Raw genomic sequence first — 57,671 nt, 5'->3', positions numbered from 1 at the left:
GCTTTCAAGGTCAGGGTTCGCCTCGGCGACAGCGGCAGGGCACCGGAACAGGCTCGCCACGTCTGCCGCGCGCAGCATCGTGAGGTCGTTGTAGGAGTCCCCAACCGCGGTCACGTGGTAGTTCAGCCCGCGATAGGCCTCCACAGCGCGTCGCTTGGCGTCGTCGACCCGGCGGCGCCATCCCGCAAGATGGCCGTCGACGACGTCGAGCCGGTGGCACAGCAGGTGCGGGTAGCCCATCAGCTCCAAGAAGTGATCGTCGAACTGCTCGAAGGTGTCCGACAGCAGCACCACCACCCAACGGTGGCGCAACTCATCGAGAAAGTCCCGAGCGCCGTCCAGCAGCGGCAGCTCAGCGATCGTGGCCCGGATCTCGTCGAGCGACACGTCGTGCGCGTTGAGCACGTCGATCCGATACTGCATCAACGCGTCGTAGTCCGGCTCGTCCCGGGTCGTCCGCCTCAGCTCGTCGATGCCCGTGCGCTCGGCCACCGCAATCCAGATCTCGGGCGTCAGCACACCCTCCATGTCCAACGCGATAACCCTCTGCACGAGCGCCGATTCTCGCACGCAACCGACGAACGCCCACGCACCGCCCGCCGGGGTTCCGAGCGCCGTCGTGCCGACATCGTTGACTAGTACAAGGTTGCAATCAGGAAAGCCAAGGTCCGAAAGCCACCACAGCCTGGATCAACGGAGTCTGGAATGATCGCAGGCCTCCAAAGCTCGCATCTATTCCTGATCATGCAATCCAACTTCGGCGCAATCAATGCTGGAGTCGTCAATCGCCTTGGTTCCGAGACTGTTCATTGCCTGTGCACCGCCATCGGCAATCGTGACGGTTGCGCTGTAGCCGCGAGCTGTGTCGCATGCGTCGGTAGCGGTGCAACCCCACAGAAGAGACGCCGAGGCCAGCACGAGCGCCGCTGCACGTCCGCCGCCAAGGGCATTACTCACTTGCACCCAACTTCTTGCTGTGTTACAAACTCGGTCAGTCATCCACAGTAGCGGCCCGCTCCGGGCTGCGCCAGCCGCATCGACGGGGGCCGATTCATGGTTCCTTCCCTTCGGCTGGCGCTGCTGTGGATGACTACGCAACTCGTCTCCCGCGGGGAAGGAACCACCATGCCCGATCAACGAGAAGTTCTGGATCCAGATGCTTGGCGTCGCGACACCAGATCGCTTGGCCGCATCGGGCGCAAGCTCTAGATGGCCGCCGCCGCTGCCTTGCTTGCGCTGGGATCTGTCGCTGTCTCTGTCTCACTCAGCAACGACGATGCAGGTGCACACCCCGGCTATTTCGCCAATTGCAGGGTCGTCGGACAAGAGTGGGTAGTCGTCAATGGCAGCTACCTGGACCACTGGCGAGACATTGTCGTGTGCGACTACATCCACACCCCGCATTCGTGCCCCTCTTGGTTGGCTCAGTGGGTGTGCGATCTCTGGTATGACCTCGCAGCGAGCGCTTGAAACAGATTGCCGCAATTCGCCGCATGCCCATGGGTGCCGTCGCGGCAGCACTGCTGCTGTCCGCATGCGGCCCAACAAGCGACCCGGCTTCCGAGGCATGCCATCGGGCCATCGCAGCGCAGGCAGCGGCCGAACTCCGATTCAGCGACGTCATCGATCGCCACTCAGAAGCGCATGCCACAGGCGCGGTGCATGACGACAGCGAAGTCTTGAGCGCACGGGTAGAGACAATCCTGGCCGAAGCGCGGGCGCGACATCGATGCGGTTGAATCACACGATCCCAGGTCGCCGGGAGAGGACACGATTATCGAGTCGTTCTGGCCCTCACGCAAGTCGAGCGGCCCGGTCGCAAACACTGGCGCACACGCATTTCCGGCGGCAGACTCAACGGTGAGCCCTTCCTCTAGGGTCAATGCTGATCGAACTGCGCGAGGAGGCTGTCATGGCGAAGCCCATCAAGATGGCGCACGCCGTATTCCGCACCGATGACATCAGGCGGGTTCAGGACTGGTGGTGCACCGTCCTCGAAGCCAAGGTGGTGCACGACGGCGGCTTCATCTCGTTCATCTCGTTCGACGACGAGCACCACCGGCTCGCGTTCGTACAGCGTCCCAATCCCGGCGACTTCGACGCCCGCAAGGGAAACCTCGACCACATCGCCTACTCCATGGACAGCTTCGGCGATCTCATGGACCTGTACGAGCGGCTCAAGGACGAAGACATCCTGCCGGTGCGCAGCATCAATCACGGACCGACGACATCGCTGTACTACGCCGGTCCCGACGGCAATGGTGTGGAGTTCCAGATCGAGAACTACGCCACGATGCAAGAGTGCGTCGAGTTCATCCAGGGCCCGACGTTCGCGGAGAACCCGATCGGCGTCCTGTTCGACCCCGACCGGCTGCTCCAGCGATTCCGCCGCGGCGACCCCCTCGCTGAGCTGATGAAGCAGGGTTCAGCCCCGGTTTCCTGACCCCCGATTCTCGACCCCCCGGAGGCAAACGGTGACCACGACGGTCCATCGCAGCGTGTACATGACCGACGAGCTGCAGGCGATCTATGACCAGACGGTCACCTTTGTCGCCAATGAAGTCACCCCGGCAGGCGATGCCTGGGAAGAGGTCGGCCAAGTGCCGCGCGAGATCTACAAGCGCATGGGCGAGCTCGGGATGTTCTCGTTGCGAGTGCCCGAACGGTGGGGCGGGCTGGGCCTCGGACCGCTTGCCTCGGCGACCTTCGCAGAAGCGCTCGGCACCTCCACGTATGCCGGATTCGAGGCGAACATCCTGGTCCACACCGACATGGCACTGCCGCACCTGCTCAATGCGGGTTCTGACGCGCAACTTGAACACTGGCTGCCCTCGGTCCAGTCCGGTGACACGATGATGTGCATCGGCGTGAGCGAGCCCGACGCAGGATCCGACGTGGCGGGACTGCGTACGACCGCCGTGCCCGACGGCGACGGGTGGCGTCTCAACGGCACCAAGACGTTCATCACCGGTGCCGTCTACGGCGACGTCATAGCCATGGCAGCTCGAACCGATCCCGATGACCGCTACGGGATCTCCATGTTCCTGGTGCCGACCAGCGCGGACGGGTTCGAAATCGCCAACAAGCTCGACAAGCACGGCTGGCGCTGCTCGGACACTGCCGAGCTGGTGCTGCGCGACGTGTGGCTTCCTGGCGATCACCTGCTCGGCGAGGTGCACCGTGGCTTCTACGCGGCAATGCAGAACTTCCAGAACGAGCGGATGGTCATAGTGGGCATGGGCATCGGCGCCGCGCAGGTCGCGATCGACCTCACCAACGCCTACACCCAGCAGCGCAAGGCGTTCGGCAGCACGCTGTACGAACTCGGCGCGATTCGCCAGCGCATGGCCATGAATCAGGCCAAGATCGATGCCGCGCGTACCTCCATGTACCACGCTGCCTGGCTGGCCGAGCAGGGCATCGACGCCACGAAAGAGATGTCGGGCGTCAAGGCCTTCGGCGCCGAGGTCGTCAACCAGGTCATGTACGACTGCATGCAGTTCCACGGCGGCCTCGGCTACATGCGCGAATCGACGATCGAGCGGATGTACCGCGACGCGCGCATCCTGCCGATCGGCGGCGGCGCCACCGAGGTGATGCTCGAAGAGGTCGCCAAGCGCAGCTACGTCGATCTCTAGCGGGACTCGAGCCAGTCCCGTACTGCCCCGGTGAACCGAGCGGCCGGGGCGCCGTCGAAGGCCCGGTGGTCCCAAGTCAGCGAGAGCGTCAGCGTGGGACGAGGTTCCGGTGCGCCCTCGTTCCATACGGTCTCGTTGCGGATTCGCCCGACGCCCAGGATGGCGGTGTTGGGCGCATTGATGATCGGCGTGAACGCATCCACCCCGAAGGGGCCGAGCGCCGTGACGGTGAAGGTGGCGCCCTGATAGTCGTCGTAGCCGAGCGAGCCGTTGCGTGCGCCCTCGGCGAGGCGCGTGGTCTCCGCGGCGATCTCGCCGAGGCTGAGGCGGTCGGCGTGACGGATGACGGGCACCAGCAAGCCGTCGTCGAGCGCCACGGCCAAGCCGACGTGAATGGCACCAAGCAGCGCAACCGCGTCAGCGGTCACCTGTGAGTTCACCCGCGGGTGCTCCCCGAGCGCCGCCGCTGCGGCTGCGACGACGTAGTCGGTGTATCCGGGTACGGGCTCATCGGAGCTGTCCCCTGGTCCTTCGGCACGGGCACCTGCTGCCAGCGCAGTCCGCTCACCCACGACGGCGCTCATGTCGACATCCATCGTGAGCGTCAGCTGAGCCATCGACGCCAGCGATGCGCTCATGCGCTCGGCGATGACGCCGCGCATGCCCCGCAGCGGGATCAGCTCGGTGGGCTCTTGGGCGAGCGGTGCCGCCTCGTCAGCCTGCGCAGATGCCGCCGCCTCTGCGCCGCTCGACGTCGCCGGCCGCTCGGGCTCGGCATGCGGACGCTGGCGGGCCAGCATCTCGCGCACCGCAACGGCCACATCCGCGCGTGAGATCCGTCCATCGGGGGCGCTGGCACGAACAGCCCGCAGATCGACGCCGAGCAAGTCAGCGAGCTGCCGCGCTGCAAGGGTCGCCGGCGGCGACGGCCCCGTCGCCGGAGCCGCGTCGGACGCGGCCACCGGCTCGCCCACGGCGGGCGCTTCCGTCGCTGCGCGCACATCCCGCTCGGTGATGCGCCCCCCCGGACCGCTGCCGGCCACCGCGGCGAGCTCGACGCCGAGTTCGCGCGCCAATCTCTTCGCGGCCGGCGAGGCCAGGATTCGCTCACCAGGTGCCCGCACGACGGGCGCGACCCCAGCAGTGGCGGCTGCGGCAGGTCGACCTGCCGGGCTCGAGGCCGCCGGACTCGGCTGCGCTGCGCTCGGAGCCGCCGCAGTCGCCGGCGGGTCCTCGCCCGGTTCGCAGAACCAACCGATGCGCACCCCGCAGAGGTATTCCTCGCCGACCTCGCCGGTCTGGTGCAGCACGCCGCTGCCGGACGCCTCGATCTCGGTCTCCACCTTGTCGGTCTCGACCAGCAGCACGGCGTCGCCCGCGCTGACCTCGGTCGCATCGGGCACCAGCCAGCGCAGGATCGTGCCCGATTCCATCGTGAGACCAAGCTTGGGCATCGCAAACTCAACAGCCATCAGCGCTCCCCCGTCCGACGTTCGGTTCGTGCAGGCCCGAAGGCGTAGCGCCGGCGCTGCGCCAGCGCAACTGCTGCGCCCACGTCGATGACCCGCGGCCCGTCTGGCCGCACTGCTGCTTCTGCGGTCTCGCCAGAGTGCAGCACGATCTCCCGCTCACCGTCGAGCGTCAGCACACCGGGTCCCGCGAGCGTCACCGGCGCGTCGAAGCCCAGGCGCTGGGCGTGGCTGATGGCGATGTCGGCGTAGCTGCCGGGCTGGACCGCCGGGCGCACGCTGCACTGGGTGGCCTGGGACCCGTCGCGCGAGCCGAGGCGGACATGGACACCGCCGGGCTCGTCACGCTCGACGGGGCACACCGCAGCCGCAATCGCTGACAGTCCCACCGAAGCCGGCTCCGCGATCGCCACCACCATCTCGTGGACCCCCGAGGGATCCCACACCGCGCGAGCGCCGACGAACGCGCCACCGACCAGGCACACGTCGACCAAGGCAGCGTCGCTGCCGGCTGCAGTCGTCACGTCGATGATCTTCGCCTGGGACGTCACGACCTCAGGCCCGGCCGCTCCGCTCGCCACCGCGCCCGCAGCGAAACCGGCGACAGTGGCCTCGAGCGGGAAGGGAAACACGTTGTTGGTGCCGATCGCCAGCGGCACCAGCGGCACGTCGCGCCAGCCCTTGGCCGTATCGCGTTGAGTGCCGTCGCCCCCCAGCGAGATCACAGCCCCGACGCCCCAAGCACAGAATTGCGCAGCCACGAGCTGGGTGTCCCGGCCCGTGTGCCTGCCGTGGGGTTCCAACACGTCCACGGCGTGCCCGCTGTCGAGGCCTGCCAGCGCCCGCTCCCCCAAGCGCGCCCGGTCGCCGCTGATCAGCACCCGTGAGGCGCCTCCTTCGAGCGCGCCCACCACAGCACGGCGGATCGCTCCGATCTTGACGCCGTCAGAAACCGGAGAGGCGCCCGAGGTGAGCCGCCGGACGTCCTTGCCGGCCAGCGGGTTGGCGATGATCCCGACGGTGGGGCCGGCGGCCGGCTGGCTCACGCCGCCGCGAGTGAGCGGACGCGCTCGCCGATCAGCGCTGCGTTGGGCACCCATTCCTTTTCGAGTGCCGGGCTGAATGGAACAGGGCTGAACGGGGCGCCGATGCGCTCGATGGGAGCATCGAGGTAGTCGAAGGCCTCCTCGGCGATCTGGGAGGCGATCTCGGCGCCGAGGCCGCCGAAGCGCACCGCCTCATGGAGCACCATGATGCGGTTCGTCCGCTGGGCCGATTCGATGACGGTGCCGATGTCGAGCGGCTGCAGCGTGCGCAGGTCGATCACCTCGCATTCGATGCCATCAGAGGCGAGAGCATCGGCCGCGGTGGTGGCCTCGTGCACCATCCGACCGTAGGTCACGATGGTCACGTCGTCGCCGGGCCGCACCACCGCCGCAGAACCGATCGGCACTTCGTAGAGGTCTTCGGGCACCCCGCCCCGCAGGCCGAGCAGGCGCTTGTGCTTCACGAACACCGTCGGATTGTCGTCACGGATGCACGACACCAGCAAGCCCTTGGCGTCGTATGCGCCCGACGGCATGACCACCTTCAGGCCCGGGATATGGCACAGCATCGCCTCGAGGCTCTGGCTGTGCTGGGCCGCGGCAGACAGACCCGCACCGGCACTGGTGGTGATGGTCATCGGCAGCGTGGCCTTGCCGCCGAACATGTACTTCAGCTTGGCCGCCTGGTTCACGATCTGGTCCATGGCCACCAGGATGAAGTCCATGAACATGAGGTCGACCACGGGCCGGAGCCCGCTCACGGCTGCGCCGGTGCCGAGGCCGACGATGGCCTGCTCGCTGATCGGCGTGTCGACCACCCGCATGTCGCCGAAGCGGTCGTTCAGCCCGCGGAACGAGCCGAAGACGCCGCCCGCGCGGCCGACATCCTCGCCGGCCACGAACACGTCCGGGTCGGCTTCCATCATCTGGGCGAGCCCCTCGGTGAAGGCGGCGCCGTAGGCGATGTTGCGCTCTGAGGTGTCAGCGGTGACGGTCATGCCGATGCTCCTGAATAGACGTCGACGAGCAGATTGCTGGGATCGGGCAGCGGACTCTCCTCGGCGAAAGCGATGGCAGCCTCGATGTCGGCTTCGGCAGCGTCGTGAACCGCCTGCGCGCCTGCCGCGTCCAGCACCCCGGCCGCAGCCAGCCGTTCCTCGAAGAGATCGATGGGGTCTCGCTGCTTCCAGCGCTCCAGCTCGTCGTCGGTGCGGTACCTCATGCCGAGGGTCTGCACGCCGTGGTGGTTGTAGAACCGGTAGGTCTTGGCTTCGATGAACGACGGGCCCTCGCCGCGCCTGGCCCTGCTGACGGCCTCGTGCGCCGCCTCCCACACAGCCACCACGTCCATGCCGTCGACGATGGCCCCAGGCATCCCGTAGCCGGCTGCACGATCCACCACGTCGGTGATGGCCATGGTGCGCTCGCGTGGGGTGAACTCGCCGTACTCGTTGTTCTCGCACACGAACAGCACCGGAAGCTGCAGCGCCGCCGCCATGTTGGCGGCCTCGTGGAAGGCGCCGATGTTGGATGCCCCGTCGCCGAAGAACACCGCCGAGACCCGGTCGCCGCCGCGGTACTTGTTGGCGAACCCGGCGCCTACCGCGATCGGGACGCCGCCGCCCACGATGCCGTTGGCGCCCAGCATCCCCAGGTCGAGGTCGCAGATGTGCATCGAGCCGCCCTTGCCGCCGCAGTAGCCGGTGGCCTTGCCCATCAGCTCGGCCATCATCCCGCTGTAGTCGCCGCCCTTGGCCACCAGGTGGCCGTGGCCGCGGTGGGTGGAGCTGATCTGGTCGTCGTCGTCCAGGTTGGCGCACACCCCCGCAGCGACCGCTTCCTCGCCCACGTACAGGTGCAGGAATCCGGGCAGCCGGTTCTGCTCGGCAAGCCGCCCGGCGGCCTCTTCGAAATGACGGATGCGCACCATGCGGCGGTGCAGGTCCAGAAGTACTTCCGGGCTCGGAACCATGCTTTCCCCCTCGGTGGAGTCTTGGCCCGGCTCACACTAGTTGTGGGCGGTCGCGCAGGCCGCGGCCGAGCCGGCCCACCGGCATGGCCGGCGCCCACCCACGCCCGCGTAGGGTGTCCCGGTGGCTCCCGAACCAGAATCCCAGGCATCCGTCGAGGTCCGATCAGTCCATCCGAGCGACGGTCCGGACCCCGGCATCGGGCGTGGCGGGCTGCGCTCGGCCGCCTGGTTCGACATCGAGGGCGACCCGCTCATGTCGGCGCTGTACCTCGAGCGCTACGCCAACTTCGGGCTGACACGCGAAGAGCTCCAGTCGGGCAAGCCGATCATCGGCATCGCCCAGACCGGCTCGGATCTCTCGCCGTGCAACCGACACCATCTGGAGCTGGCCAAGCGAGTGCGCGAGGGCATACGCGAAGCGGGCGGCATCGCGTTCGAGTTCGGGGTGCATCCCATCCAGGAGACCGGCAAACGGCCCACCGCGTCGTTGGACCGCAATCTGGCCTACCTCGGCCTCGTCGAGGTGCTGCAGGGGTACCCCCTCGACGGCGTGGTGCTCACGATCGGATGCGACAAGACCACCCCCGCCTGCCTGATGGCGGCCGCCACGGTGAACCTGCCGGCCATCGCGCTGTCGGTCGGGCCGATGCTGAACGGCTGGCACGAGGGGCGTCGCACCGGCTCGGGCACCGTCGTGTGGAAGGCCCGCGAGCTGTACGCCGCCGGCGAGATCGACGATGCGGGCTTCATCGACCTGGTTGCCTCGTCGGCCCCGTCAGTGGGCTACTGCTCCACGATGGGCACCGCGACGACGATGAACTCGCTGGCCGAGACGCTGGGCATGCAGCTTCCCGGCTCTGCGGCGATCCCGGCCCCGTACCGCGAGCGGGCCCAGATGGCCTACCGCACCGGGCTGCGCATCGTCGAGATGGTGCACGAGGACCTGCGCCCGACCGACATCATGACCCGCGAAGCGTTCGAGAACGCCATCGTCGTGAATTCGGCGATCGGCGGGTCGACCAATGCGCCGATCCATCTCAACGCGATCGCTGCCCACCTCGGCGTGCCGCTCGACAACGACGACTGGCAGAAGCACGGTTACGCGGTGCCGCTGCTGGTGAACCTGATGCCCGCCGGGGACTATCTCGGCGAGGACTACCACCACGCCGGCGGCGTGCCCGCGGTGATCGGCGAGCTGATGCGCGCCGGGCTGCTCCCGCACCCCGATGCGCTGACCGCCAACGGCCGCAGCATCGGCGACAACTGCGCCGGCGCCCGGATCAAGGACGCTGAGGTGATCCGCAGCGTCGACGACCCGCTGCTGGCGGACGCGGGGTTCATTCACCTGTCGGGCAACCTGTTCGACAGCGCCGTCATGAAGACGAGCGTCATCTCCGACGAGTTCCGCCAGCGCTACCTGTCCAATCCCGACGATCCCGACGCCTTCGAGGGCCGCGCCGTCGTCTTCGACGGGCCAGAGGACTACCGGGCTCGCATCGACGATCCCGATCTCGACATCGACGAGCACTGCATGCTGTTCGTGCGCGGCACCGGGCCCGTGGGCTACCCCGGCGGCGCCGAGGTGGTCAACATGCAGCCGCCGGCAGCGCTGCTGGTACGCGGCGTCCACTCGCTCCCCTGCATCGGCGACGGTCGCCAATCGGGCACGTCGGGCTCTCCCTCGATCCTCAACGCGGCCCCCGAGGCAGCGGTGGGCGGCGGCTTGGCCCTGTTGCGCACCGGCGACCGGGTGCGCATCGACCTGCGCCGAGGCAGTGCTGACATGCTGATCGACGACGACGAGATGGCTCGGCGGCGCGCCGAGTTGGACGCCGGCGGCGGCTACCCGATCCCGCCGTCGCACACGCCCTGGCAGGAGATCCAGCGGTCGATCGTCACCCAGTTCGACGAAGGCATGGTGCTGCGGCCTGCGCTGCGGTACCGCGACACGTCCCGCACTCACGGGACACCGCGCCACAACCACTAGGCACCTGCACCGGACGGCCCCCCGACATGGCGACGCAGCGATGATCCTGGCCTTGTTGGCCCTGCTCGCAGGCATGGTCCTGCTGGTCTGGGCCGGCGACCGCTTCGTGGCCGGCGCCTCGCGCCTCGCCACCGCCCTGCGCATGCGGCCCGCGGTGATCGGGGCCGTGGTGCTGGGCTTCGGTACCTCGGCACCGGAGATGGTCGTGTCCTCGGTGGCTTCGATCAACGGGAATCCAGCCCTCGGCGTAGGCAACATCGTGGGTTCGAATGTGGCCAACTTGAGCCTGGGTCTGGGCGTGGCAGCGCTGCTGATGTCGATCCCGTTCTCCGACATCGCGCTGCGCCGTGACGTCCCCTGGTCGGTCGCCACTGCAGCCATCTTCGCCCTGCTGGTTGTCGACGGCCACCTCAGCCGGCTCGAAGGCGGGCTGCTGGCGGTACTGCTGGCGCTCACGCTGGTGTGGGTCATCCGCACGTCGCGTGACGATGACCGCCTGCCTGATTCCGGCGGCACCCCGGGCTCGCTGGCCCGCGACGCCGGGGCTGCTTGGCGGAATCTGGCGCGGGCCGTCCTAGGCCTGTTCGGGGTGATCGTCGGTGCTCAGCTCGCTGTGGAAGGGGCCACGGCGCTAGCCGAGCGCTGGGGGCTGAGCGGCGGCTTCATCGGCTTCTCAGTGGTGGCGGTGGGAACCTCGCTGCCAGAGCTCGCGACCGTGGTGGCCGCAGCCCGCAAGGGTCACACCGAGCTGATCGTGGGCAACCTGTTCGGCTCCAACGTCTTCAACAGCCTCGCCGTGGGCGGCGCCATGGGCCTCGTCGGCGCGGGAGCTATCGAGGACCCGTCGCTGACCGGGCTGGGCATCGGAGCGATGATGGCCGTGGTCGTGCTGGCCTACCTCGGCGCCCTGATCGGCAAGAAGGCGAGCCGCATCGACGGCGTGGTCCTGCTCGGCATCTACATCGCCGCGATGATCCTGCTCGGCACCCGCTGAATCGCCCTAGCCCTGATTATTCACAGGAATTGCGTTGGTCGCTTTTTCGGTGTGATGGGTGCTGGTTTTGGCGGTGTGAGGCGACGGGGCCGTTGGTGTACGTCGGGGCGGCTGGCGGGGCTGGTGTGGCTGTGGGGGCGTGTTGAGGCTGGCCCGCTGGAGGCGGGAGGGCACCGGTCGCGGGGTGCGGGGGGTGCTGTGTCAGCGGGGGTGGGCGCCGACGAAGAAGGCCCCTTTGCCGCCGGAATCGTCGCCTGGGACATAGGGCGATGGCCCCGTTCACGCTGCGCCCAGATAACGATGCGGGCCAGCGTGTGCTGGTACGCCATGCTAGGGGCGATGGTTGAGCCGCCGCCGGGAGTCTTGCGTCGATGAGCGGGGCGACGAGCGTCGTGCGCGGGGCTTGCCATCACGACTGCCCCGACACCTGCGCCTGGGAGGTGACGGTCCGCGACGGAGTTGCAGTGCATCTGCGAGGCGATCCGGCCCAGCCGTTCACCGATGGCCAGCTCTGCCCCAAGGTGAACCCGTTCTTGGACCGGGTGTACCACCCGGATCGGCTGCTGCGGCCGCTCCGGCGCATCGGCCCCAAGGGCGAGGGCCGATTCGAGGCGATCAGCTGGGAGACAGCGATCTCGGAGATCGCCGATCGAGTGAGCGCAGCCATCTCGCGGCACGGCGGCGAGACGGTGCTGCCGTACTCGCTCGACGGCACACAGGGATTGGTGCAGAAGGGCGTGCTGGCGGACCGGTTCTTCGCTGCGCTGGGAGCCACGCGGCTGAACCGTCACCTGTGCGGCGTCACTGCTTGGCACGGGGCCGCCGATGTGCTGGGGCTGCCGCTCGGCGCAGACCCCACCGAGATCGCCGATGCCCGCACCGTGATTCTGTGGGGCACCAACACGCTGCTGACCAACCGCCACCTGTGGCCCTATGTCGAGACGGCCCGGACCAACGGGGCGACGGTCATCGTGGTCGACCCTGTCGCCACCATGACTGCCCAGCGAGCCGACTGGCACATCCAGGCTCGCCCGGGCACCGATGTCGCCTTGGTGCTCGGGTTGATCGGCATATTGGAGCGCGACGGGCTGATTGACCTCGAGCGCCTCGCCGAGACCGCAGTGGGCTGGCCGGAACTGCGAACCGAGGCCCAAGCGCTGAGCCTGGACGAGGTCGTCGGCATCACGGGGATCGGCGCTTCGGACATCGTCGAGCTTGCGCACCGCATCGCGCACTCGGGACCGGTGACGATCCGGGCGCTCATCGGCATGGAGCACCGCGAGCACGGCCGGGACATCCACCGGGCCGTGGCGGCACTGGCGGTCGTCTCCGGGGCGGGCTACATGCGTTCCACCCAGGCGTACTTCGACCTGGCGCTCGCCGATCTGGCACCCCTGCACAGAACCGAGCGCGTCGTCAACATGGCAGCCCTCGGCGAGGTGCTCACCGACACCGCTCTTGAACCCCCGGTCACGGTGCTGGTCAACTACGGCTGCAACCCGGCGGCGGTCACGCCGGATCAGAACCGGGTGCTGGCCGGCTTGGAGCGCGACGATCTCTTCACCGTGGTGATCGAGCAGTTCATGACCGACACCGCTCGCTATGCCGACATCGTGCTGCCGACGACCACCCAGATCGAGCACCTCGACCTGATGAATGCGTGGGGGCACCTGTATGTCTCGCTGAACCTGCCCGCCATCGAACCCGTGGGCGAGTGCCTTCCCAACACCGAGATCTTCCGGCGCCTCGCGAGCGCCTTGGAGTTGGACGCGCCGGGCTTGGGCGACAGCGACTCCCAGATGGTGCGCGATCTGCTCGCCAGCGGCCACCCATGGCTGGACGGCGTCGACTGCGAACGCTTGGAGCATGAGGGATGGGCGCGCCTCGCCGTTCCGGCGGGATGGTCCGCGATGAGCAGTCGAGAGGTGCCCTTGGCACCACCCTCGGACGCTGAAGGCGGCGGGGCGCCGCCGGTGCGACGACTCGGTCCGCTGCTGCTCGGGAGGCTGCGCTATCGACCGGCCGCCGAATCGCCCGACGGCGATGCGGCACAGGCGCAGCGCTTCCCGCTGACGCTGATGTCGCTGAAGCAGCACCAGCGCTTCCTCAACAGCCACTACGGCGGCTTTGAGCACCACCTGCCGGATCCGCCGCTGGCCCGGCTCGAGATCTCCGGTGCCGATGCCGCAGAGCGCGGCATAGCGGAGGGTGACAGCGTGCGGGTCTTCAACGACCGGGGCGAGCTGACCACCGACGCTGAGATCTCCGATCGCCTGCAGCCGGGACTGGTGGCGATCCCGTTCGGCTGGTGGGCGAACAGCGCCGAAGCTCGCACGGTGAATGTGCTCACCAATGCGGCCGTCGGCGGAAGTGATCCGCTGATCGGCTCGCCAGCGTTTCATGACACGCTCGTCGAGGTAGAACGCGTGGCGGATTCTGCGGCACCAGCGAGGCAGCGGGCTGCTCGGCCCAAGCGGCAGGCACAGGTGCCGCCCTCGGGGCGGGCATCGGACGGTTCGCCGCCATAACCTGCGCAGGCGATGAACGTCGCGGAACTTCTGGAACGGGCACCCAGCGACGAGGCCGTGGTGCTCATCGACCGCTCAGCCTCGCCCACAGATCGCGTCACCGCCGCACAGCTGCGCGACCGTGCTCTGCGCTTCGGGGCCGGCCTCGCCCGGCGCAACCTGCCGGCTTTCACGCGGGTCGGGCTGCTCGCCGCCAACTGCGGGCAGTACTACAGCGTCATGTTCGGCGTGCCTGCCGCCGGCATGGTGTTCGTCCCGCTCAACACCCGACTGCCGGCGGACACCCAGAGCTACATCTTGAGCGACGCCGACGTGCAGTTGGTCTTCTCCGATGCCGAGCACGCTCACCTGGTGCCCGAAGGCATCGACCGCATCGTGATCGGCACCGACGAGTGGGACGAGGTCCACGCAGGTGGGCCGTTGAGTTCGGTCGTCGCCGTGGACGAAGACGACACCGCCGTGCAGATCTACACCTCCGGTTCCACCGGGCGGCCCAAGGGTGTGCTGCTCACTCACCGCAACATCACCTTCACTGTGTTGGAGTACGGCGCGGCGCTGCCGGGCGAGGTGATGCTGGTCTCGGCGCCGCTGTATCACAAGAACGCCTCGATGTCCTCCAAGCTGGCGCTGGCCAGCGGTGGCACGGTGGTGCTGCTGCCACGCTTCACCGCCTCCGACTACATCGATGCCATCGCCGCCCACCGCGTCACGATGTGCTCGGGCGTGCCCACCATGTTCGCCTTGGTCACTGCGGAGATCGCGGCCCGCCGTGATGCCGGTGAGCCGATCCCCGATGTGTCCTCGGTGCAGCGTGCTCTCATCGGTTCCGCGCCGCTCACCGAGGCACTCTTCGATGACGTGCAGCGGCTGTTCCCCCAAGCCGTGGTGTCCAACGGTTACGGCACCACCGAGGCCGTGCTCGAATTCGGCCCCCATCCCGAAGGCAAGCCGAGGCCCAAGATCTCCGTCGGCCACCAGCACCCCAAGGTGGAGTTGCGTCTGGTAGACCCCGTCACCGGCGAAGACTCCGATGCCGGAGAACTCTGGGTGCGCTCGCCCGGCGTCATGACCGGCTACCACAACCTGCCCGACGTCAACGCCGAGCGTCTCACTGACGGCTGGTACCACACCGGCGACCTCATGACCCGTGACGCCGACGGCTGGTACTGCTTCGTGGGCCGCGTCGACGACATGTTCGTGTGCGCCGGCGAGAACATCTACCCCGACGCCGTCGAGCAGATGCTCGAGAAGCACCCCGGGATGCACCAGGCAGTCGTGGTGCCGGTGCCCGATGAGCTCAAGGGTCAGCTGCCGTCTGCCTTCGTGCGTGTCGAGCCTGGGCACACGCTGACGGTCGACGAGGTGAAGCAGTACGCGCTGGCCAACGGGCCCGCATACGCGCACCCCCGTCATGTGTGGTTCGTGGACGAGATCCCGCTGGCGTCGACGGCGAAGATCGACCGCAGCGGTCTCGTGACACGCGCCGCAGAGCTGGTGAAGGCAGCGCCGGTCTGAGCAGCAAGCACTGCCCCCGCAGACACAGCTTCGGCACACGTAACGACAGGCACGGATCAACGGCCGACTTCGCTATGGCAGACCACCGATGACGGATGAAGACACGACTGCTGGTACGGCACCCGACACGGTGCCTGGGCCGACGCTGACCCACAGGGTCCTGGACATCGCCAACGAGGTCCGGCAGGACTGGGGAACCAAGCGCATCGCCGGTCTGTCAGCCGAGATCGCGTTCTTTGCCCTGCTGGGGCTGTTCCCCGCCATCATCGTGTTCGCCGCCTTGCTCGGCTCGCTCGACGTGCTGATCGGGCGCAGCGCCGCTGCCGATACCGAGGCATGGTTGCTCGAGCAGATCAGCAACACGTTCGGCGATCAGAACACGCTCGACGCCACCGTGGCCGATCTGTTCGACCGCTCCGATGCTCGCGTCGTCACCGTCGGCATCGCCGTCGCTGCCTATGCTGCGTCGAGAGGTTTCGTCGCCGTCGTGCGCGCACTGAACGTCTGCCGCGGGCACCAAGGAACTCGCAGCTGGCTGTCGACCCGGTTGGTGGGATTTGCCCTGACGTTCTTCACCCTGATAGTCGCCGTCGCAGTGGCAGCCATGGTGGTGGTGGGTCCGCTGTTCGGCGGCGGCACCGAACTCGCTGACCGGCTCGGCGCTGGGCCGATGTTCAGCACGGCGTGGGACTGGCTGCGCTGGCCGGTCGTCGTCATTGCCGTGGTCGCCTGGGCGGCGACCGTGTACCGGGTCGCACCGCTCCACAAGCTGCGTTGGCGGCGTGAAGTTCCCGGCGCACTGCTGGCGACCGTGTGGTGGCTGGTCGTATCGGGAGGGTTCGGTGCGTACCTGCAGCTCGCCTCCAACGATGTCAACGCCGTCTTCGGCCTGCTCGGCGGCGCCCTCAGCCTGCTCTTGTGGCTCTACCTGCTGGCGATGGGCCTCCTTGTCGGCGCCGAATTGAACGGCCTGTTGGACCGCCACCGCCCACCCCGAAGCTCCTCAGCTGACTGATCCGCCCTGATTCGCACTGGATGCGGCAGGCGCCTCCGAGAATCGACTTCTTCAGCAGCCTGTTCGGGGGCCGTACCGGGCCGCAGATGCCTGCGGCCGCGGCTGCGGGTGCCTCTCCCTGTTGGCTTGTCACCTCGATTGGGAGGCAGCTATGTCACCGATGCATGAGGAGCAGTGCTCGGGTCCGGTTTTGCCGCCGGGTCGGGTTCGAGGATCGCTCCCGAGGGGGTTCAAGGCTGACGCGGTGGCGTTGGTGCTCGACGAAGGCCGCACGATTGCGTCGGTGGCTCAGGCGCTGGGGATCGGCGAGCCGAACCTGGGCAACTGGGTGCGTCAGGCTCGTGCGGACCGCTGCGAGCGGGAAGGACTCACGACCGGCGGGAGGGCCGAGCCGGCGCGGCTGCGGCGGGAGAACGCGCGGCTTCGGACGGAGCGTGATCTGCTCAAACGAGCGACGGCCTTGTGGGTGAACGAGTCGGGGCAGTGACCCGTTGCGGGTGGGTGGCTGCCCGCAGGGCCGAGGGGTTCCCGACGGCATTGTGCTGCCGCGCGGCGAAGGTGAGCCGCCAGGCGTTCTATGGGCGGCAGGCCCGCCGAGCCGGTGGGCCGAGCGGGCGTGAGGCCGCCGAGGCGTTCTTCTCCAGCCCCAAACGAGAACTGGCGCATCGGCACCGCTACCCCGACCGGGCCACCGCACACCGGTCGATCCTCGAACGGCTCGCCCGCTACAACACCCACCGGCACCACACCAGCCTCGACGACCAAACCCCCGACGAACACCAAGCCCACTACCGTCAACCCGCGGGCAGCCAGCCCGCCCTATCCACCTGTGTTGCGTCTGACTTCGCGCGACAGATTTTGAGTTTTTTCAAGCAGCATCGGTCAGGGTTGGCGGTCTCAGTGCAGGAGGCTGCCGATGACCGCTCCGCCGGCCCCCAACAACCCCGACCACGGCCAGCCGAGCCGACAAACCCAGCCCCGCACGCCAACAACACAACCAAAAAACCCCGGCCAGCCATTCCCACGAACAATCAGGGCTAATCCAATCTGGGCCTGGACGTTCAACCTCCCTGCAATGGCTTCGTAGGCAATCGCCCGACCTGCGCGTCGAACTGTTCGCGCTCGGCGCATGGGCCGGTCAGCGGCGTAGCCAGCGGCCAAGCCCTCTCGTAGCTGGCCCCGTGTAAGCGCCTTTGGGTCACGCTTCGGTCGCGCTCAGGCTCCCGTGCCGGCCAAGAACTGCCGCACAACCGCTACGGCTTCATTGCGCAAGCGAGCCTTGTGCTCGAGATCGTCCCGGTCTGCCAAAAAGTTCGCATAGGCGACCGGAGCATCGTTGTCCGGCAACGCGAACCGCTCCCGCAGTAGCTCAAGCGCGTCGGCGACCGATTTCTCGGAGCGCACGGGGCTCTGGGCATCAGCTTCACCCGCGGCCGTCGGCCCGCCGTCGAAGTTCTTCAATGTGTAGACGAGGTTGTAGGAATCCTTGTTGTGATGGCGCTGCTGGAACGCCAGCAGTTTGAGCACGGTGAAGATCAACACGCCAGCGACGCGAAGCGCCACAGTCGAGAGTCCGCCTCCGTCGAGGCGTTCCGCTGTCACAGACACCTCGACATAGTCCTGCGAAGTCAAGCCAGCGCCAGGTGCATTGAAGGCGGCGAAGTTCGAGCCGGTTCCTTGCTTCGGACGGTAGATGGCTCCCGGACGTACTTGATCGGTTTCGCAGATGAACTCAACATCCACCTTGATGCCATCGACGCGACGTTGCCACTGGTAGCTGTGATCGCCGCGAGCGAAACCGGAACGCTCGAGATTCCGGCAGAGAGTGGCGTAAGTCTCGCCGGAGTCGTCGACGGCGAGCGTGATGACCAGGTCCATGTCGGTGGTCCCGACGTGGGGGCTGGCCACCAGAGGAGCTGATCCGACGAGGTAACGGGGCGCGAGCCCTCCGACCAGCACGACTCTGTCACCCCAGGGTCCGATGTCGCCGAGCAGCGTCACCAGCACCCGTTCGCAGCGTTCCGTGGCGGCGGTGTCGTATTCGCTGCTGTGCTCTGGTGCCATCAGAAGCCGATTGCTTCGCGTCGCAGATGATCTGCCTGCTCTGATCCTCGTTGAGGATCTCGTCTCGCATCGATGTACAGACGACACACATTGGCGAGCCAGACGCCATCTCTTCGAGTCCGGTACGCCAAGGGAACGTCGTCGCGTTCTTGCTGAAGCACGACGTTAGGTCCTGACGTGACTTGGTCAGCTCCGATTTCTTCGCGCACAGCTGCCGGGTCAGCAATCCCCTCGAACCACACTTCGACGACGGGGATGCTGGTGAGGATCGGAGCGACGCGCGCGATCGCCGCAGCGCCTGTCAGGGCGTAGGTGACGCCAGCGGACTCGAGATTGCGACACACCGTCGCAGTCACGTCGTCAGTGGCGGAGGCCAGAATGAACGCGGGGTATCGCCGGCTGCGGTCACGGTGTTCCTCGGCCCAGAGGTCAAACAGGGCGGAAGGCTCGACGAGACGTCGTCGTTTGGACGGTCCGGCACCTTGGGATGCCACGATCTCCAAGTCGCCAAGGCGCTGCAGCACTCGATGCGCGAGTGCCGGGGAGACGCCCGCATGCTCTGCCAGATCGGCGACATGCCACGACCTTTCGGTATCGAGAAGCATTGCCTGCGCAACGAGACTGCTTTTGCCCGACAGAGTCGCACGAGTCTTGGTGCGTGGTTGCCGCGCTGCGCCTTCGACTCGCACTAGCAGCCCTGGCAGCTCCAGGCAGATATTGCCGAGCCCATCGATCGTCCCGATGCCCTCCGCAGCAAGTGCCTCGCGTGCGCCGTCGGTCATTTCTCGCGCAATGACGACAACCGGCATCGAAGTGCCGCGCGCGTGGTGGATGATCTGGTGCACGTTGGCGGCGTTGACTCGGGTCTTGACCTCGATCGCGATCGGGGTCTGCGTTCCCGCACCACGGATGACAGCATCGGCACCGCGAGCTTCGACTCGATGCGTTTGGACCTCGAGTCCTGGGATGTCGCGCAAGATCCGAAGTACTTCGGCTTCAAGCTCCAATCCTATATTTATGCCTATACCTTTATTTACAGACATCGTAAATAATATATCAATTGTAAATTACCGGCGCGCCGCACAACACCAGCTGGACAGACTCGACGGCCCGAGCTCGCGCTGCCGTCGCCGACGCTCTGGCCGATCTCGACGTCAGCGTCAACACCAAGCCGATGCGCCCCGCGCTGCTCTCACGCCTCATTCGCGCGGCAGGAGGATCGGGCCTCTGCGGTGCTGCCGCCCGAAAGCGTCACCCTGCGCTCAACACCTCCTGATCGACCTTGGCAAGAGCGTGGGACCATACAGCCCGTGGCGGTCCCAAGATTCGCCCAGCAAAGCCGGGGTGATTCAATCAGCAGCAACGCACGCGTAAGGTCAACAGCCACAGGGATCCTCCCGAATCGGAAGCTTTGACACCTCCGATTCTGGAGGATCCCTCCCTACACCACCAGCACCCTCACCGACCTACTCCACGCGCAAACGCGAAGAGCCGGAATATTCCCCCTCCAAGATTCCACGTATCTGCTAAGACACCTGATGTCGGAGACGCTCAACAAAGGGAGGGGGAATATTCCCCCTCCAAGCACCACGGCGATGCCCTGAGATGCTGGTGCCGTCACAGAGCGTCGCTCAACAAAGGGAGGGGGAATATTCCCCCTCCAAGGATCACGCCCTCGCCATGCTCCACAGGACGTACGTCGCTCAACAAAGGGAGGGGGAATATTCCCCCTCCAAGGGGTCAGAGTATTCTTCTATCGGGTCTCCGTTCTTTGGTCGCTCAACAAAGGGAGGGGGAATATTCCCCCTCCAAGCGCCGCAGGATGTCCGACACCGCCTCGGCGGCGTCGAACGCTCAACAAAGGGAGGGGGAATATTCCCCCTCCAAGCCGCACCCGTTGCGGTACCAGCCTTGGGGCGCACCGTCGCTCAACAAAGGGAGGGGGAATATTCCCCCTCCAAGTGGGGTGTCTGGGCGGACTTGGAAGATGACTGGGACGCTCAACAAAGGGAGGGGGAATATTCCCCCTCCAAGCATACGGGTCGCCGGCGGGGCCGATCGGGAAGCCGGACGCTCAACAAAGGGAGGGGGAATATTCCCCCTCCAAGCATACGGGTCGCCGGCGGGGCCGATCGGGAAGCCGGACGCTCAACAAAGGGAGGGGGAATATTCCCCCTCCAAGGCGAACCGGTCGGCCCCGCGCTGGGTGATCGACAGCTGCGCTCAACAAAGGGAGGGGGAATATTCCCCCTCCAAGCGCCCGGTGCATTCGAGCGTTGCAGACCATCTCGGATCCGCTCAACAAAGGGAGGGGGAATATTCCCCCTCCAAGTTCTCGCCAGCACCTGCCAGCTGAACGCGTCGAAGCGCTCAACAAAGGGAGGGGGAATATTCCCCCTCCAAGTTGCATTTCATTTGACAGCTTCCGCTCGTTGCGCTCTACGCTCAACAAAGGGAGGGGGAATATTCCCCCTCCAAGTGCTGAGCCGCTGGTGTGGTGCGAGACCGTTTCGCGCGCTCAACAAAGGGAGGGGGAATATTCCCCCTCCAAGGTGTAAGGGCTTGCTACTACGGCAGCCATTTTGATCGCTCAACAAAGGGAGGGGGAATATTCCCCCTCCAAGGCGTGTAAGGGCTTGCTACTACGGCAGCCATTTTCACCGCTCAACAAAGGGAGGGGGAATATTCCCCCTCCAAGGTCGTCGATGAGGCGCTCGATGTCGTCGTCGTCGACGCTCAACAAAGGGAGGGGGAATATTCCCCCTCCAAGCTGTAGAGTGCGCGCCGGGGTCAGCGTGGACTTGGAGCGCTCAACAAAGGGAGGGGGAATATTCCCCCTCCAAGGACGCGTCAGTCACCCTGGCGGACGCCAGAGATCAGGCCGCTCAACAAAGGGAGGGGGAATATTCCCCCTCCAAGATTCCACGCGCTGGTGTCCTGCTCGCAGAGCACCAGCGCTCAACAAAGGGAGGGGGAATATTCCCCCTCCAAGGACGGCCGCCGGCTGGGTCCCAGCCGGCGGCTCCCCACGCTCAACAAAGGGAGGGGGAATATTCCCCCTCCAAGGCGATCCACGCGTCTGGCAGCGCGAGCACGATCTGCCGCTCAACAAAGGGAGGGGGAATATTCCCCCTCCAAGGTCCGATGCGCGGGTTGCGCCCGGTGGACCAGCCTGCGCTCAACAAAGGGAGGGGGAATATTCCCCCTCCAAGGGCGTCGGCGGAATGCGGCAGACCCCACGCGGGGGGCGCTCAACAAAGGGAGGGGGAATATTCCCCCTCCAAGCGCGTCCGACCGGAACACCCGGCTCGCGCGGCGGCCCGCTCAACAAAGGGAGGGGGAATATTCCCCCTCCAAGCGCGTCCGACCGGAACACCCGGCTCGCGCGGCGGCCCGCTCAACAAAGGGAGGGGGAATATTCCCCCTCCAAGGCGCCCGCAGAGACGGTCTCGGGTGGGCGAGGGCCCAGCGCTCAACAAAGGGAGGGGGAATATTCCCCCTCCAAGTCGTGTCCCTCGCGGGGCTCGTGCGCCGAGCCCCGCACGCTCAACAAAGGGAGGGGGAATATTCCCCCTCCAAGGTCGCGGCCTGGAAGCCGCCGGCCTCGGCGCGGCGGCGCGCTCAACAAAGGGAGGGGGAATATTCCCCCTCCAAGATCTGCGAGGCGAGCGGGATTTCCAGGTCTTCGCTCGCTCAACAAAGGGAGGGGGAATATTCCCCCTCCAAGGGATCGGGTCGAGCGTCCATGCCCAGCCGGCATCGTCGCTCAACAAAGGGAGGGGGAATATTCCCCCTCCAAGGTCTCCGTTGTTGGTGCAAGAGTTCCGGATGATTCTGCGCCGCTCAACAAAGGGAGGGGGAATATTCCCCCTCCAAGAACTAAAGAGGTGCTGTCGGGCACGTCGTCCAACCGCTCAACAAAGGGAGGGGGAATATTCCCCCTCCAAGCACTTTGCCGGCAGCGACGTGAAACCCGGAGATCGTCGCTCAACAAAGGGAGGGGGAATATTCCCCCTCCAAGGAGATCGCGCCGTTCATGACCGGCACGGTGGCGTCCGCTCAACAAAGGGAGGGGGAATATTCCCCCTCCAAGCTCTTCGATCGGGACCAGGACGGCGGCCTGATGCCGGACGCTCAACAAAGGGAGGGGGAATATTCCCCCTCCAAGTTGAGCACCTCGCGATCAGCGTTCACCTCATCCACCGCTCAACAAAGGGAGGGGGAATATTCCCCCTCCAAGTCGCTCGGCCTCTGAGAGGGCAGAGTAGGCGCCGAGCGCTCAACAAAGGGAGGGGGAATATTCCCCCTCCAAGGTCGAGGTCCTCCCCCAAACCGGCCCCCATCTCCTCCGCTCAACAAAGGGAGGGGGAATATTCCCCCTCCAAGATCTCCGATCTGCCGGCCACGTGGCCGGCACCTGCAGTCGCTCAACAAAGGGAGGGGGAATATTCCCCCTCCAAGGCCCGACACCACGCATGATGAGGGGGTCTGGCTGGGTGTCGCTCAACAAAGGGAGGGGGAATATTCCCCCTCCAAGTCGGCCGCCTGCTGGGTCCCAGCAGGCGGCTCCCCACGCTCAACAAAGGGAGGGGGAATATTCCCCCTCCAAGGTGGGCGCCGAGGGGTGACCTGATGAGCGGCATGACGTCCGCTCAACAAAGGGAGGGGGAATATTCCCCCTCCAAGGCGTCATGGCCGAGCTCGAATGGCGCCGCATTCCGCGCTCAACAAAGGGAGGGGGAATATTCCCCCTCCAAGAACCAGTTCGGCATGCTGCGATTATGTCATCCCGCGCTCAACAAAGGGAGGGGGAATATTCCCCCTCCAAGAAGCACGCTGCTGCCTGGCAAGACCGCAGCTTCCCGTCGCTCAACAAAGGGAGGGGGAATATTCCCCCTCCAAGCGGGTCGCCGCTGACGTCAGCAGCGTGCGACCCGACCGCTCAACAAAGGGAGGGGGAATATTCCCCCTCCAAGGTCTGACCGGGTCTACGCGTGCGTGTCGTCGGGCTGCGCTCAACAAAGGGAGGGGGAATATTCCCCCTCCAAGGGGGAGTGCGCAGGCGACAATGCTGAGCGCCCGGAGCGCTCAACAAAGGGAGGGGGAATATTCCCCCTCCAAGGACGGGTGCACCGAGGCGTGCAAGCGGAGCGATAGCGCTCAACAAAGGGAGGGGGAATATTCCCCCTCCAAGCAGCGCGGAACGTCGGCTGCGACGCGAACTGCCCGGCGCTCAACAAAGGGAGGGGGAATATTCCCCCTCCAAGGCCGGGTCGCCGCTGACGTCAGCAGCGTGCGACCCGACCGCTCAACAAAGGGAGGGGGAATATTCCCCCTCCAAGGACGGCCGCCGGCTGGGTCCCAGCCGGCGGCTCCCCACGCTCAACAAAGGGAGGGGGAATATTCCCCCTCCAAGATCCTCTCCGCCGACGTCGACACCTACTGCCCGAACGCTCAACAAAGGGAGGGGGAATATTCCCCCTCCAAGGCGCTTCGAACGCAGCCATGTCCATTCGGACATTGCTCGCTCAACAAAGGGAGGGGGAATATTCCCCCTCCAAGATCGGCTGTCAGATGCTCTTGAGCACCGGGGACTGTCGCTCAACAAAGGGAGGGGGAATATTCCCCCTCCAAGTTCCACGTGTCCGAGACGCCCTCGCACACCAGCGCCCGCGCTCAACAAAGGGAGGGGGAATATTCCCCCTCCAAGGGCCTTGACGCCGACATCACATCTTGCGAGTCGGAGCGCTCAACAAAGGGAGGGGGAATATTCCCCCTCCAAGGTCCTGGACCAGCAACGCCGTGGTCGTGGTCCACTGCGCTCAACAAAGGGAGGGGGAATATTCCCCCTCCAAGCGGGCCCACGCTTCGGCTGTCTGCCCGGCGTGAACGCGCTCAACAAAGGGAGGGGGAATATTCCCCCTCCAAGCTGGTCAGCGTGCTGCGCGCAGAATCCGCACCGGCGCGCTCAACAAAGGGAGGGGGAATATTCCCCCTCCAAGCCCAGCATCCGCACGGGTAGACGGGGCCGAGGGGGGGCGCTCAACAAAGGGAGGGGGAATATTCCCCCTCCAAGCTCGGACGGATAGTCGACGGACTCGACGAACAGATTCCGCGCTCAACAAAGGGAGGGGGAATATTCCCCCTCCAAGAGGCTCTGCCCAGCGGACAGCGAACGTGCCTGACGGCGCTCAACAAAGGGAGGGGGAATATTCCCCCTCCAAGCACATCCGCATCGACAACATCAACGGCATCCACGGCGCTCAACAAAGGGAGGGGGAATATTCCCCCTCCAAGAACCCGGCACCAAGAAAGGCCAAGAATGGCCGCACCGCTCAACAAAGGGAGGGGGAATATTCCCCCTCCAAGGGCGACCACGACGAGGCGCCGCCGCCGCTGAGCGACGCCCGCTCAACAAAGGGAGGGGGAATATTCCCCCTCCAAGGTCGGTGTTTTCGTCGGCGACGCGGCATGCCAGCGCCGCTCAACAAAGGGAGGGGGAATATTCCCCCTCCAAGTCGTGTAGAGCGACGGCCGTCGTGCTTGCCGGCGACGCTCAACAAAGGGAGGGGGAATATTCCCCCTCCAAGGACTGTATGCAGGAGGTGGGTGTCCGCCACAGATGAGCCGCTCAACAAAGGGAGGGGGAATATTCCCCCTCCAAGGACGGCCGCCGGCTGGGTCCCAGCCGGCGGCTCCCCACGCTCAACAAAGGGAGGGGGAATATTCCCCCTCCAAGTTGCACCCGGACTGGCGCCCCCGGCGCCGCGAACTCCGCTCAACAAAGGGAGGGGGAATATTCCCCCTCCAAGGCCCCGGCAACCGAGGCGTGGACTGCGGCGCTTTCGACCGCTCAACAAAGGGAGGGGGAATATTCCCCCTCCAAGTCGCAACGGTCGGACCGCGGCGAGGCTGCGTGATGACCGCTCAACAAAGGGAGGGGGAATATTCCCCCTCCAAGGCGCATTCTCCCACAGTCCGATCGCGTCGGGTCCGACGCGCTCAACAAAGGGAGGGGGAATATTCCCCCTCCAAGTGGGCCGAGCTCTTCATTTCCTTCTCCGCCCCACAACGCTCAACAAAGGGAGGGGGAATATTCCCCCTCCAAGGTGGTGACGCTCGCTATGGGCGTGCTGATCCTGGTGCGACGCTCAACAAAGGGAGGGGGAATATTCCCCCTCCAAGTCCTCCGGTGCCGGTGCTGGCGCTGTTCGACTTCGGCGCTCAACAAAGGGAGGGGGAATATTCCCCCTCCAAGGTGTCGGATTTGTCGGACGTCGGACACAGTGGGGGACGCTCAACAAAGGGAGGGGGAATATTCCCCCTCCAAGTGGACTCAATCACCGCCGACGACCTCTGCCTCAACGCTCAACAAAGGGAGGGGGAATATTCCCCCTCCAAGGACCGACATCGAGCCGGTCTTGATCGCTCGGACCTGCGCTCAACAAAGGGAGGGGGAATATTCCCCCTCCAAGATGATCTTGTACTCGCCGTCAAAGGCGTCAGGCGCCGCTCAACAAAGGGAGGGGGAATATTCCCCCTCCAAGGTTGCCAAGCCGACCGAGCCCTGCCGACGAGACCGATCGCTCAACAAAGGGAGGGGGAATATTCCCCCTCCAAGCGCAGGTCCGCAGCCGGTGATTGCGGCTGCGGACCGTCGCTCAACAAAGGGAGGGGGAATATTCCCCCTCCAAGATGACGAGGCTCGGAACCTTCGTCGCCGGTGATCTCCGCTCAACAAAGGGAGGGGGAATATTCCCCCTCCAAGCCCTCTGGCCACGGAGCGTGACCAACAGGATGGTTCGTGGTCTAGAACTGCCACGTAGCGCGCGAAATGCGCTTCTTCAGGGTCCGGCTGGAGCGTTTGTTGTCAAAGAGCACCGTGGGTTCGCACGGGAGTCACAGGATCCAAGGATTGCCTGTCTCGTAGTCGAGTTCAACGCCAAGGATCGTCTTGGCATCGTTGATCGAACCGCGAAATCGGTAGAGGGTGATCGTGTCGCGGTTCCAGTCGATGGTGTCTTCGAGCTCGGCGCGAAGCTTCGCCAATGACGCAGGTGTGACGCGGCACTCGAATACCGAGTACTGGACGCGGGTGCCGTACGCGGCACAAAGATCTGCCACCTTCTTAAGTCGCCTTGCGTCCGATTTCTTGTCGGTTGCGATGTCGTAGGTCACGAGAACGTCCATGGCTAGGAGAGCACGAAGGGCGAGTACGTCAGCAGATCGCCCCGCAGATGTCTCGCAAGCAGCGTCGCTTGGACCGTCGGCAATGCCCAGCGCTCGATCGGTCTTTCAAGAGCGGCGTGCCGGAAGGCGTGCTCGCGGTGTTCTTCCCAGCGTTCCAGCAGACGCGCACGGCCGCCGTTGTTGAAGTAGACGGCGCCTCCGGGAACCCGTTCGAAATCGCTGGGGCCGAGCTGGCGCCGGCGGACCAGCGTGACGACGAATCGGTCGCACACGGGACGCAGTTCTTCTGCCAAGTCGAGCGCCAGCGACGGACGGCCCGAACGGGCCCGGTGAAGGTAGCCCACCTGATAGTCGAGGCCGACAGCGTCGAGTCCGCCGATGAGTTCGGTAGTGAGCAGCCCGTAACAGAAGCTCATCGCAGCATTCACCGGGTCACGCGGCGGGCGTCGGCTGCGGGCTGTGAAGCTCAGCGGGCTCTCCGACAGTGCCTGGCCGATGCAAGTGAAGTACAGCCGAGCCGCGTCGCCCTCGATGCCCCGGAGATGATCCCCGTCCCGCGCAGCACCGATCCGGCCGAGGCGCTCGCGGATCTGATGCGATCTGTTCCGGAGCGACTCGGCAAGAATGCCGTCTGCGTCGCGAGACCAGCGATCCACGACCGTGCACGAGTTTCGGATTTTCGCAGCGACAAAGCAGCGGGCGAGTGTGAGGGATCGCTGCTCGTCGGCAGCAGCAGCGTGCTGGGCGCTTCGCAGGTGGACGTTGCCGCCCATCGGGCCGCTGCACGCGAATCGCAGCGCGCCGTTGCGCTTGAGCGACGCGACACGCACGCCACGCGCCGCGCAGCTCGCGAGCGCATCCGAGGTGATCTGCGCACGGCCGAGCAGCAGCACGCTGTCGACTCCTTCCAAGGGAATGCGGGTGGTGCCGGAATCGCGTGCAACGGTCAGCGATCCCTTGCGCACGCCCACCTTGGCCCGGTGATCGGTCACGTACACCGTGCTGAGGACCTTCACAGCAACAGCGCTTCCGACGTGAGTCTCGCAATCCGCGTCGCGGTGGCCGTCACGGACGGCAGACAATGAGGCTCAAGCTGGCACTCCCCACAACGAGCGTCATTGGGCGCCGCAGGCAGCTCACCCGAACGCAGCTGCCCGCGGATCGACTCCACCGTGTTGACCACATCGGCCCGAAGCTCACGGTCGAGAAGCACCTGTGCCCGCCTGCGCGGCCCGCCGTACCAGACGTATGCGACAGGAATCTCGACGCGCATCATCTCCTCGAGACACATTGCCTGAGCGCACACCTGCAGATCGGCGGCCTTGCCATGACGAACACCGGACTTGTGTTCGACTGGGTAGACGGCACCGTCGTCGAACTCGACAGTGTCCGCCCGACCCGACAGCCCCAGCGCCTCGCTCCACAACGGGATCGATCGCAGCGTCAGCACGCCTCGCTCGCGGCGATGCTGGCCGCTGTCCACCCGCCGATGCGCGTGCGAGCCGCGGACCGTATGGGCGTTGTCCATCCACACGCCGTCACCATGAATGAGCGCGCACTGCCGCTCGCAATACACGAAATGCTCGAGCGCCGAGATCAACACGACGGGCTCGGTCATCACAGCGCTTCGGACCCGATGCCGCGAGTCGGATCGTTACCTTGCCACCTGTACTCGACAGACCGCCACCCAGCATGCACTCCCAAGCGACGCCAGGTGCCACGGTTCAGAGGACTCCAAGCGTCCAGCAAAGCGTCGATCCCGTTCCTCCCCAGCGAATAGCTCCACGCCGGCCACATCAGGCGATGGCGCCGTCCGTCATCGCTGTCCAAGAACCAGAGACGCTGTCGTGCAGCGAGATATGCACTCCGGCTCTGGGCCGTTCGACGCGTTCCCGCTCCGCGAATCGGCAACAGTGACAAGCCGAAGAATGCGAGCACTTCAAGCACGGGGTCCACGCTCTTGTCGGAGTCGTCGGCGAGAGTCGTGACACGTGAGATGTCAAACCCCAAACCATTGGCGTTGACCCTGCGCGCGCCGCCTTCGAGGGTCGCCGTGATCTGTACGAATGGCTCGTCGACAAATCCGAACACGCGCGTCAACCTGCGATGGATGGGACCGACCGGGCCGGGTGCTGGCGGCGCGAATCGGGATCTCGCAGCCAGGACAACACCCGGTTGCGTCTCGTCGACGTGAAGGTCGGTGTAGGTGGACGAGATCGACCACGAGTCGTCGTGACCGCGGAATCGCTCCGCCCGTTCCCGAAAGGAACGCAGCGGCAGGTTCGGAACGATGTCTTCGCATCCGGGCAGCTGCTCGGCAATCGGCATCTCGGCGATCCGTTCGGGACTAGGCCACGCTGACGTCAATGCGTGCACCGGGTCTCTGCCGTCGCTCGTGGTGAGAAGCGCTTGCGGTGCGGGTCCGTCCGTCCACGACAAGCGCATCTCCGGAACGAGCACGGTGGTGCCGACAGCCGCGAGCCACGCATTCAGCCAGGAGGCCGGTAGACCGGGGCATTCGAGCTCTGACATCAGCGGACGTCTCCGCCTGCGGAAACCATGTGGTCGGCTTGGCGGACGACGGCTTCGAGCAAAGCCAGCCCCCAAGCGCCGTAATGCAGATTCAGACGAGCGAAGCGCTCCGGCTGCTCCCAGTCCGCGACCGACAGATCAGCACAAGCCGTGACTGTGACGCCACCGATCTCGGACCGGACAGGAGACAACGTGCCGTCAGATACCGGCATGATGAATGGCCGGCCCCTGCCGTGGTGGCTGACGACGAGGTGAATCAGCAGTTCGTCGAATTGCTCGTCGCGAGCTGGTTCCTGGCATTGCAGCCAGTTCTGCACGAGACGTGCCGACAGCTCCTCGTGGCGGGCTCCACGAGGCCAGCCCGCTGCTGCACGTGCTTCAGCCCAACGTGACCGGCTCAGACGCGACTTCGCTAGCGCTGGCCTCGACGGTTCGCCGTCACTGAGCCACCGCTGGAACCGCTCATCGGCTTTGCCGACATCGTGCAGGTCAGCAGCGCGTCCCACCGCCGAAGCCACAGCCGCGCCGACTCCGAGTGCCGCCGCCACCTGACGAGCTCGCTCCCCTACTGCCAGCCCATGCAGATCAAGCTCGACAGCTGCACGGTCACCAGCGAGCGATACCTCATCGAACTCGTCATAGAGCGCCGGGAGGCTTGTATCGCGTAGTACAAGTCGGCTGACTTCGCTTGCGACGTCGACCGGCGTTGTATCCAGACGGTCGAGATAGCCGTGCCACTCATCCTCGCCGCAGAGCAGAGGCGAACACGCCCTCAAGGCTTCAACGAGGCCCTCGGCGGCCTCGGCTCGCTCATCGTCATCCGGTTCCTCAGCGTCTCCTTGGAGCACTCGTCGCACTTCGTGCGCAACGTCGACGCCGCAGTAGCGGCGGAGAGCCGTTGCGTCGAGCGGCAGGCCCGACACCGCCAACGAGACATCAGCGACGATCCCGTCGGATTCCGGCGACCAGCCGAACTCGTCGAGCAGGCCTCGATCGGTCGGCAGCACGACGATGTCCCCAGGCCTCAGGCGCAACGCTGTTGTCGCTTCGACCGTGACGCCGTCGCTGCCGAGCCTGATGAGTTCATCGTCTTCGAGTTCGTCTCGCAGCTCGCGGAGCGGGATGTCGACCGTCTCGGTGTCTCGTGGGCGCGGCCACAGCCTGTCGCCGCTGGGGGGCACATGGCAGCGCCACATAACAGAAGCTGAGCGGTCCGGATCGGCGATGCCTGAGAAGTACGGCTCTACGGGCGCCTCGCCGGGGGGCGGTGTCGTGGTCTTGGTCCACTCCCAGAGCAGGGCCGGCAGGAGCTCGGGTGCGCGGCCGGGATCATCGTTGGGTGCACCGAGAAGATCACGGACAAGCTGCGGTGAGACGTCGATGTCGCCATCGAGGCCCTGTGCCCGTTCAAGTCGTTCCAGCACAGTCTCGGGCTCGCGTCCATAGATGGGCCACCCATCGAAATCCGCGCCCTTGCGTGGCGGTGCGGGCAGGTGCACATAGATGGCCCGCGAACCCGAGTGGCGGCCCAGCCGGTTGAGTCGGCCCAATCGCTGGATAAGAGCTCGGATTCCGCACTGCTCGGTCACTAGGAACTCGAAGTCGACGTCGGCGCCGACTTCCAGCGTCTGAGTCGCGACGACAACGAGCGGTTTCTCGCGATTCTGGTCATGCCCTGACGGCGCGCCCTGCTCGGGGTCGACGACGCGGGCACGGACTGCCTCTGCGTCGCATTCGCGAGAGCGGCCAGTTAGGAGCAGTGCATCGAGACCGAGACGGTCTTGCTGTGATTTGATGCGCATGAACACTTGCCTGGCGTCCGCCGGCGTGTTCGCGAACACGACGCACGATGTCGCTCGGCCCGCGTCGCGCAGCAGTCCGAGGGTGGCGTCGGCCAGCTCTTCGGCGCGGCGGCCCTTGTTCCTCTTGCGGACTTCGAGTCGCTTGTTTGCGCTGAGGCGTTGCTGCACGACATCGTGCGAGCGGTCTTCGTCGTCGAGCTCGAAGCGATCCGCGTCGACATCGCCGGTCGCCGTCAGAGATACGACCTGGGGCCAAGAGCGATCACCGGGGAGCACGGGTGCGTCTGCAGGGCCGCACTCCCGCAAGGCCGGCACGAGACGCATCAGGTGGGTCGCGAGATGCGCCTCGTCGACCAGCACAAGGCTGTCTGTGCCCGCAAGGGCTGCATCAATCGGCCGCATCGAACGCGACGAGCCGTATCCGCGAAACAGCAGCCGAGAGCCGAACATCGGCACGGTCGACAGGATGATCGAAGGCTGCGCGGGGTCGCGGGGACGGCCGAGCGCCACACCACCACGGAGCTTCTCGACCTGCAACGGTTCGCCCGTGCCGTCAGCCGTCAAGTGCTGAAGCCTCAGTGCGACGCTTCCGATGGCGGAGCGATCGCCCTGGACTCGGCCGGCAGCCGATTCGCGCAGAAGCTCAGCGATTCGATCCGCATGTTCCGCTGTCGTGTCCACCAGCAGTCTGCGATTGACGACCCACCAGATACGCGTGGGAGCTCGACGTTCCTGCGGGTTTCGTTCGGCTTCCGCTGCGAGCCACCAGACAGCTACGTCCAAGCACGAGGTCTTGCCGAGCCCTGTCGGGATGCCGATCTCTGCGGGCCATCGCCCGTCCGCAAGCACCTGCTCGGCCAACCTGGCCTGCCACGGAAAGGGCTGCCTTCCGTCATTGACGGCTGCATAGAAGTCGCCGAAATCGGGGATCGCGGGCAGCGGACTTCCTACCGACATAGGGCTGCCGTGGTCATCCGCGGTCCCGGCTAGGCATGGGCAGTGCCGAGCGGTCGCCGACGGGCAGGCACAGTCCGAGTCCGCGCTGGCGGCCCGAACCGATCACCACCGGCCCAGCTGCGGGTTTGTCAAACAGCAGCTCTACGTGCGAATACGGACGCTGAGGCTTGCCGGGGCGGTGCACTTCGGTGGGCGCTAGCGATGCGCCGCCCTTCAGCAACGGCGACCGTGACGAGCGGAACGACACGGGCTGCGGAAGGCCCGCGTGCCGGCACCAGCGGCCGATTTCTTCGAGCGTTGGCGGCACATGCCGCTCGTGAATGGCGGGAAACGCCGTCACCCAGCGGCGCGACGGGCGAGTCCAGCGGTCGGGCCTTGCAGCGAGGGGGCGGCGCTGGCCGTCCCATGCTTCTGCGGAGACGTTGACCCCTTGACCGACGAGACGGCGTATCGAATGCACAGCTTCCCGCGCCGCCGTACCGATCGATTCGTCGCATTCAGGAGGCAACCAGAGCGCGACTGCGTGAATGCGCCCTCGCGCGTGCGCATGTCCGACGTCGGGCAGCGAGAGGTACCTGGCCAAGTCATAGCCGGTCCCCTCGAAACCATGTCCGTGCAGCGCGCCTGGGGGCTCCGCTTCATGAAGATCTTGGAATCGCAGCAGCACAGCCGCCTTGAACGTCGCAGCGACCACCGCCACTCGCCGTCCCGAGACTGCTGGCCGCAGGATCAAGGCGGCGACAATGCGGCCGTGCGCGGCGGCACCTTCGTCGGCCGAGGGTGATCGATACCGGGCCTTGGTCACGAGAGCCGGGAACTGGCTACGGCCAACGGATGTGCCGTGCTCAGTCCATGTTGCGAAAGCAGCGTCGAGCATCTGGACGCGCCCCGGCACCGGCACTCCGATTACGACGTCGCCTGCCTCATCGGGAACAAAGACCTCGGCACGGGACGCCGCTTCATCGGACGGCCGCTCGAAGCGGACCCGCACGGGAGAATCTGCACAACCCAAGTAGCCGACCCGCGCCGCACGTACCTGCAATGCGCTCAATTGTCGCTCATCGACTTCGACGGGCCAGCGGTACTGGACTGTGGGCACACGAGGCGAAACGCGTACTCCCGGTCGCACCAATGCGGCCGTGCGGGCGACGTATTCCTGCTGTTGACTCTTCACGGGGCCGCCCCGCTGCTGAACAACGAAGCGGTCATTGAGCTGTTGATGGTGCGCCTCGGCCGAAGCCTCAATCGACGGGCAGGGCGCGGTCTCAAGCACCCCGAGCTCGGAACCATCGGTGTGCCGGCATCGGTCACCCGTGCCGTCAGCGGCTACCAAGGCGTCGAACAACCGTGACGGTGCAGGGGGCCATTCGCCGTGCGAGAGCCTTCCGGTGTGCGCCGTGCCATCGGGATCGGCGCGGAATGTGCCGTGCAGGAATTCGACTGTCGCCGTCAGCATCAGTCGTCCAGCTTCGGCCAAGTGTTGCCAATCGCCCGTTGCAACGGCGAATTGGGCTGCAACCTCAACGGCTCGCTGTCCCAGCCATCAAGCGGCACCGCAGCCTGCCGCGCCGACTCCTTCGCAGCACTTACAAGCTGCCGGGTGCTTTCGGCATCACCGAGTTCGATCTTCTCGTCTCCGCTCGCGCTGAGCCAAGTCACGGAAACCGATTCAGGCCGCAGCTCTGCGCCAGATCGCAGGGCGAAACCACGACCGAAGGCCATCGCGTGAGCATGCAGACCCATCGCAACAACCAACGCCCGCGCCGCGTCATCAGCCTTTGGCGACCCATCGCCGACTGCCACGCGTCTGAGCTGCGCGAACGAGAGTGACGCACGCTGGGTGACGCGCCGGAACGAGACACCGGCCGGTGCCGCGTCGTTGTCGTTCATGAACGGAACCTGTCCATGACCGAGCTCTGACAGCTTCTTCTTCTCCTGGCCCTTCTCTGCCTTCTCACCAAGACTCCAGCCGGCCTGATCATCCGGATCAAAGATCGCGCTTTCGTCAATGCTGAGATTGAGCGGATCGCCCTTCAGACCGAGCGTTGCTGTTGTCTCGCGAGCAGCCGGCTGCCAGCCGATGATCTCCGAGACCCATGAGCGGGCGTGCTTGGTCTGGGGGCGCTTCTTGCCGAGGTGTGATTGCCAGAAGCCATACAGGAGCGCTTGCGGGAACCATGCGACAAGTGCTCCTGCAGTCCACGGGGTAGCGGCGAAGATTGCTTGTCCGATGCTCGACTTGCCGAACGGCTGACCATCGAGCAACGCGTCGCGCAGATAGGCATCGGCGTTTCGATGCGGGAACTGAAAGCTCGACAACTCTCGCGGCAGATGCTCCGGCATCCAATCCATGCCGGAGAGGTCCAGGACGATCTCGGGGAAACCGCTCCGCTTCCTCTCCCGACGAAGCTGCTCCTCGAGGCGGTTGGCCTGCGACGGCACATTGTCGATGACAATCACGTCCTGCGGAACGGCGTCATCAGGAGACGCCCAACGGCGGTCACGCTGGTAGCGGCCCCCCTCGTACACCGCCGGCTTGACCGGCGCGCCTGGGCCAGCCGTAGGCAACAGTTCGGTCTCAATCAGCAAGCCGTCATCAAACGATTCATCCGAACAGCCCTGCAAGAGTCGATCTACATCCAGCAATTTGCTCATTCCCCTACCCCTCTTTTGGTATCGACACACATCTGCGTTGGCTCTTGGAACCTACAGAGGGACTGTGACACGCTCGCGGATGCCTCAGGCTGGCGGCAGCTGCCGAAGCGAGCCGCATTCGCCACCCGTGCCGCGGCCGTATGCGAGGCGGCTGACGACGCAGCCGAACTCGGCTGTGCCAGCGGAGGTTGACTCGCCACCTTGCAGAGCGCGTCGCGACAGAAAATACATGGAAACTTCGGACGCGTTCGGGCTCCCGGGCGAGACCGGCGGAACAGTCGGGCGTGTCGAGGTGGGGGTGCTCGTCTTTGAGGCACCCGAAGAGGGACTCGATCCAGGCTTGGTCGGTGGGCGTGGATGGGCGGCCGCAGTGCTGGACGGTCGAGCAGGCGGCCATGAAGCGGGCGGTGTCGCCCCATTCGCCGAAGAGCTTCACGATCTCGTCGCGTTCGCGTCCCAGCAGCCCATGGACCGGCCGTCCTCCGGGGCGGGCGTCATCGAGCTGTCCCGCGTCAACCGTCAGCGGCAACGACGGCCTCGCCCCTCATCACCCGTGGCGCCGCCGACGTGGTCGACGCGCATCTCTACGTGGTGGCGGAGCGAATCGGCCACGAATAGATGCGCGCATCGCGGGCAGTGCACCTACGCTCGCCGCATGAACGAGAGCGCACTCGACGAATTCGGCAGGTACGGAGACGTGTCGGTGAAGCTGGGCGACGACCATGTGGCCGTCGTGGAGATTCACCGGCCGCCGCACAACTTCTTCGACCTTGAGATGATCGACGGACTGGTGGCCGCGTTCGGCGATCTCGACGAGGAGGACGGCTGCCGGGTCAGCGTGCTGTGCTCGGAAGGGAAAAACTTCTGCGCCGGCGCCCAGTTCGGCAACGACGGCCGCCGAGGCGGCGAGATCACTGCGGCCAACGCCGACGGCAGCCCCCGACATCTCTACGACGCTGCCTTCGACCTGTTCTCGGGGCGCAAGCCGGTGGTCGGGGCCATCCAGGGTGCGGCCGTGGGCGGCGGCCTCGGCGTGGCCTGCTTCCCGGACTTTCGCATCGCTGCCCCCGAGGCTCGCTTCACCGCCAATTTCGCCCGGTTGGGCTTCCATCACGGCTTCGGGCTGACGGTCACGCTCCCCCTTCTCGTCGGCAACCAGCAAGCCCTGGACCTGCTCTACACGGGCCGGCGCGTCAAAGGCGATGAAGCCGTCGAGATCGGCTTGGCCGACAGGCTGGTACCGCTCGACGAGCTGCGTCAGGCGGCCTACGACTTCGCCTGCGAGATCGCGGGCTCGGCCCCGCTGGCCGTCGAGTCCATCCGGCACACGATGCGCGGCCGCCTTGCCGATGCCATCAAGGTCGCCACCGACAACGAGAAGGCCGAGCAGGACCGGCTGCGCACCACCAACGACTGGCACGAGGGCGTCAACGCCGTGAACGAGCGCCGCGCGCCCAGCTTCACCCGCAGCTGATGCCGAGAACCGCCGACACCCTGACGAGCGCTCGCGGCGCTGCGTACTGCGGGATCCGCACCGCAGGGTTGCCGTCACTCCCCTTGGCCCGCCCTCGGCGGATGTCTGACCCTGCTTCGGGGGCGACGCAGTGATGCAGAGAGATTCGCAGAAGGGACTGCTGTGACCAGCGGCATCAAACCACCGACGACCTACGGCGAGGTGATGTTCCTCGAGCAGCACGGCCCCGATACTTACATCGGCGTCAGCCCCGAGTACATGTGGGGCCGGATCTACGGCGGGCAAGTCATCGCCCAGGGCCTATGGGCAGCGTTCCAAACGATCGAAGAGAAGTTCGTGCCCCACTCGGTTCACGCCTACTTCATCCGGGGCGGCACGCTGGACGAACCAGTGCGCTACGAGGTGGACCGTCTCCGCAACGGCCGCTCGTTCTGCACGCGCGCCGTCGTGGCCCGCCAGAGCGGCGGCGCGATCCTGAACCTCTCCTGCTCGTTCCACGTCGAGGAGCAGGACGCCGAGGTGCAGACGGCGCGGATCCCGTTGGCGCCCAATCCAGAAGACTGCCGCAACGTCGACGAGGAACATTGGCCGTGGATCATGGAGCGCCGTCCGCTGCCGAGCCACCCGGGCGCCGGCCAGTCAATGGGCTGGGTGCGCATCGTCGGCCCGATCGACGACGATCCCCGGCTGCACATCTGCGGGTTGGCGTTCACCTCCGATGCCATTCAGTTCAACGCTGCACGCTCGCTGCACCCGCTGCAGGTGCCCCGCGAGCGCTACCAAAAGACGTTCATGGGCGCGTCGCTGGACCATGCAATGTGGTTCCACCGCCCGATGCGGGCCGACCAGTGGCACCTGTACCAGTTCGACTGCCACGGACTCACGAGCGCCCGGGGCATGACAGTGGGCAACCTGTTCGCCCCCGACGGCAGCCACGTCGCGACGATTGCCCAAGAAGTGTTGCTGCGAGAGCGCCGCCCCCAAGGCTGAGAGAGTCTCAGGGCAACAGCCTCGTCGCGCTCACGGCACGGTCGAGAATCGGCGCGTACATCGCCACTCATGCGGCGGAGCATCCGTTGAGCGACCCCCGCGACGACCACCCCTGCCTACGCTGCCGAGCAGCGGACGCTGCTGGTTCGGCCGACGCGCTTCACTGACCGGGCGCTATGCGCAGCAGGCTTCGTCGGAGCGGCTCGCTCGCTCGGTGCCGTCGCCGCGGCGTGACAGCACGACGTTGTTCATCACTTCGGCGTCTCCCTGCTTCACGTACCACTCCCACTCGATGCCGTGCGGATCGGTGGCCCATGTCTCCACCTTCTCGGCGTAGCAGCACATGGTCTCGTCGATCGTGGAGGTGGTGAGGCCGGCCTCGAGCATGCGGGCATGGGCCTGCTCCACCTCGCTGGCAGAGGCGGTCTCGACCCCGAGATGGTTGATGGTGCCGCCGTTGCCGGAGTTCTCGAACAGCACCAGCTTGAGCGGCGGCTCGTCGATGGCGAAGTTGGCATAGCCCTCGCGCCGCTTGGCGGGTTCGGCGCCGAAGAGCCGAGAGTAGAAATCGACCGCCTCGTCGATGTCGTCCACATTGAGCGCCAACTGCAACCGCATGAACTCACGTTAGGGCCGGTCCCGTGCACCGCAAAGGACGATTCCGGACATCCCTGTCGCTCCTGTCGCTGCCAGCGCCCGATGAGTAGTCCGCAAGCGATTCGATGCTGCAACGCCGCCACGGGCATAGGGTGCGCCCCTGTGAATCCCCCGCGACAACCCGGCCCCGGACATTCCCAGCCCGGACAACTCGCCCGCGTGCTCAGTCCCGCGCAACTCGCCGCCGCCGATGCGCTGTCGAGCTACTACGAGAAGGGCGGCAATCCCCCCACCGACGCATTCTCGGCACTCGGCTTCGAGGACGGACTGGCGATCCAGTGCGAGATGCAGCGCCGCGCTGTCGCAGTCGGCACTGTGCAGGCTGGTTGGAAGGTGGGACTCACCTCGGATCGTGCACGCGCAGCGGCGGGCATCGACGATCGGCCCTTCGGGCACGTCAACCGAGTGCTCTCTTCCCCAGCCGACATACCGTCCGCGGAGATCAACAAGGTGACCGTCGAGCCCGAGATGTTCTTCGTCATCGGCAAGCGCATCGCCGGCCACGGCGTTGATCCCGCGTCGGTGCCCGAACGGATCTCAGCGGTCTGCGCCGGTTACGAGATCAACGAGGCGCGGGTAGCCGTCGAAGGCAACCTCGCCATGCTCGTCGCGGACAATCTGACGAACTGGGCCATCGTGCGGGGCTCGGGTGCCGACGCCCCGCCCGCAGCGGAACTCGATCGCTGCGTGGTGACGGTGTTGTGCGACGGCGAGGAACGCTTCAGCTGCACGGCCGCGGACGAGGTCGACAACCCCTACCTGTCGATTGCCCGGCTCGCCGCCACCCTGCACAGGCACGGACTCGCGCTGGAGCCGGGTCAATGTGTCATCACCGGCGCATACGCCCGCTTCCGGGCCGAGGCGGGGCAACACTGGATCACCGACTACAGCGGCATCGGCGCCGTCGAGGCGCTGGTCGCATGAACGCCTCCGGCACACCCGCATCGTCAGCGGCCGCGGCCGCACGCCTGCAAGCTGTCGAGGCGTCGACTGCGTGAACGCATCCAGCACCGGCACCGCAGTGCCCGGCAACGCTCGCGCCCGACCGCGACGCCCTCGCCGTGTGACCAGCAGTCGCCTCAGCACCGCCGAGGCCACCTCTGTCGGCACGCAGACGGGAGCATGACGAGATGAGTACTGGCCTGCCCAGCCCAACGATCTTGGAGGCGCCCGACGGGCCGCTCAACGTGCTCGTGACCAAGACGCTGACCCTGCCCAATGTCAGCCCTGCCGAAGAAGCCGACATCCGTGACGCGGCGGGTCCCGGCACCGTCGTGAACGTCGTCGACCGGCCACGGGACGGGGTGCCGCTGGCGGCGGATGCGCAGGTGATCCTCGGCATCGTGCCCGAGTGGCTGTTCGACGCGGCGCCCCATCTGCGCTGGGTGCATGCGACGGCATCAGGCGTCGACATGTTCATGTATCCCAAGTTCGTCGACAGCGACGTCGTGCTGACCGGCGAGAAAGGCCTCGTCGGCAGCCACTTGGCCGACCACGCGTTCGGCTTGCTGCTGGCGCTGGTCAGGCGCATCGCGATGGCGGCGAAGCTCGGCCCGGACGGCTGGGACAACGACCTCCGGGAACGGATGCGCTACAGCGAGCTCGAACTCGAAGGCCTCACCATGGGCATCCTGGGTTTCGGCGGCACGGGACGTCACCTGGCTCGGCGAGCCGTGGCGTTCGGCATGACTGTGCAGGCGATGGACCTCTACCCGGTACCGCCTGGCAAGGGAGTCGAGACAGTCGGCGGCCCGGAGTCGCTGCACGACATCGTGGCAACCAGCGACGTGCTGGCGGTCGGCCTGCCGCTCACTGACACAACACGGGCAATGTTCGACGACGAGATGTTCGCGCTGATGCCCGATGGGGCGGTCCTGCTGAACGTGACCCGCGGCGAGATCATCGACGGGCCGTCGCTGGAGCGCGCGCTCGCCGCAGGCCGCATCGGCGGGGCCGCCTTGGATGTCGCGCCGGTCGAGCCATTGCCGCCGGACAGCCCGCTGTGGGGATTCGACAACTGCGTCATGACCCCGCATACCGCAGGCGCCAGCCAGCACCGTGCCCGGCGCAATCTCGAGCGCTTCTGCCGGAACTTGGTGGCCTTGCGCGAAGGCAGGCCGCTCGAAGGCGTCGTGGACAAGCAGACCGGGTTCTAGACCGGCGAGATTCCGACACCGACCTGTCACAGAAAATCCGACTGGATTGGTCGGGAATAGCCGGTACAGTGCTGCGTCCGGCAATCCCGCCGGACCAGGCACAGCCCGCCTCATGGGGCACAAGAAATGGAGCTCGACATGAGCGAAACACCCACAGACCCACTTGCCGATCTCGGATTCGAGACACGAATGGTCCACGCGGGACAAGCGCCTGACAGCGCCACCAACGCCCGCGCCGTGCCCATCTACCAGACCACGTCGTTCACCTTCGACAGCTCCGAGCATGCTCAGAACCTGTTCGGGCTGGCGGAGATCGGCAACATCTACACCCGGATCATGAATCCGACCCAGCACGTGCTCGAGGAGCGCATCAGCGCGCTCGAGGGCGGCGTGCGCACTGCGGTCGGGCTCCCGGGAGCGCTGGCGCTGTCCTCGGGACAGGCTGCGGAGACGTTGGCGGTCCTCAACCTGGCGGAGGCAGGCGACCACATCGTGGCCAGCCCGTCGCTGTACGGGGGCACGTACAACCTGTTCCACTACACGCTGCCGAAGATGGGCATCGAGGTCACCTTCGTGGAGGACCCCGACGATGCCGACTCCTGGCGAGCCGCAGTGCGTGACAACACGCGGGCGCTCTACGGCGAGACCGTCGGCAACCCCAAGAACGACATCTTGGACTTCGAGGCGGTCGCAGCCGTGGCGCACAGCGTGAGCGTTCCGCTGATCGTCGACAACACGGTGCCCTCGCCCTACCTGTGCCAGCCCTTGGACCACGGTGCGGACATCGTGGTCCACTCGGCCACGAAGTTCATCGGCGGTCATGGCACGTCGATCGGCGGCCTGATCGTGGACGGCGGCACGTTCGACTTCGGCGCTTCGGGCCGGCACCCGATGTTCACCGAGCCCGATCCCAGCTACCACGGGCTGGCCTACTGGCCTGCCCTCGGCGCAGGGTCGTACATCCTGAAGGCTCGGGTGCAGCTGCTGCGTGACATCGGCGCCGCTGTCTCACCGATGAACGCCTTCCTGTTCCTGCAGGGCATCGAGACGCTGTCGCTTCGCATGGAGCGGCATGTGTCCAACGCTGTCGCGGTGGCCGACTATCTCGAAGGCCATCCGCAGGTCGACTGGGTGCTCTATGCGGGGCTGGCGTCGAGCCCGTACAACGAGCTGGCGCGCAAGTACCTGCCCAAGGGGGCCGGCTCGGTGCTGGCCTTCGGCATCGACGGCGGCACCAAGGCCGGTCAGAAGTTCGTGGAGAGCCTGCGGCTGCACAGCCACGTCGCCAACATCGGCGATGTGCGCAGCCTGGCGATCCACCCGGCGAGCACGACGCACAGCCAGCTGACTCCCCAGGAGCAGTCGGACACCGGCGTCGAGCCGAATCTGGTGCGCCTGTCGGTCGGCATCGAGACGATCGACGACATCATCGCCGACCTCGACATCGGCTTCGAGGCCGCAGCCAGCATCTGACGCTCAGCATCAAACGAAAGCATCAACGGCCGGCGGGCTGGTGCCGTAAGGTCGTCAGCCCGCCGCCGGACGCCGCTCACCAGTCGACGAACTTCGATTCGACCTTCCACGCCGCGCAGTTCATGCAGGAAATTGCGGGGTAGTTCCTGCTGGTTCTTGCAGGCTGCTTCAGCGGACGGCGCCGGCCTCGCGCAGGGCGACGATCTCGTCTGGTTCCAGACCGAACTGGGTCAGGATCTCGTCGGTGTGCTCGCCCCGCGCGGGGCTGGGCCGGCGGATGTCGCCGGGCACGCCGTCGATCTGGGTGGCGTTGCGCACGATGCGAATGTCGCCCATGTGCGGGTGGCGCACCGGCGCCGCCATGCCGAGGTGCTTCACCTGCGGGTCGGCAAACGCCTCGGCCACCGTGTTGACACGCCCGCACGGGATGCCCGCAGCATTGAGCCGCTCGACCCATTCGTCGCAGCCGGCCGTGGCGAGCCGTTCGCTGATGAGCTTGTTCAGCTCGGTCCGATTTGCTGAGCGCAGCTTGGTCGACGAGAACCGTTCGTCGTCGGGCAGGTCAGGGCGGCCGATCTCTGCGCAGAACGTCCGCCACAGCCGGCCTCCCGGCGCCGCGATGTTGATGTGCCCGTCGGCTGCCTCGTAGGTCCCCATCGGGATCATGGTCGGATGGTCGTTGCCGGCCTGCGGTGGGTCCTCCCCGGCCACCGTCCAACGAGCTGCCTGGAAGTCGAGCATGCCGATCATCGACTCGAGCAGCGACGTGTGCACCCAGCGCCCTTCGCCGGTGCGACCCCGTTCGAGGAGCGCGACGAGAATGCCGATCGCCAGCTGCAGCCCGGCGGTCACATCGCTGATCGCCACACCGGCGCGGACGGGGCCGTAGCCGGGCAGCCCCGTGACTGCCATCATCCCGCCGATGCCTTGGGCGATCTGATCGACGCCTCCCCGTGTTGCATAGGGGCCGTCCTGGCCGAATCCCGAGATCGAGCCCATGACGAGGGCCGGGTTCAGACTGTGCAGCGTCTCGAGGTCGAAGCCCAGCCGGTGCTTGACGGTCGGTCGCAGGTTCTCAACCAGCACATCTGCGGACCGCACCAGACGGTGGAGCAGATCGCGGCCCGACGGGTGCTTCAGGTCGATGACCACTGAGCGCTTGTTGCGGTGGATGTTGAGGTGGTCGGGCGAGGTCTCGCGGCCCTCCTCGAAGCCGTCGGTGGGTGCATCCACCCGTATGACATCGGCACCCCAGTCCGCGAGCTGCCGGACCGCCGTGGGCCCGGCACGCGCGATGGTCAGATCGAGTACGACGATGCCGGCGAGCGGCAGCGCCTGAGCGGCTGAATCTGCTCCAGGCGTGGGCACTGTGGCGACCGGCTCGGCACTCGCTGACGCAGCGCCCACCGGCTCAGCACCACCGGCTCAGTGAATCGCCGATGCCGAAGATCGCCATCGTGACGCCGTGCCACGACGACGGCGTCATCTCGGGATCCCACATGGCCTGACCGTCGTAGTGGGTATGGATGTCCGCCCATCCGGGAAGCACGAGATGTCCCTCGGCATCGACCTCGCGACGACCCCGACCGTCCACCTCGCCGACATCAGTGATGACGCCATCGGAGACAGCGACGTCAGCAGCGCCGGGCGCTGCCCCGCTGCCGTCCACCACCGTCCCGTTGCGGATCACGACGTCATTCATGGAAGCGGGCGACATGGCTGTGAGCGTACTGAGTGCTGCAGGACAGGTCCCGGGCCACTTGCTGCTGTGACACCTGCCGTGGTGAGCGGTGTCCGGTTCAGCGGCCGCCGCGCCTGCCGGCAAGAAAGCCCACGCCCCACGAGAGGTGCATGACCGCGAATGCGGCCGCTGCTCGCAGGCGATCGGCCATACCGGGCAGGCCGCGCCGGAGCCGAGCTGCCGCCAGGGCGCAGGCACCGAGATAGGCCGCAGGCACCAGTCCCCCTCGCAGGCGGCCGCGAGCCAGCTCGATCGCCGACAGCACGAGGCCACACACCAGCGCAGGCGCAGCGAGCTGCCGAGGCTGCATCGAGCGCGGATGTCGGCTGATCACGATGCGCTTCCAGGCCCCGTAGTCGTAATACTGACGGGCCAAGCCGCCCCAGCTCGAACGCGGCAGGTAGTCGACCACGAGGCCCGGATCCAGCCAGACGATGCGTCCCTGTTCTCGCAGCCGCCAGTTCAACTCGTAGTCCTGGTTGCGCTCAAGCGACTCGACGAAGCCGCCGACGGCCGCGAGCGCCTCGGCATCGAACACTCCGAGATAAACGGTGTCGACGGGTCCTTCGTGGCGGCCGTGCCGGAACTGGGCTGGACCGCCCCCGAAGCCCGATGACATCGCCGCCGCGATCACACGGCTCAGGCCATGTTGGCCGACGGGTCGTTGCACACCTCCGACGTTCGCAGCCCCGGTGCGGGCCAGCGTCGCTATCGCCCGCTCGACATAGTCGTCCGGAAGCCGGGACTGCGCGTCGACGCGCACAATGATCTCCCCGCGGGAGGCCCCGATCGCAGCGTTGAGACCAGACGACGCTGTGCCTGCTGGATTGCCGACAATCTCGATGGGCCATGAGCAGCGTGCCCCGGCAACCGCGCCCTCGGTTCCGTCGGTACTGGGCGCAACGGCGATCACCACCTCCAGTGGCCCGGTGTAGGTCTGCGCGCTTACCGCGTCGAGACATCCCTGGATCACCTGCGCGCAGTTGCGAGCGGGAATGACCACGGTGGCACGTGGCTTGCCGGCCGTGACATTCGGCTGTCCGGCGCCGCCAGCAGCGGTCACCGGGCGTTGCGACGGGCCATGACGACGAGGCTCTTGGCCATGATCTCCCAGTCGAGCACCGGCGACCAGTTCACGACGTACTGCAGGTCGTGCCCCAGCTTGTAGCCGGGGTCTGTCTGGTAGTGACCCTGTGTCTGCGCCAGACCGGTGATGCCGGGCGGAACGTCATGCCGCCGGCCGTAGCCGGGGATCTCCCGTTCCAGCCGAGCCACGATCTGAGGTCGTTCTGGACGTGGTCCCACGATGGACATCGACCCGGTGAGCACGTTCCACAGCTGCGGCAGTTCGTCGAGCCGGGTCCGTCGGAGCCATCGCATCCCCGACACCACCCGAGGATCGTTCTCGCCTGCCAGCACCGGCCCGTTGCGTTCCGCGTCCCGAGCCATGGTGCGGAACTTCAGAAGCATGAACGGGACTCCCCCGCGGCCCACTCGCTCTTGGCGGTAGAGCACGCCACGGCCTACCCGAGCGCGCACATAGGCGGCCACTGATGCAGCCAGCGGCAACACGACCGGAGCCGACAACGTCAGGTAGGCCAGGTCGAGCAAACGCTTGAATCGCAGGCGACACAGCGGCAGCGCGTGCTCCCGCAACGCAACAAAGGGCATTCCGCCGATCTGGCGGCTCCGCTGCAGGCCGAGCAGCGTGTCGGCCGCAGTGACCCGGCGGTACACGCCGATCCCTCGCAATTCCAGTTCGCCGAGCGGTTCGGGATAGATCTCCTCGAGCGGCTGTCCCGAGAGCAGCAACAGATCTGTCGCCCCGATGCGCTCCGCCTCGGCGCAGATGCCGGACCAGACATCGGGGCCGTCAGTCAAGCTGCCCGCTATCACGGCGTCACGTTCGTTGTCTCCGAGATGCTGCTTTGCGGAGTCGATGTCATCGTTCGTGCCGACGAGCAGCATCCAGGGCTTCCCGAAGCGTCGCAGCCGTACCCGCCGAGCGGCCCACCGGTTGAATGAGATGAGCACGCTGGCGGCAACCGCCAACACGACCAGGTTGCCGCGTGGCATGAGATAGCGGCCCGTGAGCAGCGTCACGGTGGCGTCGCCGCCTACCGCCATGAACGTCAGCAGCATCGCGCGAGGCAACCAGGGCCGATGGCCGAGGCGCTGCTCGTACTCGTAGAAGCCGCCGAAGTAACAGACGGTCATGTGCAGCACGGTGGCGATTCCGAATCCGATGAAGTAGTGGCTGCGCGGGTAGGTGGGCCAGCCGAATCCGAATCGGACCACCGTGATCGCTGCCATCAGGGCGAACAGCGTCACCGCATCGATGATGTAGAGATGCCGGAATCCCGGACGGGCCGGTTCGTTGCCATTCCGGCTCTGCAGCACAGCTGACGTCACGGGAGTCTCATGGCGAGTTGGGACACGTCGCTCGGTGTGCGGCAGCCGGCATCCGGCAGCCGGTGCCGCCCGTCGACTGCCATCGGGCCGATACTACGCTGCGTCCCTTCGCACGGCGGCAGCAGCCGCCGAGAACCGAAAGATCGCTCATGGCACGCCGAGGCGACCCGGAGGCTGAGCCGCCAGGCGAAGCCGGGGCCCGAGCGGCCCGTGAGCGCAGCGAACATGAGCGGGAAGCAACAGCCGACGCAGCAGGAAGGCTCACTACAGCACGCGGCCGATTTGGGCGCCTCTGGTCAGGCTGGACCGTCGTAGCGCTCATCTGCATCGGCCTGTTCGCCCTGTGGGCGCCGGATCTCGACTTGCCGCTCGGCAACAGCGACGACGGTCGCATCTTCGGTCGGGCGGGCATTCAGGCGCGCAATTTCTGGGATCTCGGCCCCATTGAATCCAGCTTGGGAGCGCGCACAGATCCGTTCATCCGAGCCGAGTTCGAGGTACCCCCGCGAACCGAACCGCCCACAGAAGCAGTCACCTACGCGCACCACCCGCCGCTGAAGCAATTCTTGACCATCGCGTCGGTCGGCGCCTTCGGCGACAGCCCAGCCGCAGTCCGGATCACGGACTTCCTGCTGGGCGTCGCCACCGTGGCGTTCCTGGCAGCGGTGCTGCGTGCGGTTGGCATGTCATGGGGGCCGACGCTGATCGCCGTACTGGTGATGGTGAGCACCGGCTTCTTCTATGTGTACGCCCGCATGGGCATCAGCTTCTCGTTGCTGCTGGCGCTCACCGCCGCCATCGCCTGGCTGCGCCAGACGACGCACCCATCGCGTTGGGCGCTGGCGGGTGCAGGTGTGCTCGCGGCGTTGACGGCAATGCACTCATGGATCGCCATCGCGTCGCTGGGATTGCTGCTGCCGTGGCTGTTCATCGGCACGATCCAACGGCGCCGCCGAGAGGCGCACAGCTGGCACTCCATGAGAACCTCGCCTCGCGGCCTGTCCGGCTGGATTCGCCTGGGATGGTCGCCGGGCTTGACCGCGGTCGTCACCGGAGCAGTCGCCGGAGGTCTGCTGACAGCTGGTTGGCTGCTGAACGCAACCGACATCTCCGAGCTGAGCGAGCGCGTGGCGTTTCGCACCGGCAACGACGTGTCAACAGCAGCCGAGCAGGCGCAATTCACCTTTGGCGAATTCCTCCAACGGCAATGGAGCTTCGCCGGTCACCATCTGCTGGCTTCGTGGTGGCTTCGCCTGCTGTTCTTCCCGGCGCTCATCGCGGCATTCCTCGACCGCCGCACACGTGGACCGGCCCTCGTCACGCTCGCTGTCGCCGCGTCACTCACGTTCGCCTTGCAACAAGGCGCCTGGATTCACCGGCTGTGGAACTTTCCCTGGGTGGCACCCACCGCAATCGGCGTTGCGGCCCTTGCTGACGCCGTGCGGCGCGGACTTCGCGGCTGGGCTGCGCGGCTGCGGCTCCCGCTCGGAATGGCCGCTGCGGCAGTTGCCCTGGTGACCCTGGGGTTCGTCGTCACCGGTTCGACTCGTGACTTCTACCTGGACCGTCCTGCGGATGCCGGGGCCGTCCTTGCCCGAGCGCGGGATGCACCTGACATCGCTGAGGCCGAGCTTGTTTGGTTCACCGAGGGAATCTGGACTCCCCGGTGGATCGCGTACTACCTCGACCGGCCCGCTTGGATGCTTGACGAGACCACGCTCGATGATGTCGCCCCCACCGATGTCATCCTCGTGCGGAATGACCGGGTTCCGGACTTCGTGCCTCCCTCGGCACTAGACGAGCCATTGGCCGCAGGAGGCGAATACACCCTGATCACTGCCGCTGCGATGTTCGAGTGACGCACCCGGCAGGCCTCAGGCGAGTCCCTGCCCGCAGCGACGCGCGAATCGCCAGTGATCCGTCAGCATCTCGGCGAGATCGGTCACGTGCACGTAATCGCGAATTGCCGTGCCGTCCCGCGTGTCGTAGTCGTCGCCGAACACCTGCAGCCTGTCCGCAGAGCCCTCCGCCACCCGCATCACCATGGGCAGGCCGCGAAGTGGACCACCGAGTCGACGTCGTGTTCGTCGCACAGCCGCTCGATGGTGGGGCGATCCCCGGCATCACCCTCGACGACGATCAAGTCCGGAGTCGTCAACGACCGCACTCGTGCGATGACATCACGCCGGGAATTGGAAAAGTCGTCGAGCACCACGACATCTCGCCCGGCCGTGTGCAGGGCGGCCACGGTATGGCTCCCGACGTATCCGGTGCCGCCAGTGATCAGCGTGGCCATGGGGGCAGTGTGCCACCCTCCCGCGAGAACCGACCGGTATGGTGAGTGTTCGGTCGGATGGCCGCGGTGGCCCTGCTGCACATGTCGAGGAGCAGATCTTTGGAGCGTCTCCGCGAGCCATTTGCCGCAGACTGGCCGGAAGCGATCGGTCTGCGCCTCAGCAACACCCGCTGTGTGCTGATGCACCGCCAGCGCACAGCCGCACAGGGCACGAGGAGTCGGCTCTTGGCATGGACACCTTGGCTCGGCGCGCTGATGATGCTGGCGGCATGTTCACCGATCAGGGTGACCGAGCCGGTCGAGACGGAATCTGCTCCAACCACTGCCCCGACGACGGAATCGTCGACTGCACTGACGAGCGCCGTGACTGCGCCGCCCCGCACGACAGCCGCGACAATCCAAGCACCGACGACCTCTGCCGTCACCACCGAGCCCGCTCCCCCCACGATTCCTGCGCCTCTCTACCGGGCGCCGCTGACTGGCCTGCCGGCCCCTGCCGAGATCACGCGGCCCGCTGCCGTGGTGAAGATCGACAACCACCCGAACGCGCTGCCGCAATGGGGCATCAACATGGCTGACGTGGTGTACGAGGAACTCGTCGAAGCGCGCCTCACCCGGCTGGTCGCCATCTTCCATTCCCGCGATGCCCACCTGATCGGCCCCATCCGGTCAGCTCGCACGGGTGACTTCGCGCTGCTGTCGAACCTCAACCGGCCCATCTTCGTGAACTCAGGCGCCAACGAATACACCGAACGTGCGCTCCGCGGCGTCGACGCGGTCAACATCACCGACGGAGGCTCGCTGGACAACGGCGTGTTCAAACGCTCACCGGCCAAGCAGTCGCCACACAATCTCATCAGCGATACGACCCGGATCTTCGCCGCCGGCAGCGAGCGAGGCGGAACGCCGCCTGCGTACTTCCGCTTCCGGGACGAAGGCGAGAGCTTGCCGCGAGCCACCACGGTCAGCGGCGTCGATATCGACTTCGGACAGATCGAGGCGTCCTACCGCTGGAATGCAGGGCTGGGCGGATGGACCCGTACCCAGAATGGCAGCGAGCACACCGACTTCGACGGCGTGCGCGTGGCCCCCGAGAACGTCATCGTGCAGTTCGTGCGCTACCGCCAGAGTCCGGCCAACAGGGTGACTCCCGAGCCGGTGCTGACCGGCAGCGGCGTCGCGTGGATGCTCAGCGACGGGCAGGTGGTGCAGGGGACATGGGAACGCCTGTCCGAGCGCGACGTCACCGTATTCCGTTCGGACAACTCCGTGATCGTCCCGCTCACGCCTGGTCGCACCTGGATCGCGCTCGCCCGGAAGGGCACCGCCACGCTCGTTCCCTGATCCGCGTCAGACATGTCCGCTCAGCCGTACCGGCTGCGGCTGCGGTGGGCTCAGCTGAACTCGTGGCGAGACACGTCGGACCACAGGCGTTCGAGGTCGTAGTACTCCCGGGTGGATTCGTGAAACACGTGCGCGACGAACTCCCCGAAATCGAGCAGGACCCATTGCGCCTCGTCCAGCCCTTCGGTGCGGATCGGGCCTTCGCCCCCGGCCGCCTTCACGTGCTCTTCCATCATCTCGGCTATGCGCCGCACGCGACGCACATTCGGAGCGCTCGCGATGACGAACCAATCGGTGATGGCCAGCACGTCGCCGACGTCGAGCACCACGATGCGCTCGGCGGACATCTCAGATGCCCCTTCGACGGCGGCCCGCACGAGTGCCGGCGGAACCGAGGCGAGGCTCTCGGCAATCGGCTTGGGGGCGTGCATCGCACCGTCGGCCGGGGACGCCTGGGGAACCGATGCCACGCTCACGCAGAATAGAGCTTGTGGTCGGCGATGTAGCCCATCACTGCTCGCGGCACGAGACGGTCAAGGGCGGCTGCCGTCTCGGGACCGCCGGACCCCTCCAGCAACTCGCGCACCCAAGTTGCGGATGCTGCCACCGGCGCCATGAAGACGGCAGTTGCGCGCCAGCCGCCCAAGCGGACACGAGGCACGCCGGTCGGCTGGATCACTGCGATCGTCACGCGCTGCGCCAGCTCGTCTGCCCGATGCCACGTCGACAGACCAGCAGCCGTGGCTGGCCCCATGACCAGCACGGTCTCGGTGCCAGGACGTTCGAGCTCCATCACCGTGTCGATCATGTAGCTGGGTCCGTCGCGCTCCAGTTCGGCATTGCTGACCTCGATGCCGCTGAGTCCGTCAAACGCCAAGCGCGCCATCGCCAATCGATGGTGAGAAGGCGTAACCGAACGGCGTCCGGATTTCTGCCACGGGTCATGAGCGACGACGACATGCAGGATGTCTGCGGCCAGCTGATCCCGCGCCCGGATCGCGGCTGTGACGTGCCCGACATGGGGAGGATCGAACGTGCCCCCGAATATCCCGAGTTGCGGCGGCACCGCGGCAGTGTAGAGTCGCCCGTCACAACACATGGGTCTTGTGCACCGAGGCGCCACTGAGTCCAGCTTCTCCAAGAGACGGCTCTCGGATGCGCTTGTTTGCGCGCGCTAGGTGCCATGTGCTACGTTTGGTCGTCCGCCCAAAGCAGTGTTGTGCAAGGCCCGGAGTCCCAGGTCGTGCATCGTGTGCAGGCGAACAAGCAAGGAAGGCGTCGCCGCCACGGGGACGTCGCGCCTGAGCCAGGACTGAACAGGCCTGTCGAGGGCAAGAAATACCCGGTGTCCCCCACCGGGCGGCATGCCGAGACGGCATGCAACCGAAGACGAGAATCGGCTGCCTCCGGCCGGTTGGAGTGTGTGTCATGGATTCAGTTGGCCAGTATCTGAACGAGATCGGCGCGGTCGCCCTGCTGACCGCCGAAGACGAGCGCATGCTGTCCCAGCAGATCGAGGCCGGACGTGACGCACGCGCACGCCTCGACAGCGACGAGGAGCTGTCGGTGGCAGAACGGCGCGGGCTGCGCAAAGCCGTGCAGACCGCTGCCGCCGCCCGAGACCGGTTCATCCGCGCGAACCTCCGGCTGGTGGTGTCGATCGCTCGCCGCTACCCGCTTCCGCCCACGCTCGAGCTGCTCGATCTGATCCAGGAGGGCAACCTCGGCCTTGAGCACGCTGTCGAGAAGTTCGACTGGCGGCGCGGATTCAAGTTCTCCACCTACGCAACGTTCTGGATCCGCCAGTCCATCGGGCGCGCGCTGGATCAGAAGGGCAGCCTCATCCGCCTGCCCTCGGATCGCTCTGCGACACTGCGCGCAGCGCTCCGCCACAACGGCGGCGACAGCGACTCGCTCGACGACGAGAACGCCTGGCTGCAGCGGATCAGCACCCCGACGTCGCTCGACAAGACCGTCGGCGATGACGGCGACAGCGCGCTCATCGACCTCATCGGCGATGACGCGCCTGGACCCGAGCACTTCGCCATCGAGGCGGACCGTCGCGGGATGGTGATGTCCATGCTGGGTCGGCTGGACAAGCGTGCCCGCTACGCCGTGGCTCGGCGCAACGGGATCATCGACGGCGAGCAGCGCAGCTACCGCGAGATCGGCGAGGAGCTCGGCGTGACCGCCGAGGCAGCTCGCCGTCTGGTCAAGCGTGCCGTCGATGAGCTGCAGAGCCTCGCCGCCGACGGCGAGTTCGTGGACATCGATGCCGACGCAGACGCAGTCTGAGCCAGCCGACGCGCTTTGCTCCGGGACCCCCCCGGCTGCAGCGACTGGGTCCGGGGGGTCCCCGGTCGACTCGTCTCAGCACGCACCAAGGTGGCATCCCGGCTCGTGGGCTGACCGGCCCGCAGGTCAGCAGCCCGAATGGCCCGACCACACCGCGCTCTCCAAGTCGCTGAGCGAGCTGGGCTGCAGGCCGCCGCTGGTGTTCGCAGGCGAGGCGCGGCGGCTCACCGATCACTTGGGGCGTGTCTGCGCCGGCGAGGCATTTGTCCTGCAGGCCGGCGACTGCGCGGAGTCATTCGATCTGTCGACCGCCGATCAGATCCGCGACCGCCTCAAGGTCATCCTGCAGATGGCCGTGGTGCTGCAGTACTCCGCCGGTCTGCCCATCGTGAAGGTCGGTCGGATCGCCGGTCAGTTCGCCAAGCCGCGCAGCCAGCCGATGGAGACTCGCGACGGCGTGACGCTGCCGATCTTCCGGGGCCACATTGTCAATGACATCGCATTCGACCCCGCTGCCCGCACACCGGATCCGTCCCGATTGCTGCAGGCGTACAACACCTCGGCGGCGACGCTGAATCTGCTGCGGGCATTCACCCGTGGCGGCTACGCAGATCTGCGCCAAGTGCACACTTGGAATCAGGAGTTCGTCGCGTCGAGTCCTGCGGGCCAGCGCTACGAAGCTTTGGCCAACGGCATCGACTCTGCGCTGCGGTTCATGAACGCGTGCGGCCTCGACACCGATGACAGCGCCATGCGGCAGGTCGAGCTCTACACCAGCCACGAGGCGCTGCTGCTGGGTTACGAAGAGGCGATGACTCGAACTGACAGCATCACGGGCGACTGGTATGACTGCTCAGCGCACATGCTGTGGATCGGCGAGCGGACCCGAGAGATCGACGGCGCTCATGTGGAGTTCCTGCGCGGCGTGCACAACCCGATCGGGGTGAAGCTCGGGCCGACAGCGACATCTGATGAGGTCCTCGCGCTCTGCGAGGCGTTGAACCCGGATCGGATTCCTGGCCGCCTGAGCCTGATCAGCCGCATGGGGGCCGGCAACGTCGCCGATGCCTTCGGTCCCATCCTGCGTGCCGTCACCGACGCCGACCACCCGGTGGTGTGGCAATGCGATCCGATGCATGGCAACACCTACACCACCGACAAAAGCGTCAAGACCCGTCACTTCGACGCCATCTTGTCGGAGATCCGGGAGTACTTCGCCGAGCACGCCAAGGCGGGGTCCTGGCCCGGCGGCATCCACTTGGAGATCACAGGAGATGCCGTCACCGAGTGCGTCGGCGGCGGTGACGAGCTGGCCCAGCACCAGCTCGGGGATCGCTACGAGACCATGTGCGACCCTCGCCTGAACGGCCGCCAGTCGCTCGACTTGGCGTTCTTGGTAGCCGAGCTGCTCGCCGCAGCCCCCTAGCTGCCGGGTCGCCCGTTCGCGTCCAAGGGGTCGCCAGAGGTCAAGTCGAGTGGTGTGACGTCAGGCACGGCGCGCGGTCGCGGCGTTGCCGGGCTGCGCGGCCTGCTCGCCCCAGCATCGGGCGGCTTGCGTGTCGTCTGTCTTGGTTGTCGGTTATCGGGGTGCTGCCCACAGTTTGATCTTGACGTTGCGGTTGCTTTGGCTGCGCCAGTCGGTGGCGCTGCTGCCGCGTATGCTGAGCCCGTCGCCGATGCTCCAGCCCTCTGCGGTGGGGTCGTCCTGGGCGGCCTTCGAGTTCAGCTCCAGCCGGAACGAGTTCGCTGGCAGGTCGCTGAAGACGAGGTGGTACTTGGTGTCCGCGGCGAGGTTGCAGCCCGCCGCCGCCAGGAACGTATGGCTCTTGGGCAGCGGGCCGTCGGTCTGGCTGGGACGCGTCACCGCGCCGCCGCTCACCCTGGTGTGCTCGCGGATCGCCACGGGCCTCTGCAGGTCGCACGTCTTCGTCGCGGACGGCGCGTCGGAGGAGTCGGCGTGTATCGCGATCGCCGGCGCCGCTGCGGTGGAGGGCGAGACGAGATGGAACTGCGCCTCCACCCGGTCCAGCCGGTAGCCCCCCGAGTGCGAGCCCGTCGTGAACTGCTGAGCGAAGTCGACGTCCTCGGCCAGTTCCTCGGTGCTCAGCAGACTGTGAGAGGAATAGTCGTCGCCGGGACGGTCGTGGTACACGTTGTCGGTGACCTCCGCCACGCCCGTGATGTCGGTCACCGTGATCGTGTAGTCGCCCTCGTACTCCACCGACAGATGATCGTCAGCGCTCGTGCGGGGATTGTCGGGGTTGACGTCCTTGGCGTCCACGTTGACGTAATGCCGCCGCCAGTCGGTCTTGACGTGAACAACGGAACGACCGTCCTCGCGGTTGTGGTCCACCGCGGAGCCCAGCCCCGACAGATCACCATCACCGGGCCTCAAGAACCTGACCGACACCATCCCGCCGGTGTCCACCCCCGGACTGTCCCCGAACACCGCCTCCACCCGGTAATAGCCGCCCGCCGGCACGTCCAGCCGCCACAGATCACCAGCAGCCCCGTAACAGACCCGCCGATCATCACGCCGCGGCAGACCGCGGCAGCCGACATCGCTGCCCGACAAATGCCCATAACTGGTCTGACCCAAAGAAACCAAACCCGTCACGTCCCCATAACGCCGATCATCCCCAGGAAAATCCCCGTCATCAGGCTCCACATACGGATCGGTGAACTCCCCGCTCATGCGCAGCTTGAGCCTGCGCATCCGAGGACCCCATGAGTCGGTGTACCGGAGTGCATTGCCGACAAAGGACCATCCCGGCAGTGCCGCAGCATGACTGTCTGCAACTCCCACAACCTGCCCGGTTCCTGCGGTCCGAATCAACACCGCCCAGTACGTCGTGTTGGGCTCCAAGGCCAGAGGCGCAGCAGCATTGTACGTGACCTCATCCGTACTAGGAGTGGTGACGGGAGAGATCTCCAACTCGTGCACGCGAGTTTCCGGCTGTCCTTCGCCTGTCCAGATCTCCGGCCGGATCGTCAGATTTTGCCGGAAACTGTTCAGCACGAGTGTCACGCTGTGCAACAGATACCCGGTGGGAATCGCGCCGGTCCTGAACGACTGGGCCAGTCTCGTAGTATTGTCGGTAAGATTGGCTGCTATTGCGTCGTCACTTTCTGTGTTGGAGAGGAACGTCGTGAGGTGACTCGACTCGGCTGTCTCGGGTTCTTCTTGTTCGGGCTGCTGGTCTTCGGTCTCTGTCTGCGGTGCGCCCGGTGTGGTGATGCTGAGGGTGTCGGAGGGTTCGCTGAGGCCTGCGGCGTTGCGGGCCTGGACGGCGTAGTGCAGCGTGGCGCCGGCGGGCGCCGCGGCGTCGGTGTAGCTGGTCGCAGTCGAGCCGGTGACCTCCGCGACGGCTTGCAGCGACGCCGGATCGGCGCCGCGCAGGACGCGGTAGCCGCCGGCTGTGCCGCCGCCGGGGGCTTGCCACAGCAGCAGCACGTGACCCTCAGGGCTGAGCGCGATGCCCGTCAGCGAGGGCGCCGCGGGCGTGCTGTCAGCGTCCGCGGGCGTGTCGGAGCGCGGCTCTGCCTGCCGATGGTCTGCCTGCTGGTCGGCGGACCCGGCTTCGCGCTGGGACTCTTCGGCGCTGTGAGGTTCTTGCCCGGCCTGGCGCTGCTGCGCAGCAACAGGCGCCTCAACGCGCTCGGACCCAGCAGCCGACGACGACAGCACCGCCGCCGACGCCTCAGGCGTCCACGGCGACGCCGACACCCCGCCCCCGGCGTCATGGAACCGCGCCCGCAGCGTCACCTTGTACACAGCGCCCTCATCGAGACCGCGCAACGTCACCGACGTCGCGTCCCCGGCCGGCCACTCGTTGCCCCGACCCGCCTCATTCGGCTGCCAATACGACAGATACCCCAGATCCTCACGCGCCCACCGGACCCGATACTCAAACGCCTCCCGCTCAGGCGCGTCCCACGAAACCCTCAACTCCCCCGCAGCGTCACTCGAGACCGACACCCCGCCCAGCCGCGGCGAAGACTCCCCGGCCCCACAGGCACCGCCGCCGACGCCAACAACACCACCACCGACAACGCCGCCCAACGCATCACACCACGACCAACCACGGGGGGGGGGGGGGTCAGACAACACCGCACCCCGCCGCGCGCCCACACCGAACCCGCCGCCCGACACCGACCCGAACCCAGCCGAATCCCTCACCACGCACCTCCCCTCAAACCGAACCATCAACGCCGACACCAACACGCCGACACCAACACAGCACACTACAGCACACCCAAGCTCCCCACCCCCACCACACAGACACACCGGCCGTGACTCAACAACCCGAGTCTCTACCAAACACGGGGTGATTCAAGTCTCTACAAAACACGGGGTGATTCACCGATCCGACTGCGCGCGTCACGCGACAAGCTCGGTCGGGTGACGGTGTTCATACAGGAAACGCATTGAGTTGGATCGGCGCTGACCACCAGACGATCGCCAGCGCGCCGGCCACCAGCGAGGGGCCGAGCGCGAAGCGGTGGTCGGTGCTGCGGCCCAGCGCGACGATGCCGAACGCTCCTACCAGGGCAGCGAACGCGAAGCCGGCCAAGAACCCCGTCAGCACCGTCGTCAGCCCGCCAAGTCCCAAGTGCAGGCCCAAGTAGCCGCCGAGGCGCACGTCGCCGTATCCGAGGCTGCCGCGCGACGCCAACCAGATGACATGCATCAGGCCCCAGCCGACCGCTCCCCCGGTCGCGACGGCGACGGCGGTGGCCCCGAGACCCGCCAACCCGCCTTCGATCGCTGCCGCCCCGCACAGCAAAGCGATGGCTCCCGCGCTGGTTGCTCGCAACAGCCGGGTGGGGATCAGATGGGTGCGCAGGTCGATGCCCGAGATCACCACGCCAGTCCAGCCGAACGCGAGCATCGGGGCTAAGTAGGCGCTCGAGCCGGTCCGCAGCACCAGTGCAGCCCCGATCACGACACACCAGGCGATCGCCGGTGCCGGATGCAGGCTCACGCCAAAGCAGCGTCGGGCGCAACGAACTGATGCGGCACCCGCAGCAGCGCCGCCCAATGCGATGGCTGCACCGGTAACGAGACTCGGACCCACTTGGGCGATCACCACAGAGCCGTCGCCGGCGACCATGGCTGAGCGCTGGAGGCAATCGCCCCTTCGCCATCATGTGTTGCACCCGTCGACATGCCCTGCTCCCGGTCGTCGGCAGCCGCAGAGGGCTGCGGCTCGAGCCGGGGAGTCACCCGGCGATATCCAAGCCGACGGCTGCCCCCATTGCCTTGACGGGAGCATCGCGGCCGGTCCACATCTTGAACTGCTCAGCGGCCTGGAACAAGAGCATTCCTGTGCCGTTGAGGATCTGGGCGCCTGCTTCGTCGGCAACTTCGAGGAACGGCGTCACAGCGGGCATGTAGATGAGGTCCACCGCCATCTGCCCGCGGCGCAGCATCTCCGGGGCAACCGGCATCGGATCAGCCGCATTCATGCCGAGCGGCGTGGCGTTCACGACCAGATCGGCGTCTCTCACCGCGCCGGGAGCGCCGACCATCACCGACATCGAGCTGCCGACACCGGCTGCCGCTGCAGCCGCCTTGCCGAGCTCGGCTGCCCGCACCGCTGACTCCATGGAGCGATTCACGATCGTGACCGAGGCGCCCTCGCTCACCAGAGCCGCCACCACGGCGCGCGCCGCCCCACCTCCGCCCAGCACCACGGCATGCATGCCGGCGAACTCGACGCCTGCCTGACGGCGCAGCGAGTTCACGAAGCCCACGCCGTCGGTGTTCTCGCCGATCATGCGGTCACCGCTGCGACGCACGCAGTTGACGGCTCCCAGCATGGCTGCGGCAGGCGACAGCTCGTCGCAGGCCTCAACCACCTCAGCCTTGAGAGGCATGGTCACCGACAGGCCGTCGATGCCTAGGGCGCGCATCGCAGCGACGGCTCCTGCGCCGCCGCCGGCCGGGACCTCGAACGCGACATAGGCCCAGTCCAGGCCGAGGTGCGCGAACCCAGCGTTGTGCAGCGCCGGGCTCAGGGAGTGCCGCACGGGGTCGCCGATCACGCCGGCCACCTTCGTATCACCAGACAGTGCAGGTCGCATCGACACAGTGTGCATGCCAGCGATGCCCTTTGAGGTGGGCCAACACTGCTAGTGCTGTGACCACAAACGTTTGCGCGAGTGGCTTAGCCCTGATTCACCGGTGTGATGTGGGTGGGTGGTGCGGCGCGTCCACCAGAAAGGCCTCCTGACGTGGCATTTTGCCGTTTGTGAGATCGTGGCGTGATGCCATGACGGGAGGCACTTTCTGTGAGCACTGTAGTTGGGGGTTTGGACCGGATCGAGGCTGTGTTCGACGACGGGTCCCTGGTCGGGGACGCGGGGCTGGTGCTGGCGGGCACGCTGGTGGGCCGCGGGCTTGGAGGAGCTGATCGGCGAGGCGGTGCGCCCGCCGGGGGCTGGGCGCGGGTCGGGCGCGAAGGTG

At 66.4% G+C, this 57,671-nt stretch carries 46 protein-coding genes and 1 CRISPR repeat array (2 of these 47 running past the window's edge); of the genes, 20 read left to right on the top strand and 26 right to left on the bottom strand.

Annotation, left to right across the window (positions count from 1 at the left end):
* Nucleotides 1–552: the 5' portion of a bifunctional phosphoserine phosphatase/homoserine phosphotransferase ThrH gene (thrH, locus tag ACOGXQ_RS18900; protein ID WP_419945150.1), read on the bottom strand. The gene continues 78 nt to the left of window position 1, outside the view; 552 of the gene's 630 nt are visible here — the first part of the coding sequence; its start codon is at nt 550–552; its stop codon lies off the left edge, out of view.
* Nucleotides 553–1,209: 657 nt separating this feature from the next.
* Here thrH and ACOGXQ_RS18895 point away from each other — a divergent pair.
* The 3 genes from ACOGXQ_RS18895 to ACOGXQ_RS18885 all read left to right on the top strand — a co-directional run bounded on the left by ACOGXQ_RS18895 (nt 1,210) and on the right by ACOGXQ_RS18885 (nt 3,638).
* Nucleotides 1,210–1,470 carry a hypothetical protein gene (locus ACOGXQ_RS18895; protein ID WP_419945149.1) on the top strand — a complete coding sequence of 87 codons (261 nt, stop codon included), beginning with the start codon at nt 1,210–1,212 and terminating at the stop codon, nt 1,468–1,470.
* A 442-nt stretch (nt 1,471–1,912) separates the two neighbouring features.
* Nucleotides 1,913–2,443 (top strand): VOC family protein, encoded by a 531-nt coding sequence (locus tag ACOGXQ_RS18890; protein ID WP_419945148.1) that lies wholly within the window; start codon nt 1,913–1,915, stop codon nt 2,441–2,443.
* A 31-nt stretch (nt 2,444–2,474) separates the two neighbouring features.
* Entirely contained in the window at nt 2,475–3,638 is a 1,164-nt protein-coding gene (locus ACOGXQ_RS18885) for an acyl-CoA dehydrogenase family protein (protein ID WP_419945147.1), read from the top strand.
* Here ACOGXQ_RS18885 and ACOGXQ_RS18880 read toward each other — a convergent pair.
* From ACOGXQ_RS18880 to ACOGXQ_RS18865, 4 genes are read right to left on the bottom strand one after another with little or no spacing between them, the layout of a single operon-like run.
* Nucleotides 3,635–5,110 (bottom strand): 2-oxo acid dehydrogenase subunit E2, encoded by a 1,476-nt coding sequence (locus tag ACOGXQ_RS18880; protein ID WP_419945146.1) that lies wholly within the window; start codon nt 5,108–5,110, stop codon nt 3,635–3,637. The two genes, ACOGXQ_RS18885 and ACOGXQ_RS18880, sit on opposite strands and share 4 nt — an antisense overlap.
* Nucleotides 5,110–6,153, bottom strand: a complete 1,044-nt coding sequence (locus ACOGXQ_RS18875; RefSeq protein ID WP_419945145.1) for a hypothetical protein — start codon at nt 6,151–6,153, stop codon at nt 5,110–5,112. The genes ACOGXQ_RS18880 and ACOGXQ_RS18875 overlap by 1 nt, the downstream gene beginning before the upstream one ends.
* Complete coding sequence (locus ACOGXQ_RS18870; RefSeq protein WP_419945144.1) at nt 6,150–7,151, bottom strand: alpha-ketoacid dehydrogenase subunit beta; 1,002 nt, start codon at nt 7,149–7,151, stop codon at nt 6,150–6,152. Before ACOGXQ_RS18870 ends, ACOGXQ_RS18875 begins: the two co-directional genes overlap by 4 nt.
* Complete coding sequence (locus ACOGXQ_RS18865) at nt 7,148–8,125, bottom strand: thiamine pyrophosphate-dependent dehydrogenase E1 component subunit alpha (protein WP_419945143.1); 978 nt, start codon at nt 8,123–8,125, stop codon at nt 7,148–7,150. Before ACOGXQ_RS18865 ends, ACOGXQ_RS18870 begins: the two co-directional genes overlap by 4 nt.
* Before the next feature lie 196 nt (nt 8,126–8,321).
* On the opposite strand from ACOGXQ_RS18865, the gene ACOGXQ_RS18860 reads away from it, so the two are divergent.
* From ACOGXQ_RS18860 to ACOGXQ_RS18830, 7 genes are all read left to right on the top strand, one after another.
* On the top strand, nt 8,322–10,112 hold the full coding sequence (locus ACOGXQ_RS18860) for an IlvD/Edd family dehydratase (RefSeq protein ID WP_419947430.1): 1,791 nt from the start codon (nt 8,322–8,324) through the stop codon (nt 10,110–10,112).
* A 40-nt stretch (nt 10,113–10,152) separates the two neighbouring features.
* On the top strand, nt 10,153–11,106 hold the full coding sequence (locus ACOGXQ_RS18855) for a calcium/sodium antiporter (RefSeq protein ID WP_419945142.1): 954 nt from the start codon (nt 10,153–10,155) through the stop codon (nt 11,104–11,106).
* Between the two features lie 371 nt (nt 11,107–11,477).
* On the top strand, nt 11,478–13,634 hold the full coding sequence (locus ACOGXQ_RS18850; protein WP_419945141.1) for a molybdopterin-containing oxidoreductase family protein: 2,157 nt from the start codon (nt 11,478–11,480) through the stop codon (nt 13,632–13,634).
* Between the two features lie 12 nt (nt 13,635–13,646).
* Nucleotides 13,647–15,149 (top strand): class I adenylate-forming enzyme family protein, encoded by a 1,503-nt coding sequence (locus tag ACOGXQ_RS18845; protein ID WP_419945140.1) that lies wholly within the window; start codon nt 13,647–13,649, stop codon nt 15,147–15,149.
* A gap of 88 nt (nt 15,150–15,237) precedes the next feature.
* Entirely contained in the window at nt 15,238–16,164 is a 927-nt protein-coding gene (locus ACOGXQ_RS18840; protein WP_419945139.1) for a YihY/virulence factor BrkB family protein, read from the top strand.
* A gap of 244 nt (nt 16,165–16,408) precedes the next feature.
* Nucleotides 16,409–16,651 carry a transposase gene (locus ACOGXQ_RS18835; protein ID WP_419945138.1) on the top strand — a complete coding sequence of 81 codons (243 nt, stop codon included), beginning with the start codon at nt 16,409–16,411 and terminating at the stop codon, nt 16,649–16,651.
* Nucleotides 16,652–16,722: 71 nt separating this feature from the next.
* On the top strand, nt 16,723–17,205 hold the full coding sequence (locus ACOGXQ_RS18830; RefSeq protein WP_419945137.1) for an integrase core domain-containing protein: 483 nt from the start codon (nt 16,723–16,725) through the stop codon (nt 17,203–17,205).
* Between the two features lie 174 nt (nt 17,206–17,379).
* Here ACOGXQ_RS18830 and ACOGXQ_RS18825 read toward each other — a convergent pair whose 3' ends face one another.
* The 9 genes from ACOGXQ_RS18825 to cas7u form a co-directional block, all read right to left on the bottom strand.
* Nucleotides 17,380–18,228: a hypothetical protein gene (locus ACOGXQ_RS18825; RefSeq protein WP_419945136.1), complete on the bottom strand. Its 849-nt coding sequence runs from the start codon at nt 18,226–18,228 to the stop codon at nt 17,380–17,382.
* The gene (locus ACOGXQ_RS18820; RefSeq protein ID WP_419945135.1) at nt 18,228–19,205 is read right to left on the bottom strand and encodes a hypothetical protein; all 978 of its coding nucleotides are present in this window, start codon (nt 19,203–19,205) and stop codon (nt 18,228–18,230) included. The genes ACOGXQ_RS18825 and ACOGXQ_RS18820 overlap by 1 nt, the downstream gene beginning before the upstream one ends.
* 571 nt (nt 19,206–19,776) lie before the next feature.
* A CRISPR array of direct repeats spans nt 19,777–25,996; the repeat unit is 37 nt; unit sequence CGCTCAACAAAGGGAGGGGGAATATTCCCCCTCCAAG.
* A 131-nt stretch (nt 25,997–26,127) separates the two neighbouring features.
* Nucleotides 26,128–26,418, bottom strand: a complete 291-nt coding sequence (gene cas2, locus ACOGXQ_RS18815; RefSeq protein WP_419945134.1) for a CRISPR-associated endonuclease Cas2 — start codon at nt 26,416–26,418, stop codon at nt 26,128–26,130.
* Between the two features lie 2 nt (nt 26,419–26,420).
* Complete coding sequence (gene cas1, locus ACOGXQ_RS18810; RefSeq protein ID WP_419945133.1) at nt 26,421–27,434, bottom strand: CRISPR-associated endonuclease Cas1; 1,014 nt, start codon at nt 27,432–27,434, stop codon at nt 26,421–26,423.
* Nucleotides 27,431–28,036 (bottom strand): CRISPR-associated protein Cas4, encoded by a 606-nt coding sequence (gene cas4, locus ACOGXQ_RS18805; RefSeq protein ID WP_419945132.1) that lies wholly within the window; start codon nt 28,034–28,036, stop codon nt 27,431–27,433. The genes cas1 and cas4 overlap by 4 nt, the downstream gene beginning before the upstream one ends.
* Nucleotides 28,036–28,950, bottom strand: coding sequence for a hypothetical protein (locus tag ACOGXQ_RS18800; protein ID WP_419945131.1), 915 nt, complete (start codon nt 28,948–28,950; stop codon nt 28,036–28,038). The genes cas4 and ACOGXQ_RS18800 overlap by 1 nt, the downstream gene beginning before the upstream one ends.
* Entirely contained in the window at nt 28,950–31,709 is a 2,760-nt protein-coding gene (gene cas3u / locus ACOGXQ_RS18795) for a type I-U CRISPR-associated helicase/endonuclease Cas3 (protein ID WP_419945130.1), read from the bottom strand. The genes ACOGXQ_RS18800 and cas3u overlap by 1 nt, the downstream gene beginning before the upstream one ends.
* A gap of 13 nt (nt 31,710–31,722) precedes the next feature.
* On the bottom strand, nt 31,723–33,165 hold the full coding sequence (gene csb2, locus ACOGXQ_RS18790; RefSeq protein WP_419945129.1) for a type I-U CRISPR-associated protein Csb2: 1,443 nt from the start codon (nt 33,163–33,165) through the stop codon (nt 31,723–31,725).
* Nucleotides 33,165–34,364, bottom strand: a complete 1,200-nt coding sequence (gene cas7u / locus ACOGXQ_RS18785) for a type I-U CRISPR-associated RAMP protein Csb1/Cas7u (protein ID WP_419945128.1) — start codon at nt 34,362–34,364, stop codon at nt 33,165–33,167. The genes csb2 and cas7u overlap by 1 nt, the downstream gene beginning before the upstream one ends.
* Nucleotides 34,365–34,593: 229 nt before the next feature.
* On the opposite strand from cas7u, the gene ACOGXQ_RS18780 reads away from it, so the two are divergent.
* Together ACOGXQ_RS18780 and ACOGXQ_RS18775 are read left to right on the top strand one after the other, a co-directional pair.
* The gene (locus ACOGXQ_RS18780; RefSeq protein WP_419945127.1) at nt 34,594–35,838 is read left to right on the top strand and encodes an enoyl-CoA hydratase/isomerase family protein; all 1,245 of its coding nucleotides are present in this window, start codon (nt 34,594–34,596) and stop codon (nt 35,836–35,838) included.
* 162 nt (nt 35,839–36,000) lie between these two features.
* Nucleotides 36,001–36,828, top strand: coding sequence for an acyl-CoA thioesterase (locus tag ACOGXQ_RS18775; protein ID WP_419945126.1), 828 nt, complete (start codon nt 36,001–36,003; stop codon nt 36,826–36,828).
* Nucleotides 36,829–37,002: 174 nt separating this feature from the next.
* Here the strand turns inward: ACOGXQ_RS18775 and ACOGXQ_RS18770 are convergent, their stop codons facing one another.
* A complete protein-coding gene (locus ACOGXQ_RS18770; protein ID WP_419945125.1) occupies nt 37,003–37,446 on the bottom strand; it encodes an ArsI/CadI family heavy metal resistance metalloenzyme in 444 nt (147 codons plus the stop codon).
* Nucleotides 37,447–37,587: 141 nt separating this feature from the next.
* Between ACOGXQ_RS18770 and ACOGXQ_RS18765 the strand changes: the two genes are divergently transcribed.
* The 3 genes from ACOGXQ_RS18765 (at nt 37,588) to ACOGXQ_RS18755 (ending at nt 41,114) form a co-directional block, all read left to right on the top strand.
* Nucleotides 37,588–38,409, top strand: coding sequence for a 2-keto-4-pentenoate hydratase (locus ACOGXQ_RS18765; RefSeq protein WP_419945124.1), 822 nt, complete (start codon nt 37,588–37,590; stop codon nt 38,407–38,409).
* A gap of 206 nt (nt 38,410–38,615) precedes the next feature.
* Nucleotides 38,616–39,641 (top strand): D-2-hydroxyacid dehydrogenase, encoded by a 1,026-nt coding sequence (locus ACOGXQ_RS18760; RefSeq protein ID WP_419945123.1) that lies wholly within the window; start codon nt 38,616–38,618, stop codon nt 39,639–39,641.
* A 138-nt stretch (nt 39,642–39,779) separates the two neighbouring features.
* Nucleotides 39,780–41,114 (top strand): bifunctional o-acetylhomoserine/o-acetylserine sulfhydrylase, encoded by a 1,335-nt coding sequence (locus ACOGXQ_RS18755; protein ID WP_419945122.1) that lies wholly within the window; start codon nt 39,780–39,782, stop codon nt 41,112–41,114.
* 168 nt (nt 41,115–41,282) lie between these two features.
* Here ACOGXQ_RS18755 and ACOGXQ_RS18750 read toward each other — a convergent pair whose 3' ends face one another.
* The 4 genes from ACOGXQ_RS18750 to ACOGXQ_RS18735 form a co-directional block, all read right to left on the bottom strand.
* Nucleotides 41,283–42,521 (bottom strand): CaiB/BaiF CoA transferase family protein, encoded by a 1,239-nt coding sequence (locus ACOGXQ_RS18750; RefSeq protein WP_419945121.1) that lies wholly within the window; start codon nt 42,519–42,521, stop codon nt 41,283–41,285.
* A gap of 4 nt (nt 42,522–42,525) precedes the next feature.
* Nucleotides 42,526–42,831 (bottom strand): amidohydrolase family protein, encoded by a 306-nt coding sequence (locus tag ACOGXQ_RS18745; protein WP_419945120.1) that lies wholly within the window; start codon nt 42,829–42,831, stop codon nt 42,526–42,528.
* 82 nt (nt 42,832–42,913) lie between these two features.
* Nucleotides 42,914–43,918: a glycosyltransferase family 2 protein gene (locus ACOGXQ_RS18740; protein ID WP_419945119.1), complete on the bottom strand. Its 1,005-nt coding sequence runs from the start codon at nt 43,916–43,918 to the stop codon at nt 42,914–42,916.
* Entirely contained in the window at nt 43,915–45,267 is a 1,353-nt protein-coding gene (locus ACOGXQ_RS18735; RefSeq protein ID WP_419945118.1) for a sugar transferase, read from the bottom strand. The genes ACOGXQ_RS18740 and ACOGXQ_RS18735 overlap by 4 nt, the downstream gene beginning before the upstream one ends.
* Before the next feature lie 149 nt (nt 45,268–45,416).
* Here ACOGXQ_RS18735 and ACOGXQ_RS18730 point away from each other — a divergent pair, with 149 nt between their 5' ends.
* A complete protein-coding gene (locus tag ACOGXQ_RS18730) occupies nt 45,417–47,126 on the top strand; it encodes a hypothetical protein (protein ID WP_419945117.1) in 1,710 nt (569 codons plus the stop codon).
* A 15-nt stretch (nt 47,127–47,141) separates the two neighbouring features.
* Here the strand turns inward: ACOGXQ_RS18730 and ACOGXQ_RS18725 are convergent, their stop codons facing one another.
* Complete coding sequence (locus ACOGXQ_RS18725; RefSeq protein ID WP_419945116.1) at nt 47,142–47,312, bottom strand: hypothetical protein; 171 nt, start codon at nt 47,310–47,312, stop codon at nt 47,142–47,144.
* A complete protein-coding gene (locus tag ACOGXQ_RS18720) occupies nt 47,306–47,563 on the bottom strand; it encodes an NAD-dependent epimerase/dehydratase family protein (RefSeq protein WP_419945115.1) in 258 nt (85 codons plus the stop codon). The genes ACOGXQ_RS18725 and ACOGXQ_RS18720 overlap by 7 nt, the downstream gene beginning before the upstream one ends.
* A 99-nt stretch (nt 47,564–47,662) precedes the next feature.
* Between ACOGXQ_RS18720 and ACOGXQ_RS18715 the strand changes: the two genes are divergently transcribed.
* Nucleotides 47,663–48,907 carry a DUF3048 domain-containing protein gene (locus ACOGXQ_RS18715; protein ID WP_419945114.1) on the top strand — a complete coding sequence of 415 codons (1,245 nt, stop codon included), beginning with the start codon at nt 47,663–47,665 and terminating at the stop codon, nt 48,905–48,907.
* Nucleotides 48,908–48,957: 50 nt separating this feature from the next.
* Here the strand turns inward: ACOGXQ_RS18715 and rsfS are convergent, their stop codons facing one another.
* Together rsfS and ACOGXQ_RS18705 are read right to left on the bottom strand one after the other, a co-directional pair.
* A complete protein-coding gene (gene rsfS, locus ACOGXQ_RS18710; protein WP_419945113.1) occupies nt 48,958–49,383 on the bottom strand; it encodes a ribosome silencing factor in 426 nt (141 codons plus the stop codon).
* Nucleotides 49,380–49,973 (bottom strand): nicotinate-nicotinamide nucleotide adenylyltransferase, encoded by a 594-nt coding sequence (locus ACOGXQ_RS18705; RefSeq protein WP_419945112.1) that lies wholly within the window; start codon nt 49,971–49,973, stop codon nt 49,380–49,382. The genes rsfS and ACOGXQ_RS18705 overlap by 4 nt, the downstream gene beginning before the upstream one ends.
* Nucleotides 49,974–50,335: 362 nt before the next feature.
* Between ACOGXQ_RS18705 and ACOGXQ_RS18700 the strand changes: the two genes are divergently transcribed.
* Complete coding sequence (locus tag ACOGXQ_RS18700) at nt 50,336–51,202, top strand: sigma-70 family RNA polymerase sigma factor (protein ID WP_419945111.1); 867 nt, start codon at nt 50,336–50,338, stop codon at nt 51,200–51,202.
* Nucleotides 51,180–52,628, top strand: a complete 1,449-nt coding sequence (locus ACOGXQ_RS18695) for a class II 3-deoxy-7-phosphoheptulonate synthase (RefSeq protein WP_419945110.1) — start codon at nt 51,180–51,182, stop codon at nt 52,626–52,628. Before ACOGXQ_RS18700 ends, ACOGXQ_RS18695 begins: the two co-directional genes overlap by 23 nt.
* 153 nt (nt 52,629–52,781) lie before the next feature.
* Here ACOGXQ_RS18695 and ACOGXQ_RS18690 read toward each other — a convergent pair whose 3' ends face one another.
* The 3 genes from ACOGXQ_RS18690 to aroE all read right to left on the bottom strand — a co-directional run bounded on the left by ACOGXQ_RS18690 (nt 52,782) and on the right by aroE (nt 57,289).
* On the bottom strand, nt 52,782–55,265 hold the full coding sequence (locus tag ACOGXQ_RS18690) for a choice-of-anchor R domain-containing protein (RefSeq protein ID WP_419945109.1): 2,484 nt from the start codon (nt 55,263–55,265) through the stop codon (nt 52,782–52,784).
* Nucleotides 55,266–55,614: 349 nt separating this feature from the next.
* The gene (locus ACOGXQ_RS18685; RefSeq protein ID WP_419945108.1) at nt 55,615–56,316 is read right to left on the bottom strand and encodes a hypothetical protein; all 702 of its coding nucleotides are present in this window, start codon (nt 56,314–56,316) and stop codon (nt 55,615–55,617) included.
* A gap of 109 nt (nt 56,317–56,425) precedes the next feature.
* Complete coding sequence (gene aroE, locus ACOGXQ_RS18680) at nt 56,426–57,289, bottom strand: shikimate dehydrogenase (RefSeq protein WP_419945107.1); 864 nt, start codon at nt 57,287–57,289, stop codon at nt 56,426–56,428.
* A 207-nt stretch (nt 57,290–57,496) separates the two neighbouring features.
* On the opposite strand from aroE, the gene ACOGXQ_RS18675 reads away from it, so the two are divergent.
* On the top strand, nt 57,497–57,671 hold the 5' portion of the coding sequence (locus ACOGXQ_RS18675) for a hypothetical protein (protein WP_419945106.1). 47 nt of this gene lie beyond the right edge of the window; only the first 175 of its 222 coding nucleotides appear in the window; the start codon lies at nt 57,497–57,499; its stop codon lies beyond the right edge, outside the window.

Origin of the sequence: Candidatus Poriferisodalis sp., assembly GCF_965208485.1 — a bacterium.
Lineage (GTDB): Bacteria > Actinomycetota > Acidimicrobiia > Acidimicrobiales > Poriferisodalaceae > Poriferisodalis.
The sequence above is the reverse complement of the archived record's forward strand: the minus strand, read 5'-3'. Positions and strand labels throughout refer to the sequence as shown.

Excerpts from the sequence above, each read along its gene's own strand:
- ACOGXQ_RS18840 (WP_419945139.1), top strand. The coding sequence starts at position 15,238 with ATGACGGATGAAGACACGACTGCTGGTACGGCACCCGACACGGTGCCT.
- ACOGXQ_RS18800 (WP_419945131.1), bottom strand. The coding sequence starts at position 28,950 with ATGTCAGAGCTCGAATGCCCCGGTCTACCGGCCTCCTGGCTGAATGCG.
- cas3u (WP_419945130.1), bottom strand. The coding sequence starts at position 31,709 with ATGTCGGTAGGAAGTCCGCTGCCCGCGATCCCCGATTTCGGCGACTTC.
- aroE (WP_419945107.1), bottom strand. The coding sequence starts at position 57,289 with ATGCGACCTGCACTGTCTGGTGATACGAAGGTGGCCGGCGTGATCGGC.
- ACOGXQ_RS18855 (WP_419945142.1), top strand. The coding sequence starts at position 10,153 with ATGATCCTGGCCTTGTTGGCCCTGCTCGCAGGCATGGTCCTGCTGGTC.
- ACOGXQ_RS18850 (WP_419945141.1), top strand. The coding sequence starts at position 11,478 with ATGAGCGGGGCGACGAGCGTCGTGCGCGGGGCTTGCCATCACGACTGC.
- cas2 (WP_419945134.1), bottom strand. The coding sequence starts at position 26,418 with ATGGACGTTCTCGTGACCTACGACATCGCAACCGACAAGAAATCGGAC.
- csb2 (WP_419945129.1), bottom strand. The coding sequence starts at position 33,165 with ATGCTGACGGCGACAGTCGAATTCCTGCACGGCACATTCCGCGCCGAT.
- ACOGXQ_RS18695 (WP_419945110.1), top strand. The coding sequence starts at position 51,180 with ATGCCGACGCAGACGCAGTCTGAGCCAGCCGACGCGCTTTGCTCCGGG.
- ACOGXQ_RS18865 (WP_419945143.1), bottom strand. The coding sequence starts at position 8,125 with ATGGTTCCGAGCCCGGAAGTACTTCTGGACCTGCACCGCCGCATGGTG.
- ACOGXQ_RS18825 (WP_419945136.1), bottom strand. The coding sequence starts at position 18,228 with ATGGCACCAGAGCACAGCAGCGAATACGACACCGCCGCCACGGAACGC.
- ACOGXQ_RS18890 (WP_419945148.1), top strand. The coding sequence starts at position 1,913 with ATGGCGAAGCCCATCAAGATGGCGCACGCCGTATTCCGCACCGATGAC.
- ACOGXQ_RS18725 (WP_419945116.1), bottom strand. The coding sequence starts at position 47,312 with ATGGTGATGCGGGTGGCGGAGGGCTCTGCGGACAGGCTGCAGGTGTTC.
- ACOGXQ_RS18780 (WP_419945127.1), top strand. The coding sequence starts at position 34,594 with ATGGAAACTTCGGACGCGTTCGGGCTCCCGGGCGAGACCGGCGGAACA.
- ACOGXQ_RS18755 (WP_419945122.1), top strand. The coding sequence starts at position 39,780 with ATGAGCGAAACACCCACAGACCCACTTGCCGATCTCGGATTCGAGACA.
- ACOGXQ_RS18745 (WP_419945120.1), bottom strand. The coding sequence starts at position 42,831 with ATGTCGCCCGCTTCCATGAATGACGTCGTGATCCGCAACGGGACGGTG.
- ACOGXQ_RS18845 (WP_419945140.1), top strand. The coding sequence starts at position 13,647 with ATGAACGTCGCGGAACTTCTGGAACGGGCACCCAGCGACGAGGCCGTG.
- ACOGXQ_RS18760 (WP_419945123.1), top strand. The coding sequence starts at position 38,616 with ATGAGTACTGGCCTGCCCAGCCCAACGATCTTGGAGGCGCCCGACGGG.
- ACOGXQ_RS18730 (WP_419945117.1), top strand. The coding sequence starts at position 45,417 with ATGGCACGCCGAGGCGACCCGGAGGCTGAGCCGCCAGGCGAAGCCGGG.
- ACOGXQ_RS18880 (WP_419945146.1), bottom strand. The coding sequence starts at position 5,110 with ATGGCTGTTGAGTTTGCGATGCCCAAGCTTGGTCTCACGATGGAATCG.
- ACOGXQ_RS18685 (WP_419945108.1), bottom strand. The coding sequence starts at position 56,316 with ATGGTCGCCGGCGACGGCTCTGTGGTGATCGCCCAAGTGGGTCCGAGT.
- cas4 (WP_419945132.1), bottom strand. The coding sequence starts at position 28,036 with ATGACCGAGCCCGTCGTGTTGATCTCGGCGCTCGAGCATTTCGTGTAT.
- ACOGXQ_RS18770 (WP_419945125.1), bottom strand. The coding sequence starts at position 37,446 with ATGCGGTTGCAGTTGGCGCTCAATGTGGACGACATCGACGAGGCGGTC.
- ACOGXQ_RS18870 (WP_419945144.1), bottom strand. The coding sequence starts at position 7,151 with ATGACCGTCACCGCTGACACCTCAGAGCGCAACATCGCCTACGGCGCC.
- cas7u (WP_419945128.1), bottom strand. The coding sequence starts at position 34,364 with ATGAGCAAATTGCTGGATGTAGATCGACTCTTGCAGGGCTGTTCGGAT.
- ACOGXQ_RS18720 (WP_419945115.1), bottom strand. The coding sequence starts at position 47,563 with ATGGCCACGCTGATCACTGGCGGCACCGGATACGTCGGGAGCCATACC.
- ACOGXQ_RS18700 (WP_419945111.1), top strand. The coding sequence starts at position 50,336 with ATGGATTCAGTTGGCCAGTATCTGAACGAGATCGGCGCGGTCGCCCTG.
- ACOGXQ_RS18895 (WP_419945149.1), top strand. The coding sequence starts at position 1,210 with ATGGCCGCCGCCGCTGCCTTGCTTGCGCTGGGATCTGTCGCTGTCTCT.